The 41,477-nt window shown below is 66.0% G+C and carries 42 protein-coding genes, 2 tRNA genes and 1 pseudogene; 21 read left to right on the top strand and 24 right to left on the bottom strand.

The window, feature by feature from the left end:
- Positions 1–292, top strand: a 292-nt coding sequence (locus ACWIQA_RS05585; protein WP_448582081.1) for a hypothetical protein, incomplete at its 5' end; no start/stop codon positions are given.
- On the opposite strand, the gene ACWIQA_RS05580 is transcribed toward ACWIQA_RS05585, so the two are convergent.
- The 6 genes from ACWIQA_RS05580 to gph form a co-directional block, all read right to left on the bottom strand.
- A tRNA-Arg gene (locus tag ACWIQA_RS05580) sits at positions 263–339 on the bottom strand. The two genes, ACWIQA_RS05585 and ACWIQA_RS05580, sit on opposite strands and share 30 nt — an antisense overlap.
- A 378-nt stretch (positions 340–717) precedes the next feature.
- The gene (locus ACWIQA_RS05575) at positions 718–1,140 is read right to left on the bottom strand and encodes a L,D-transpeptidase family protein (RefSeq protein ID WP_448582080.1); all 423 of its coding nucleotides are present in this window, start codon (positions 1,138–1,140) and stop codon (positions 718–720) included.
- 71 nt (positions 1,141–1,211) lie between these two features.
- Positions 1,212–2,276 carry a GTP cyclohydrolase II gene (gene ribA / locus ACWIQA_RS05570; protein WP_448582079.1) on the bottom strand — a complete coding sequence of 355 codons (1,065 nt, stop codon included), beginning with the start codon at positions 2,274–2,276 and terminating at the stop codon, positions 1,212–1,214.
- Positions 2,273–3,061 carry an exodeoxyribonuclease III gene (locus tag ACWIQA_RS05565; RefSeq protein WP_448582078.1) on the bottom strand — a complete coding sequence of 263 codons (789 nt, stop codon included), beginning with the start codon at positions 3,059–3,061 and terminating at the stop codon, positions 2,273–2,275. The genes ribA and ACWIQA_RS05565 overlap by 4 nt, the downstream gene beginning before the upstream one ends.
- A 382-nt stretch (positions 3,062–3,443) precedes the next feature.
- Positions 3,444–4,097 (bottom strand): LolA family protein, encoded by a 654-nt coding sequence (locus tag ACWIQA_RS05560; RefSeq protein WP_448582077.1) that lies wholly within the window; start codon positions 4,095–4,097, stop codon positions 3,444–3,446.
- On the bottom strand, positions 4,094–4,801 hold the full coding sequence (gene gph, locus ACWIQA_RS05555; protein ID WP_448582076.1) for a phosphoglycolate phosphatase: 708 nt from the start codon (positions 4,799–4,801) through the stop codon (positions 4,094–4,096). The genes ACWIQA_RS05560 and gph overlap by 4 nt, the downstream gene beginning before the upstream one ends.
- A gap of 97 nt (positions 4,802–4,898) precedes the next feature.
- Here gph and glmU point away from each other — a divergent pair, with 97 nt between their 5' ends.
- The 6 genes from glmU to ACWIQA_RS05525 all read left to right on the top strand — a co-directional run bounded on the left by glmU (position 4,899) and on the right by ACWIQA_RS05525 (position 12,902).
- On the top strand, positions 4,899–6,245 hold the full coding sequence (glmU, locus tag ACWIQA_RS05550; protein ID WP_448582075.1) for a bifunctional UDP-N-acetylglucosamine diphosphorylase/glucosamine-1-phosphate N-acetyltransferase GlmU: 1,347 nt from the start codon (positions 4,899–4,901) through the stop codon (positions 6,243–6,245).
- Positions 6,246–6,604: 359 nt separating this feature from the next.
- Positions 6,605–6,832, top strand: coding sequence for a hypothetical protein (locus ACWIQA_RS05545; protein ID WP_448582074.1), 228 nt, complete (start codon positions 6,605–6,607; stop codon positions 6,830–6,832).
- A 14-nt stretch (positions 6,833–6,846) separates the two neighbouring features.
- Positions 6,847–8,670, top strand: coding sequence for a glutamine--fructose-6-phosphate transaminase (isomerizing) (gene glmS, locus ACWIQA_RS05540; protein WP_448582073.1), 1,824 nt, complete (start codon positions 6,847–6,849; stop codon positions 8,668–8,670).
- A 10-nt stretch (positions 8,671–8,680) separates the two neighbouring features.
- Positions 8,681–10,033 carry a glutathione-disulfide reductase gene (gene gorA, locus ACWIQA_RS05535; RefSeq protein WP_448582072.1) on the top strand — a complete coding sequence of 451 codons (1,353 nt, stop codon included), beginning with the start codon at positions 8,681–8,683 and terminating at the stop codon, positions 10,031–10,033.
- A gap of 23 nt (positions 10,034–10,056) precedes the next feature.
- On the top strand, positions 10,057–11,475 hold the full coding sequence (locus ACWIQA_RS05530; RefSeq protein ID WP_448582071.1) for a carotenoid oxygenase family protein: 1,419 nt from the start codon (positions 10,057–10,059) through the stop codon (positions 11,473–11,475).
- A gap of 41 nt (positions 11,476–11,516) precedes the next feature.
- Complete coding sequence (locus ACWIQA_RS05525) at positions 11,517–12,902, top strand: class II 3-deoxy-7-phosphoheptulonate synthase (protein WP_448582070.1); 1,386 nt, start codon at positions 11,517–11,519, stop codon at positions 12,900–12,902.
- Here ACWIQA_RS05525 and phnE read toward each other — a convergent pair.
- On the bottom strand, positions 12,899–14,368 hold the full coding sequence (phnE, locus tag ACWIQA_RS05520) for a phosphonate ABC transporter, permease protein PhnE (RefSeq protein WP_448582069.1): 1,470 nt from the start codon (positions 14,366–14,368) through the stop codon (positions 12,899–12,901). The two genes, ACWIQA_RS05525 and phnE, sit on opposite strands and share 4 nt — an antisense overlap.
- Positions 14,368–15,303 carry a phosphate/phosphite/phosphonate ABC transporter substrate-binding protein gene (gene phnD, locus ACWIQA_RS05515; RefSeq protein WP_448582068.1) on the bottom strand — a complete coding sequence of 312 codons (936 nt, stop codon included), beginning with the start codon at positions 15,301–15,303 and terminating at the stop codon, positions 14,368–14,370. Before phnD ends, phnE begins: the two co-directional genes overlap by 1 nt.
- Positions 15,304–15,431: 128 nt before the next feature.
- Here phnD and ACWIQA_RS05510 point away from each other — a divergent pair, with 128 nt between their 5' ends.
- A complete protein-coding gene (locus ACWIQA_RS05510) occupies positions 15,432–16,808 on the top strand; it encodes a cytochrome P450 (protein WP_448582067.1) in 1,377 nt (458 codons plus the stop codon).
- Complete coding sequence (locus ACWIQA_RS05505; RefSeq protein WP_448582066.1) at positions 16,805–17,791, top strand: alpha/beta fold hydrolase; 987 nt, start codon at positions 16,805–16,807, stop codon at positions 17,789–17,791. Before ACWIQA_RS05510 ends, ACWIQA_RS05505 begins: the two co-directional genes overlap by 4 nt.
- 6 nt (positions 17,792–17,797) lie before the next feature.
- Here the strand turns inward: ACWIQA_RS05505 and ACWIQA_RS05500 are convergent, their stop codons facing one another.
- The 7 genes from ACWIQA_RS05500 to xseB form a co-directional block, all read right to left on the bottom strand.
- Positions 17,798–18,841, bottom strand: coding sequence for a PEPxxWA-CTERM sorting domain-containing protein (locus tag ACWIQA_RS05500; protein WP_448582065.1), 1,044 nt, complete (start codon positions 18,839–18,841; stop codon positions 17,798–17,800).
- 242 nt (positions 18,842–19,083) lie between these two features.
- On the bottom strand, positions 19,084–20,208 hold the full coding sequence (tgt, locus tag ACWIQA_RS05495; RefSeq protein ID WP_448582064.1) for a tRNA guanosine(34) transglycosylase Tgt: 1,125 nt from the start codon (positions 20,206–20,208) through the stop codon (positions 19,084–19,086).
- Positions 20,201–21,217: a tRNA preQ1(34) S-adenosylmethionine ribosyltransferase-isomerase QueA gene (gene queA / locus ACWIQA_RS05490; RefSeq protein ID WP_448582063.1), complete on the bottom strand. Its 1,017-nt coding sequence runs from the start codon at positions 21,215–21,217 to the stop codon at positions 20,201–20,203. The genes tgt and queA overlap by 8 nt, the downstream gene beginning before the upstream one ends.
- 5 nt (positions 21,218–21,222) lie before the next feature.
- Positions 21,223–21,909 carry a peptidylprolyl isomerase gene (locus ACWIQA_RS05485; protein WP_448582062.1) on the bottom strand — a complete coding sequence of 229 codons (687 nt, stop codon included), beginning with the start codon at positions 21,907–21,909 and terminating at the stop codon, positions 21,223–21,225.
- Positions 21,910–21,925: 16 nt separating this feature from the next.
- Positions 21,926–22,459, bottom strand: a complete 534-nt coding sequence (gene coaD / locus ACWIQA_RS05480) for a pantetheine-phosphate adenylyltransferase (protein WP_448582061.1) — start codon at positions 22,457–22,459, stop codon at positions 21,926–21,928.
- 10 nt (positions 22,460–22,469) lie between these two features.
- A complete protein-coding gene (locus tag ACWIQA_RS05475; RefSeq protein ID WP_448582060.1) occupies positions 22,470–23,366 on the bottom strand; it encodes a polyprenyl synthetase family protein in 897 nt (298 codons plus the stop codon).
- Positions 23,366–23,620 carry an exodeoxyribonuclease VII small subunit gene (xseB, locus tag ACWIQA_RS05470; protein WP_448582059.1) on the bottom strand — a complete coding sequence of 85 codons (255 nt, stop codon included), beginning with the start codon at positions 23,618–23,620 and terminating at the stop codon, positions 23,366–23,368. The genes ACWIQA_RS05475 and xseB overlap by 1 nt, the downstream gene beginning before the upstream one ends.
- Before the next feature lie 40 nt (positions 23,621–23,660).
- Between xseB and ACWIQA_RS05465 the strand changes: the two genes are divergently transcribed.
- Positions 23,661–24,794 carry an NAD(P)-dependent alcohol dehydrogenase gene (locus tag ACWIQA_RS05465; protein WP_448582058.1) on the top strand — a complete coding sequence of 378 codons (1,134 nt, stop codon included), beginning with the start codon at positions 23,661–23,663 and terminating at the stop codon, positions 24,792–24,794.
- An 89-nt stretch (positions 24,795–24,883) separates the two neighbouring features.
- Here ACWIQA_RS05465 and ACWIQA_RS05460 read toward each other — a convergent pair whose 3' ends face one another.
- From ACWIQA_RS05460 to phaR, 4 genes are all read right to left on the bottom strand, one after another.
- On the bottom strand, positions 24,884–25,465 hold the full coding sequence (locus ACWIQA_RS05460; protein WP_448582057.1) for a cytochrome b: 582 nt from the start codon (positions 25,463–25,465) through the stop codon (positions 24,884–24,886).
- A 225-nt stretch (positions 25,466–25,690) separates the two neighbouring features.
- Positions 25,691–26,443, bottom strand: coding sequence for a SapC family protein (locus tag ACWIQA_RS05455; protein WP_448582056.1), 753 nt, complete (start codon positions 26,441–26,443; stop codon positions 25,691–25,693).
- Positions 26,444–26,554: 111 nt separating this feature from the next.
- A complete protein-coding gene (locus ACWIQA_RS05450) occupies positions 26,555–27,985 on the bottom strand; it encodes an FAD-binding oxidoreductase (protein ID WP_448582082.1) in 1,431 nt (476 codons plus the stop codon).
- A gap of 15 nt (positions 27,986–28,000) precedes the next feature.
- On the bottom strand, positions 28,001–28,576 hold the full coding sequence (gene phaR, locus ACWIQA_RS05445; RefSeq protein WP_448582055.1) for a polyhydroxyalkanoate synthesis repressor PhaR: 576 nt from the start codon (positions 28,574–28,576) through the stop codon (positions 28,001–28,003).
- Positions 28,577–28,755: 179 nt separating this feature from the next.
- Here phaR and ACWIQA_RS05440 point away from each other — a divergent pair, with 179 nt between their 5' ends.
- The 3 genes from ACWIQA_RS05440 to ACWIQA_RS05430 are packed head-to-tail and all read left to right on the top strand — an operon-like array spanning position 28,756 to position 31,512.
- Entirely contained in the window at positions 28,756–29,706 is a 951-nt protein-coding gene (locus tag ACWIQA_RS05440) for an alpha/beta fold hydrolase (RefSeq protein ID WP_448582054.1), read from the top strand.
- 27 nt (positions 29,707–29,733) lie between these two features.
- Positions 29,734–30,906 (top strand): acetyl-CoA C-acetyltransferase, encoded by a 1,173-nt coding sequence (locus ACWIQA_RS05435; RefSeq protein WP_448582053.1) that lies wholly within the window; start codon positions 29,734–29,736, stop codon positions 30,904–30,906.
- Between the two features lie 9 nt (positions 30,907–30,915).
- Positions 30,916–31,512 carry a hypothetical protein gene (locus ACWIQA_RS05430; RefSeq protein WP_448582052.1) on the top strand — a complete coding sequence of 199 codons (597 nt, stop codon included), beginning with the start codon at positions 30,916–30,918 and terminating at the stop codon, positions 31,510–31,512.
- Positions 31,513–31,519: 7 nt separating this feature from the next.
- Here ACWIQA_RS05430 and ACWIQA_RS05425 read toward each other — a convergent pair whose 3' ends face one another.
- Positions 31,520–32,152, bottom strand: coding sequence for a glutathione S-transferase family protein (locus tag ACWIQA_RS05425; RefSeq protein ID WP_448582051.1), 633 nt, complete (start codon positions 32,150–32,152; stop codon positions 31,520–31,522).
- Positions 32,153–32,320: 168 nt separating this feature from the next.
- Between ACWIQA_RS05425 and ACWIQA_RS05420 the strand changes: the two genes are divergently transcribed.
- The 4 genes from ACWIQA_RS05420 (at position 32,321) to ACWIQA_RS05405 (ending at position 35,360) form a co-directional block, all read left to right on the top strand.
- On the top strand, positions 32,321–32,854 hold the full coding sequence (locus ACWIQA_RS05420; protein WP_448582050.1) for a GNAT family N-acetyltransferase: 534 nt from the start codon (positions 32,321–32,323) through the stop codon (positions 32,852–32,854).
- Positions 32,855–32,978: 124 nt separating this feature from the next.
- Positions 32,979–33,584: a DUF1285 domain-containing protein gene (locus ACWIQA_RS05415; RefSeq protein ID WP_448582049.1), complete on the top strand. Its 606-nt coding sequence runs from the start codon at positions 32,979–32,981 to the stop codon at positions 33,582–33,584.
- Positions 33,585–33,615: 31 nt separating this feature from the next.
- Positions 33,616–34,161 carry a CoA pyrophosphatase gene (locus tag ACWIQA_RS05410; protein WP_448582048.1) on the top strand — a complete coding sequence of 182 codons (546 nt, stop codon included), beginning with the start codon at positions 33,616–33,618 and terminating at the stop codon, positions 34,159–34,161.
- Between the two features lie 50 nt (positions 34,162–34,211).
- The gene (locus tag ACWIQA_RS05405) at positions 34,212–35,360 is read left to right on the top strand and encodes a CCA tRNA nucleotidyltransferase (RefSeq protein WP_448582047.1); all 1,149 of its coding nucleotides are present in this window, start codon (positions 34,212–34,214) and stop codon (positions 35,358–35,360) included.
- Positions 35,361–35,393: 33 nt separating this feature from the next.
- Here ACWIQA_RS05405 and ACWIQA_RS05400 read toward each other — a convergent pair whose 3' ends face one another.
- Positions 35,394–36,197 carry an aldo/keto reductase gene (locus ACWIQA_RS05400; RefSeq protein WP_448582046.1) on the bottom strand — a complete coding sequence of 268 codons (804 nt, stop codon included), beginning with the start codon at positions 36,195–36,197 and terminating at the stop codon, positions 35,394–35,396.
- Between the two features lie 293 nt (positions 36,198–36,490).
- Positions 36,491–36,805 carry a hypothetical protein gene (locus ACWIQA_RS05395; RefSeq protein WP_448582045.1) on the bottom strand — a complete coding sequence of 105 codons (315 nt, stop codon included), beginning with the start codon at positions 36,803–36,805 and terminating at the stop codon, positions 36,491–36,493.
- A 144-nt stretch (positions 36,806–36,949) separates the two neighbouring features.
- Between ACWIQA_RS05395 and ACWIQA_RS05390 the strand changes: the two genes are divergently transcribed.
- The 3 genes from ACWIQA_RS05390 to ACWIQA_RS05380 all read left to right on the top strand — a co-directional run bounded on the left by ACWIQA_RS05390 (position 36,950) and on the right by ACWIQA_RS05380 (position 39,374).
- A tRNA-Ser gene (locus tag ACWIQA_RS05390) sits at positions 36,950–37,041 on the top strand.
- 157 nt (positions 37,042–37,198) lie between these two features.
- Complete coding sequence (locus ACWIQA_RS05385) at positions 37,199–38,419, top strand: tyrosine-type recombinase/integrase (RefSeq protein WP_448582044.1); 1,221 nt, start codon at positions 37,199–37,201, stop codon at positions 38,417–38,419.
- The gene (locus ACWIQA_RS05380) at positions 38,397–39,374 is read left to right on the top strand and encodes a helix-turn-helix transcriptional regulator (protein WP_448582043.1); all 978 of its coding nucleotides are present in this window, start codon (positions 38,397–38,399) and stop codon (positions 39,372–39,374) included. Before ACWIQA_RS05385 ends, ACWIQA_RS05380 begins: the two co-directional genes overlap by 23 nt.
- Before the next feature lie 399 nt (positions 39,375–39,773).
- On the opposite strand, the gene ACWIQA_RS05375 is transcribed toward ACWIQA_RS05380, so the two are convergent.
- Together ACWIQA_RS05375 and ACWIQA_RS05370 are read right to left on the bottom strand one after the other, a co-directional pair.
- Positions 39,774–39,971 (bottom strand): hypothetical protein, encoded by a 198-nt coding sequence (locus ACWIQA_RS05375; protein WP_448582042.1) that lies wholly within the window; start codon positions 39,969–39,971, stop codon positions 39,774–39,776.
- Between the two features lie 170 nt (positions 39,972–40,141).
- Entirely contained in the window at positions 40,142–40,429 is a 288-nt protein-coding gene (locus ACWIQA_RS05370) for a hypothetical protein (RefSeq protein ID WP_448582041.1), read from the bottom strand.
- A gap of 564 nt (positions 40,430–40,993) precedes the next feature.
- Between ACWIQA_RS05370 and ACWIQA_RS05365 the strand changes: the two are divergent.
- Positions 40,994–41,477 (top strand): annotated as a pseudogene (locus ACWIQA_RS05365) (transposase); the annotation flags it as partial.

The following is a 41,477-nucleotide window of genomic DNA, read 5'->3' as shown; positions in this document are numbered from 1 at the left end:
GAGCACGCTGGAAGCGGCCGGCATGGCGAAGCGCGACCGGGAGATCACGCCGGAGGTGATCGAGCGCTTTTCGGCCATGATGCGCGACGCGCTTCGTGGCCCCGATCCCCACCTGCGGCAGGGCTATCTCCACATGCTGGTGAGCGAGGTGCGCCTGTCGAACCAGGGCCTCATCATCCGTGGTGCCAAGCCGGACCTCGAACTCGCCATCGCACGCGCGGCAGAAACGCCCAGCGCCCCAGTGCCCACATTTGCCCGGAAATGGCGCACCCGAGAGGATTCGAACCTCTGACCTCTGCCTTCGGAGGGCAGCACTCTATCCAGCTGAGCTACGGGTGCAGCGCGATGGGGCCGATAGCGGGTGGGGGGCGGCAGCGCAACCGGCGAGACCCGCCGTCAGGTGAGCGCCCGTGCCGCTGCGACTGTGGACAGAAGCGCGCCGTGGACCATCCCGGGAAACCGCTCCGAGCGGGCCTTGCCAACAAACTGCAGCCGGTCCTTCCAGTTGGCGCCGCAGAGCGCTCGACGGTCGGCCGGCTGCCATGAGCATCCGGGCGGCGGCGCCCCCCGCGGCCCCGGCGCCGATGACGAGGACTGGACGCTCACCGGCGGTTGCCCGCCGCAACACGAGGCCGGAAGACAGCCCGAAGCCAACGCCGCCGACGAGAGACCGGCGGGTGACCCGCCCTCTTCCCTGGCCATCTCGGCCATCATGCGTCAGGCAGCTGGCGCGACGAGCATGCCGGCAGACAGGCGCGGCAGCCAATGGAGGAGGACCGACCGTTCGGTTGCAAGACAGCCTTCTGTCGGCCGGAAATCGGGGTGCGCCACGTGCCAGAAGATCGCGCTGCCGCGGCCAGGCACGACCGGTCGGTCGTTCCAGCCGAGGACGAGGATGACATCGTAGAGTTCATCATCGCGCCACAAACGCTCGGCCGAGAAGGGGTGCGGGTGAAGGACTGGCTGGTTGTAAGCCGGGTCGGCTGGGTCGTCGCTCCAGCCGTCGGCCGGCCGCAGCCAGCGCCAAGGAAGCTGCGGCGGCGGAACAAGATCCCGGTCTGGCCGAAGGAGCGCCGCGCGCACTGGCATGGCGGCAGCCGGAGTTGCACCGTCGCCCTCGCGCTTTCGGTCTGCTGGCACCCATCCGCTCCGTCCGATTGCAGCACAGACGCGTTGCCCGAAGGCGTCGATCCAGCCGTCGCCGGCCCGGATCACAGCTGATGCCCCTGCCGTTTGCGCTTGGTTGCAAGATAGGCGGCATTGTGCGGGTTGGCGGGCAGCACAAGGGGAACCCGTTCGGCAATCGCGATTCCCTGTGCTTCCATGGCGTCGGTCTTCGCGGGATTGTTGGTGAGCAGGCGGATTCTGGCAACGCCGAGCGCGCAGAGCATGGCGGAGGCGAGGTCGAAATCGCGCTCTTCCGCCTCGAACCCCAGCCGCAGATTGGCATCGACCGTGTCAAACCCCTGGTCTTGCAGGGCGTAGGCGCGGAGCTTGTTCATAAGGCCGATGCCGCGACCCTCCTGCTGGAGATAGAGGAGAATGCCGCCCTCGGCCGCGATGGCAGCCACTGCCGCCCGCAACTGGAAACCGCAGTCACACTTGAGGCTGCCGAGCACATCGCCGGTCAAGCAAGCGCTGTGTAGTCGCACCAGCGGGACGTCCCCTATGGCGCCAATGACGAGGGCGAGGTGCTCAGGGCCTCCATCATCCGGGCGGAAAGCGACGACTTGACAATCCTCGGCTCCGGCAAGCGGCAGCCGGGCGCGGCTGACGACCCGGAGGCGAGGGGCGCGGCGCCAGGCAAGCGCGGCAGCCGCATCGGCTACGAGCATGTCGGGCGCAGGTGCGCAATCGGCGACAACGAACGCCGCAGGCAGCAGGGCAGCCCGCTTCAGAAGGGCGAGCGCGGCCTCCCCAGCGCGGCCATGGCGGCCCGGCGCGCGCGTGGGAAACGGGCCCTTGAACGGCACGGCGAGATCGTCTGCAGGGTCGGCAGTTGCGATACTGGCAACGAGGTCATGCCAAGGCATCCGAGTGACGAAGACAGCGCGGGCGCCGGCTGCGGCGCGCTGATTGGTGATGTGGAGGGTGGCAGCACGCTCAGGTGTGAGCAGGAGATCAGCTCGCGCCTCAACCTCGAGTGCGGCCAGAGTCTCAGGCTGGGCAAGTTCTGCCGCCAAGACATGAAGCGCAGCGTCGCCATCGGTCACGCGGATGGCAAGGCCGCGGCGCAGGTCATCGACAGCACGAGCGAGGGCAAGATCAGCGTTCACAAGTCGAAGATGGCGACAAGCGGCACATGGTCGGAAGGGCGCGGCCAACCGCGGGCTTCCCGCAGGGTTGCAACGCTGCGCGCCGTCGCTGCAAGCTCTGGCGAGCACCAGATGTGGTCAAGCCTTCGCCCCCGGTCGGAAGCGGCCCAGTCGCGGGCGCGATAGCTCCACCAGCTATACAATCGCTCGGGCGGAGGCACGAAATGGCGGCCGAGATCGACCCAGCCATGGCTTTTCTGGAAATGGCCAAGCGCTTCGACCTCGACTGGCGTGTGCGAGACCACATCCAGGAGGGCGTCGTGATCCCAGACATCCTCCGGGAGCGGAGCGATGTTCAAGTCGCCGACCAGAATCGCCGGCTCGCGGCTGGCGCCAGACCAGTCGGTCATGCGGGCGAGATAGTCGAGCTTCTGGCCAAACTTCGGGTTGACGCTGCGATCGGGAATATCCCCGCCGGCCGGGACATACACATTGTGGAGCAGGATCCCCGAAGGCAGCCGCACCGCAATATGCCGGGCCTCGCCGTTCGCCTGCCAGTCATGCCGGGCGACTTCGGCAAGCGGCATCCGCGAGGCAATGGCAACGCCATGGTGCATCCGCTGCCCGTGAAGGTGGAGATGGGGAAGGCCGAGCCGAGCGAACAGGTCGCGCGGGAATTCGCCATCTGCACACTTGGTTTCCTGGAGGCAGAGGATGTCGATTGGCTGGCGTGCGAGCAGGGTCTCCACGATATGCGGACGCGCGCGAACGCTGTTGATGTTGAAACTCGCAAGCGTGAGGGGCATTGGCCTTCCTTGGAGCCCGAGGCCGAGCAGCGCAAGGTGGCGCAGCATCAATGCCAGAAGCGAAGATGCGAGGACCACCGTCCCGGGCCGGTTGGATGGAAAGCCAAGCAAATTCGGCAGCGGGCCGACATGGCGATCAACGCATTGGCCCCTACTCCGGGGGCGTGGAGCAGGGGCCGTTTATGCGTTCGTCACGCAAGGGAGAGCGCAGGGCCGGGCAACAGGGGGCAAATCCCGGCAGCATCTCTCCTGTTCCCCTCTATAAAGGCAGGAGCCTTTCTCAAGGGTGAACGAAGGAAGATTGCCCGAAAGGGTTCATCCAATCAAGCCTTGTTCTGCTGCAACCTCCGAATCGGCGCAATCCACATCGCGCCTGCGCTTCTCAGCTGCCCGGGCGAATTGACCGGCGGCGTGGATCGCGGAACCGGAAGAGCGACTCGGACACTGTCACATTCCACCGGAAATCAGAGAGTTCCACTTGCGTAAGGTTGTTCTGGCCGTCGATCACGCGCCAGCCGTTGAGCCGCAGGCCGCCTGGTGCAGCCGAGTCGGGAACGAGGAAGAATCGGATCCGACCGAGGTCAGGTCGCTGCGGATCCTGCGCTTCGACCGTGATTGTGCCATGCTGCGAGGAGTGAGCTTCAGGCAGGATCCGTGCGACTCGGGACAAATCCGCCTCGGGGTCCAGCAGCACGCCAAGCGGTGTCTGGCGGATCGGCCATTGCGAGACCTGGGCCACTTCATAGTCGACGAAGGAGAGGCGCTGGCCGTCGGCGACGACAAGAAACGTGGCTCCGGGCCCATAATCAAACCGAATCCGCCCCGGGCGTTTCAGCGTCATCGTGCCAGTTACGACGCTTCCATCCTGCGCGATCTGGCGGAAGCGCGCTGTCATGGTGCGCGTCGCCGCCAGGGCACGCGAGACATCGCCCATGGACGTGGCTGCATGCGCAGGCACAGCTTCGAGGGCAAGCGGTATGACGGCAACAGCCGCCAGGGCAAGACGAATGCCCAGCCGGAAAGAGATCGGCATCATCGCAACGGGCCTTTCGCAGCAGCACTGAATGCAGGTTGAACCTTCTCCAGCGCTGCGGCGAGCTCGCTGAAATGGTCGATGCGAGCTTGAGCTGACAAGGTCGCTGGAGCTGCCTCGCAGTAGCCGTGCGTGACGAAAATGAAAGGCACGGCCGCGGCCGCGGCTGTCGCAGCATCGGTCGGAGAGTCACCCACATAGGCAGAGGTCGCCGCGGCGCCTCCGGCTGCTGCGATGGTGTCGAGGAGGTGGCGGGGATCAGGTTTCTTCCATGGTCGGGAGTCGGCGCCCAAGATCGCGGCAAAGCGGCCGTGCCATCCCAATGCCTCGAGGAGGGCATGAGTCAGGGCCTCAGGCTTGTTGGTGCAGATCGCAAGGCCGATGCCGCGCGCAGCAAGCCAATCCAGAGCGTCGTCGGCACCGGGAAATGGCCGACTTCTGGCTGCGATATTGGCGCGATAGTGGGCAAGAAAGTGGGCAAGTCCGGCTTCGATGAGGGCCGGGACGGCCTCCTCCGGGCCAGTTGCAGCCAGTCCCCGCTCAAGCAGGCGACGGGCACCCTGGCCGACCATGGTCCGGACCGATTCGGGTGGAACCGGTGGTCGGCCAAGCATGGCGAGCGCGTGGTTCAGCGCTGCGGTGAGATCGGGGGCAGTGTCAACCAAGGTCCCGTCGAGATCGAAGGCGAGCGTGGGAGCAGGAGTCATGGCGAGCACGTGCCGGAGGGGCAGCGCAAAGGAAAGCCCCGCCAAAGGAAGCCTTCGCGAGTGGAAGTCCGCTGCTGGCTGTGGCAGGGCGCCTCCCATGTCCGCATCCGGCCAAGCCCCTGCCGTCATCATCCTCGCTGCAGGCAAGGGCACGCGGATGCGTTCCGACACCCACAAGGTGCTGCACCCGATCGGCGGAAGGCCGATGCTCCTCCACCTGTTCGACACAGTCGCCACCCTCAGTCCAGCGCAGGTGGTTGTAGTGGTGGGCGACCGGGCCGCACAGGTCGAAGCCGCAGTCGCACCGCTCGGAGCTGCAATCGCTGTGCAGGAGCCGCAGCTTGGCACTGCCCATGCCGTGCTGCAAGCGGAAGCTGAGCTTGCAGGCCACACCGGTCCAGTCCTCATCCTGTTCGGCGATGTGCCGCTTGTCGGGGCAGCCACGCTGAAGGCGCTGCTTGCTGCTGTCTCAGCCGAAGTGCCGATCGCGGTGCTCGGGTTCCGGCCAGCGGATCCGGGCGCCTATGGCCGAATCCTTGCAGATGCGGGCGGGCGAATCACAAAAATGGTCGAGGCCCGCGATGCGCTCCCGGAGGAGCTGGCGGTACCGCTGTGCAACGCGGGCATGATGGCTGTTGCCGGAGAACTTCTCTGGCGACTGCTAAAGCACGTCGGCAATGCGAATGCAGCAGGCGAATATTATCTGCCGGATATCGTCATGCTTGCGAAAGCGGAAGGGCTTCAGGCAACCGTCATCGAGGCGGCCGAAGAGGAGCTTCTGGGAGTGAACAGCCGCGCTGACCTCGCCCGGGCCGAAGCGGCGTTCCAGGCCCGGCGCCGGCGCGAGGTGATGGAGGCGGGAACGACTCTGGTTGCGCCGGAGACGGTTTTTCTTGCCCACGATACGCGCTTCGGCCGGGACTGCGTGGTCGAGCCCTTCGTCGTGTTCGGCCCCGGAGTGACGCTCGGCGACCGGGTGGTGGTGCACGCTCACTCCCATCTTGAAGGCGCGACGCTCGGCGACGATTCGGCCGTCGGGCCCTTTGCCCGATTGCGGCCGGGCACCGAGCTCGAGGCGGGTGCGAAGGTCGGCAATTTCGTCGAGACGAAGAAGGCACGGCTGGGCGCGGGGGCCAAGGCCAATCATCTCACCTATCTCGGCGATGCCGAAGTGGGGGCAGGTGCGAACATCGGCGCTGGCACCATCACTTGCAATTATGATGGTTTCGCCAAGCATCAGACGGCGATTGGCGCTGGCGCCTTCATCGGGTCGAACAGCTCACTGGTGGCGCCAGTTGCAATCGGAGAGCGGGCCATCGTTGGCGCCGGATCGGTTATCACTCGCGATGTCGCAGCCGACTCCCTTGCCATAGCCCGCGGGCGCCAGGAAGGCCACGCCGGCTGGGCAAAGCGGTTCCGCGAGGGACAAGGCCGAAAAACGTGAACGGTTGTCACGACATCATATCGAGCTGTCATGCGAACATGTATCAACCTTTCTGACCAGAAACTGGCCAGGTGCCATGCGCTGGCGCGCGGGTCCGGCAAGCTGCGCGCAATGCAAGTCCGCAAGGACATCGCCCCGACATCGGCGATGCCCTCGGCTTTGAGGACCAGTGGCATTGCAACCGGGACTGCGACAAGACCAGGCAGAAAGGGGCCCCGTGCGCGGTGCCACCTTCGAAACCAACTTGCTGATCAGCTGTGGTGTCGAAGCCAGTCGCATCAAGCAGCGCTGGGCGCGCCGGCGATGGCTTGGCCGAACCAGCTGGGTTGAGATCATGGCTGCAGTCGATAACGGGAGGGGTGTCGAGGATCGCCTTGCCCCATGTCTTGATCGACTCGATCGACCAAGTGAGCGACGAGGTCGGGCGATTGGCGGCCGCGATGCGCTGCCCGCAGAGCATCCAGCGCTTACCCGATGCCATCCTCCCCGCCTCGGCGCCGGCGTGCGGCTGCCTTCTCGTCACCTGCGACCCCCGCGATTTCCCGGCGCGCAAGCCGGGCCATTGCCTGTCCTCTGAGCTGTCCTGAAAGGCTCCGTTCGCATGTGTGGAATAGTTGGAATTCTCGGCCGCGGCGACGTCGCTGGCCGGCTGGTCGCGGGCCTGCGCAGGCTCGAGTATCGCGGCTATGATTCGGCCGGGATCTGCCTCATCGGCGATGGCGGGTTCGTGCGCCGCCGGGCTGAAGGCAAGCTTGCCAATCTCGATGCGCGCCTCGCCGCCGAGCCAGCGCATGGCACCTCGGGAATCGCGCACACCCGTTGGGCGACCCATGGCCGGCCGAGCGAAGCCAACGCCCACCCCCATATCGTCGGTGACGTTGCCGTCGTTCACAACGGAATCATCGAGAATTTCCGGCCCCTGCGGGAGGCGCTCGAGGCGGAGGGCCGGGTCTTCACGTCCGAAACCGACAGCGAAGTGATCGCCCATCTCGTCGCCCGCGAGATGGAGCAGGGGCATGCCCCTATCGAGGCCGTGAAGGCCATCTTGCCGAAGTTGCATGGTGCCTTTGCGCTCGCGCTCCTGTTCCGCAGCGAGCCCGATCTCCTGATCGGGGCCCGGCTCGGGGCGCCGCTCACCGTCGGCTTTGGCGACGGCGAGGCCTATCTCGGCTCGGATGCGCTCGCGCTTGCCGATCTTACACAAGACATCAGCTATCTCGAGGACGGCGACTGGGTGGTGCTGCGGCGCGATTCCGTTACGATTTTCGACCGCGAAAATCGTCCGGTCAGTCGGCCACGCCAGCGCTCCGGCCTGACCGGCGCACTGGTTGAGAAAGGCAATTATCGCCACTTCATGCTAAAGGAGATCCACGAGCAGCCCCTGGTCGTGGCCCAGACGCTGCAATCCTATCTGAAGCCGCTCGACGGCCAGGTCGCGCTCCCCATTCCCGATGCGCGGCTCGAGGATGTGCGGCGCGTCACAATCGTTGCCTGCGGCACCAGCTTCTACGCTGGCATGGTGGCGCGCTACTGGCTTGAGCGTTTTGCGCGCGTGGCTGTGGACATCGATGTTGCCTCAGAGTTCCGCTACCGCGAACCCGTCCTCGAACCTGGCGGCCTTGCACTCTTCATCAGCCAGTCGGGCGAGACCGCAGACACACTCGCCGCCCTTCGCCACGCCAGAGCCGAAGGCCAGACGATTGCCGCGGTCGTCAATGTGCCGACGAGTTCGATGGCGCGCGAGGCTGACATTCTTCTTCCAACCCACGCTGGACCCGAGATCGGTGTTGCCTCGACCAAGGCCTTCACCTGCCAGCTTGCTGTCCTCGCTGCCCTCGCCGCCAACCTGGCGCGCGCCCGCGGCAGCCTGACCAGCGGTCAAGAGCGGGACATCGTCCACCATCTTGCCGAAGCGCCAGCGGCAATGAACGCGGCTCTTGCGCTCGACCCTGAGATCGCTGCCTTGGCCCCGCTTATCGCCCCGGCCCGCGATGTCCTCTATCTGGGGCGCGGGCCAGACTATCCGATGGCCCTTGAAGGTGCGTTGAAGCTCAAGGAAATCAGCTATATCCACGCCGAGGGATATGCTGCCGGTGAAATGAAGCATGGGCCTATCGCCCTCATCGACGAGGCGGTGCCGGTGATCGTGCTGGCGCCTTCGGGGCCGCTGTTCGAGAAGACCGTCTCCAATATGCAGGAGGTGCGCGCGCGTGGCGGCAAGGTCATTCTCATCTCCGACCGCGAGGGCGTGCGCGCAGCCGGTGCAGGGCTGATGGCAACGCTCGAGATGCCGACCACGCATCCTCTGATTGCGCCGTTGGTCTATGCCGTCCCGGTGCAGCTGCTCGCCTACCATGTGGCGGTCGCCAAGGGGACGGATGTCGACCAGCCACGCAATCTCGCCAAGTCGGTAACGGTTGAGTAAGCTTGCGTCCTTGCATCACGACTTCGACTATTTCGTCATCGGCGCTGGCTCAGGCGGAGTGCGCTCGGCGCGAGTCGCCGCAAGCCACGGCGCGAAGGTCGCAATCGCCGAGGAGCACCGGGTGGGGGGCACCTGCGTCATCCGCGGCTGCGTGCCGAAGAAGCTGCTCGTTTTCGGCGCCCATTTCGCCGAGGATCTCGAAGACGCCACCCGCTTCGGCTGGACGCTGGGTGCGCGAAGCTTCGACTGGCAGAACTTGCGCGACAATGTGCTCGCCGAAGTCGATCGCCTCAACCGGGCCTACCAGGCGACGCTCGACAGCCATGGCGTCGAGACCTTCCATGCCCGCGCCGTGCTTGCCGGCCCCAACCGTGTGCGCGTCGGCAACCGCGAACTCACAGCACGTCATGTCCTAGTCGCAACTGGCGCCCACCCGCAGCTGCCAGCCGATATCCCTGGTGCCGAGCTTGGCATTACCTCGAACGAGGTGTTCCATCTCGAGCACCTGCCTGAGCGGATTGCGATCGTCGGCGGGGGCTATATCGCCAATGAGTTTGCTGGGATCTTCCATCAGCTTGGAAGCCAGGTAACGCAGATTGTGCGCAGCAACCGGCTGCTGAAGGGCTGGGAGCCGGCCCTTGCTGATCGCCTCCTCCAGATCATGATGCAGAAGCATCTCGACATCCGTCTCAACTGCCAACCGAAAGCGGTCGTGAAGCAGGCAGATGGCACCTTGAGGATTTTGCTCTCCTCCGGCCCAGACGTCGAAGCGGATGTGCTGCTGTGGGCGGTGGGGCGCATCCCAAACGCTGACGGCCTGGGGCTCGAGGAACTCGGCGTGGAGAGGCGCAACCGTGGCGAGATCGCAGTCGACAGCGCGAACACCACAAGCCTGCCCTGGCTCCACGCGGTGGGCGACGTGACCGACCGGATGCAGTTGACCCCCATTGCCATCCGTGAAGGCCATGCCCTGGCCGACCGGCTCTTCGGTGGCAGGAACTGGAAGGTCGATTACACCCATGTGCCGTCTGCCGTGTTCAGCCACCCACCGATCGCCTCGGTCGGGCTGACCGAGCCCGAGGCCCGCGAGCGGCTCGGTGGTGTGCGCATCTTCACCGCCGATTTCCGGCCGATGCAGCATGTGCTCGCCGGTCGCGACGAACGCGCGCTCTACAAGCTCGTCGTCGATGCTTCGACTGACCGGCTGGTCGGCGCCCACATGATCGGGCCTGAAGCGCCAGAAATCCTCCAGGTGCTCGCCATTGCCATCCGTGCCGGGCTCACCAAGGCACAGCTCGACTCGACCGTTGCGCTCCACCCGACCATGGCCGAGGAGCTGGTCCTGATGCGCGAAACCGGCTAGGCTCGCGCTCGGGAGGAACAGCGATGGCAAGCGCAGTGGAGACCGCCATTCGTGGCGCGGTGGGAACGGGGCTTGCCGCACTTGCCGGGTTCAACCGAGGCCGGATGCGCCGCGTGCCCAACCCCTGGATGAACGGGGTGTTCGCACCGCTCAAGGACGAGGTGACGCTGACGGCACTCGAGGTGCGCGGGTGCATTCCGGAAGCGCTCGATGGCCTTTATGCGCGCAATGGCGCCAATCCGCTCGGCACCGAGCACCAGCCGAGCCACCACTGGTTCTTGGGACAGGGCATGGTTCACGGCGTTCGCCTCAAGGAGGGCAAGGCGCTCTGGTACCGCAACCGCTGGGTCCGCTCGACCGAGGTTTCACAGGCGCTCGGCGAGGCACCGGCACCCGGGCCGCGCCACCCGCGAAGCGATGTCGCCAACACCAATGTCGTTGCCCTCGGCGGCCGGACCTTCGCCATCGTCGAGGCAGCCGGGCATCCCGTCGAGCTCGGGCCGGACCTTGCAACGCTCGCCCACAACCCCTTCGACGGCACGCTCACCACGCCCTTCTCTGCGCACCCGCATCGCGACCCGGAAACGGGGAAGCACCACGCCATCTGCTACGAGGGTGCGCCCAACGGCCGGGTCTGGCACGTTGTGCTCTCGCCTGACGCCCGGGTCGAGCGGGCTGAGGAGATCGCAGTCACCGACGGACCCTCAATCCACGACTGCGCCATCACGGACAAGCACATCCTCGTCTTCGACCTGCCCGTCACTTTCGCGCTCGACCGCTATCTCAAGGGCTATCGCTTCCCCCTGGCCTGGAACCCGAAGCATGCCAGCCGGGTCGGTGTGCTCGGGCTCGAGGCGCCAGGCGCGAGCATCCGCTGGTGCGCTGTTGATCCCTGCTACGTCTTCCACCCCGCCAATGCGTTCGAAGCAAGCGACGGCACCATCATCTGCGACCTCGTGGTCCATGACAGCATGTTCGCGACGTCCACCTCCGGCCCCGATGCAGAGCAGATCACGTTTGAGCGCTGGACCATCGACCCGGCCGCAGGGTCCGTCGCGCGAAGAGTCCTCGACGACCGGCCGCAGGAGTTCCCGCGGATCGACGAGCGGCGGACCGGGCGGCAGCACGCCCATGTCTATACGGCCGAAATCGATCTTGCGTCCGTAGTCGCGACTTCGCGGCTCCTTGCCCATGACGTCGCCGCCGGAACCACCGCCATCCATGATTTTGGCCCCGGCGCAATGGTGGGGGAGTTTGTCCATGTGCCCCGTGGCCCAGGCGAGCGTGATGGCTGGCTGCTGGGCTTCGTCGCCTGGCCAGCCGAGGCGCGAAGCGCGCTCATGATCCTCGATGCTGCCGATGTGACAGCGCCGCCAGTCGCCGAGGTGCGCATTCCCCGGCGGATCCCGCCTGGTTTTCACGGCAACTGGATTCCGGCCTGAGGCTTGCCTCCCAGCCGCCTTCAGGTGCATGGGCAAATCTGATGACCCGCTGGACTCCCTCTGGGTGGCGCCCCGATTCCTGGCGCAGTGCCGAGGCGCGGCAGCTGCCGGTCTGGCCCGACCCAGCGCGTGCTGCCGCCGTCGAGGCAGAAATGCGCAGCTATCCGCCCCTCGTCTTCGCTGGGGAAGCGCGCGATCTCAAGGCCCGTCTTGCCGAGGTGGTCGCCGGTCGCGCCTTCCTGCTCCAGGGCGGGGATTGCGCCGAGAGCTTCGCTGAGTTCCACCCGAACACCATCCGCGACACCTTCCGGGTGCTCCTGCAGATGGCAGTGACATTGACCTTTGCGAGCCATATGCCGGTCGTGAAAGTGGGGCGCATGGCCGGCCAGTTTGCCAAGCCGCGCTCCGCTGACATGGAAGAGCAGAATGGGGTGGCGCTGCCCTCCTATCGCGGCGACATTGTCAATGACATTGGCTTTACGCCAGATGCCCGCCTGCCCGACCCGGAGCGGCAGAAGCGCGCCTACATGCAGGCAGCCGCCACGCTCAACCTGCTCAGGGCCTTCGCAACTGGCGGCTACGCGAACCTCCACCAGGTCCACAAGTGGACGCTTGACTTCATGGCCCGCTCGCCCTGGGCCGAACGCTATGCGGAAGTCGCCGCCCGGATCGGCGAAGCGCTCGCCTTCATGGAAGCTTGCGGCATCTCGCCCGACACCGTGCCACAATTGAAGGGTACGGAATTCTACACCAGCCATGAGGCGCTTCTGCTTGGCTATGAGGAAGCGATGACCCGGCAGGATAGCCTGACTGGAGACTGGGTGGACACGTCTGCCCATTTTCTCTGGATCGGCGACCGGACTCGCTTCCTCGGCTCTGCCCATGTCGAGTTCCTGCGCGGCGTGGTGAACCCGATCGGCATCAAGTGTGGCCCCAGTCTCACTCCCGACGAGCTGCTGCGCTTGATCGACACGCTCAATCCCGCAAACGAGCCTGGCCGCCTCACCCTCATCAGCCGCTTTGGCGCCGACCGGGTGGAAGCCCATCTCCCTGCCCTCGTCCGGGCGGTGATGCGCGAGGGCCGGCATGTTGTGTGGTCGTGCGACCCGATGCACGGCAATACCATCAAGAGCGCCTCGGGCCTGAAGACCCGGCCATTTGAGCGGATCCTCGCCGAAGTGCGGCAAGTGTTCGCCGTCCATCGCGCCGAAGGCAGCCATCCGGGTGGAATCCACATCGAGATGACGGGGCAGAATGTCACCGAGTGCACGGGTGGTGCGATTGCCGTCACCGACGAGGCGCTCGCCGACCGCTACCACACCCACTGCGACCCGAGGCTCAACGCCAGCCAGGCGCTCGAGCTCGCCTTCCTGCTCGCCGAGGAACTCGCCGAAGCACGCCGCCGCCGCCCAGCCGAAGCCGCCTAGCCGATCCGGGCCCGGGCCCAGGCGCTGAAGGCGTCCACCGCGATGACCGCGAGCGCAAGGAGGGCAAGGATGGCGCCCACCACGTGCCAGTTGGACCAGTCGACGGCAAGCTTCAGGTCATGGCCGATCCCGCCGGCGCCGACGATGCCGAGGACTGAGGCGGCGCGCACATTATATTCGAGCATGAAGAGAATGGCACCGGCAAGGGCGGGGAGCGCAACCGGCCAGACCGCGTGGACGAAGCGCTTGGGGCCGGAGGCGCCGAGTTCGGCGAGCGCTCCGGCGGCAGAGGTCTCGGCGCCCTCGAACGCCTCATAGAAGAATTTGGTCAAGTAGCCGACCGAATAGGCGACAAGGCCGAGCACGCCAGCCATCGCGCCAAGCCCCACGGCAGCAACAAACAAGAGCGCCCAGACAATCGAGGGCACCGAGCGCCACAGGTTGAGCGCCGCGCGGACCGGCCAGCCGAGCCACGGCGGCACGATGTTCCGGGCGGCGAGGGCGGCAAGTGGCAAAGCGAAGACGGTTGCAAGCACGGTGCCGAGCACAGCCATGCGCAGCGTATCGACGAGCGACCGGCCGAGCTCAGCCCAGGGGATTTCGCCAAGCTGGGCAGGCGTCGGCACCAAGCGAGCAAGGAACTTGAGCGCCTCCGCGAAGGCGCCGTCGAAGGTTGCAGGCGCGCCCGCCATCACCCCCCACGAAAGAGCGACTGCCGCAGCCGTAAGCGCAAGAAAGGTGGCGTTGGGCGGAAGCCTGGGTGGGAGGCTCGCGGCCGGCAGCGGGGGGGCCAGCGCAGCCTGTCCCGCGCCGGGCGTGGTTGCCAGCACATGGCCGGACTGGAGACGAACGATGGTATCGGCATGGGCCTGCGCCAGCGCCACGTCATGGAGCACGGTGACAAGGGTCAGGCCGCGCTCGCGGCGAAGCTCGTCCAAGAGCGCCATGATGGCAGCGGCATTAGCGGGATCAAGGCTCGCAACCGGCTCGTCGGCGAGCAGGATGTCTGGATCCTGCATGAGAGCCCGGGCAATTGCGACCCGCTGCGCCTCGCCGCCGGAGAGGGTCTTGACCGGCGCGTGCAAGCGGTGGCCAAGCCCGACTCGGCGCAGCAAGTCTTCCGCGCGCTGCCGCTCTGCCGAGGGAAAGCGCAGCGACTTTGCGAGGGAGACGCGGGCAAGACAGCCGTGCAGCACGTTGCGAAGCGCCGAGGCGCTGGGGACAAGCCGCAAGTCCTGGTGGATCCGCGCGACCCTTCCACCGATCTCGACTCGGCCGGCGGAGGGAGCGAGCCGGCCGGCGAGCACGGCAACGAGCGAGGATTTGCCGGAGCCAGACGGGCCGATGAGCGCGACATGGGCACCCTGCGGCACGTCAAGATCGACCGCGGCGAGCGCACGCACGATCTCACTGCTCCCCCGATAGTCGAGGGTGAGCCCGCGGGCCCGGATGGCAAGCGGCGCCATTATCGGACCAGCCCCGCGATCGGAAGCCCGGTCCGCTCGATCGCCCGTACGGTCGTGGCGACATGGCGGTTCTCGTCGACCACGCGCAGCCCCGAGGCGCCGTAGACGTCGGACAAAAGCGCCGGATTCGTCTTCGTCATGTCAAGGAGCGCCGCCTGCACTGCCTTCGCCTCAGCAGGAGAGAGACCAGAAGAGACGGCGACACAGTGGGTAGGAACGCCCGGCGTGCGCGCCACAATCCGCAACTGCGCTTGCTTCGCCTCAGGAAGATAGACCGCCCGCTTGGGCCCCTCGACCGTATAGTCGGAGACGGCGCAGACATCACCCCGGCCGGCAAGAAGCTGCTCGAGTGCCTGGGTATAGCCGCCGGCGTAGGCGACCGAGCGGAAGGCGGCCTCGGGCGGCTGTTTCGGCTTCAGCATCCCCTCGGCGATCATCCGGTCATAGGGAAAGACAAAACCGGAAGTGGACGTGCTCGACGTGAATATGATCCTGAGATTTCTGGCGTTCCGTTTGATGTCAGCGAAGTTCTGCAAGATGCTGTCCTTCGGAACGACGAACACGCTGTCATAGTCGGTCCGGGCGCGGCCCTGCGTATCGGTGCGCACTTCCGCCAGGATAAGCTTCGCCCCGCCATCCCGCCTCGCCAGCAAAAACGGCAACGAGGAAAGCCAGGCAATGTCGGCGCGCCGTGAGACCAGCGCCTGCACCGACGCTGCATAGGCAAGCGGGACCATCACCTCGACTGGCCGGCCGAGCCGTTCGGTCAGAGCCGCCGTCATCTCATCGGCGGCCTTGCGGATCCCGGCCGGGTCTTTCTGGGGCTGGAAGGCAAAGACGAGCGGGCGGGCCTGTGCGCAAACGAGGGCGGGCGCGAGCGTGGAGGCTGCGGCCGCGGCGACGAAGGTTCGGCGGGCAATGGGGATGTCAGACATGGAAGGCCTTTTCTGAGAACCACTCGCAACTAGTCCGTTCCGGCGGGTCATGCAAGCCGGCATCGCCGCATTGCAGCCCGCGCAGCCTTTGCGTATAGCTGCTCCGCACTTTTCGGAAGGCCTGTCGCATGAACGTCCCGGTCCGTGCCGAGGAGCTTTACCCGGCGCTCGCACCCGTCACCTTCGAGCAGCTCCAGCATGTGCCTGGCCCGCTGCCGGCCAGATCGCGGACCTTGCGGACCCTCCAGTTCCTGAAGGATCCGAGGGGAACGGTGGCGCGTCTGGCTGCAGCCTATGGGCCAATATTCCGCCGGCAGGACCATTTCGGCTGGGGTGTGACTCTGCTGGGGCCAGAAGCCAATGAGCTGGTCCTTTTCAACAAGGACCGGATTTTCTCCTCCAAGCTCGGCTGGGACCCGGTGCTCGACAAGCTCTTTCCCAATGGCCTGATGCTGATGGATTTCGAGCACCACCGGCTGCACAGGAAGACGCTTTCGGTCGCCTTCAAGCCGGCGCCCATGAAGGCCTATCTCGATGGGCTCACCGAAGGAATCGACCGCACCGTTGCCCGCTGGCCGGCTGGCGAAACAATGAAATTCTACCCGGCAATCAAGGATCTGACGCTCGATCTCGCGGCCGGTTCCTTCCTCGGCGTGCCTTGGGGCCCGCAGGCGCGCGAAATCAACCGGGCCTTCATGAACATGGTGCTGGCAGCGGTTGCGGTCGTCAGGAAGCCGCTCCCATTCACCCAGATGCGCCGCGGTGTGAAGGGCAGGGAGTTTATGTCCGCCTATTTCGCCCGCGAGATCCCCAAGCGGCGGGGCACGACCGCCGACGACATCTTCACCCAGATCTGTAACGCCGAGGACGAGCATGGCAAGAAGCTGACTGATCAGGAAATCATCGATCACATGAACTTCCTGATGATGGCGGCGCATGATACCCTCACCTCCTCTTTGACCAGCCTCGTCTATTTCCTTGGCATCAACCCCGAGTGGCAGGAGCGGCTGCGCGACGAGGTGGATGGCGTGCGGGCGCGGCATGGCGAGCGGCTGCCGCATGACGCGCTTGGCGAGCTCGAGCTCACTGAGATGGCCTTCAAGGAAGCGCTCCGGCTGGTGCCACCAGTGCCGATGATCCCGCGCCGGGCGCTTCGAGACTTCGAATTTATGGGCTATCGCATCCCTGCCGGCTCGGGCGTAGGCGTGAACCCCATGTACACCCACATGATGCCGGAGCACTGGCCTGACCCTGAGCGGTTTGACCCGCTTCGCTTCACGACACAAATGTCGGCAAACCGGCACAAATATGCCTGGGTGCCGTTCGGCGGCGGGGCCCACATGTGCCTCGGGCTCCACTTCGCCTACATGCAGGCCAAGGCCTTCATGTTCCGCCTGCTTTCGGACCGGCGGATTGTCTTCCCTGAAGGCTATCGCACCGACTTCCAGATGGTGCCCATCCCGCGCCCGAAAGACGGGCTTCCGGTCGCATTGCCGCGGCGGTGAAGCGGGTCTTTCTTGGCCTCGCGGTCGTCGCGGGGCTGCTGCTCTTGGCGTTCCTTGCTGTGCGCACACCTGATGTCCCGGCAGAGATCCTGCAGGCGCGCTATGGCAGTCCGGCTTCGCAATTCCTCGAAGTGGCGGCGGGCTTTCGAGTCCATGTGCGCGACGAAGGCCCGCGCGACGCCCCTGTGCTGCTGTTGCTCCACGGCTCCAACGCCTCGCTCCACACGTGGGAACCCTGGGTCGAGCGGCTATCGAACGACTGGCGGATTATCAGCCTCGACCTGCAGGGCCATGGTCTCACCGGCCCCATCCCATCGGGCTGCTATTCCGGCTCCTGCATGGCCAAAACAGTCGAAGACGTCCGCGCCAGGCTCGGCATCGAGCGGATGGCGGTGGGCGGCAACTCGATGGGCGGACTTGTTGCCATCCGCTATGCACTTGCCCATCCGGACCGAGTGACGGCTCTGGTGCTTGTCGACTCAGCGGGAGCGCAACTGGCCTCGGGAGGAAGGAGGCCACTCGGTTTCCGCATCGCCGCAGTGCCGGGCGTCAGGGCGCTCGCCGAGCACATCACGCCGCGATCACTCATCGCGCGCTCGCTCGACCAGTCAACGAGCATCAAATCCGCAGCAAGCCCCGAGAAGGTTGACCGCTACTGGGAACTGCTGCGCCACCCCGGCAACCGTGAGGCAACCATCGTCCGCTTTGCAACTCCGCGCGAACCCTTCAGCGCCGATATGCTGAAGGCGCTTGGCGAGGTTCCGGTTCTCATCCTGTGGGGCCGAGAAGACCGGCTATTCCCGCCCGCCGCGGCGGCATGGTTCAAGGCCGCCTTGCCCCATGCCGATCTCGTCATCCTCGATGGCGTCGGTCACATCCCGCAGGAGGAAGCGCCTGATGCAAGCGCCGAGACCGTGCGGACCTTTCTTCGCCGTCACATGCCAACGCCAGCGCAGGTCCGCGCGCTTCAGTCGCCGGCCTGAGCGCTGCTAGGCGGCCGAGCGCTTCAGAGGCTCGATTGGCACCTGCCGCCGGCGCCGAAGCGCTGCACCAGCAAGGCCGAAGCCCGCCACCAGCATCATCCAGGTCGCTGGCTCGGGGATCGGAATGGATCCTGGCAGGAAGGAATAGGGGATTCCGGACAGAGACTGGATGCGAACGTCAGGGATTCGCCGCCCCTCAAAGTCGGTCACGGATGCCACTCCAAGGAGGCGGAGACTGTTCGCTGCCTTGCAGCCTGCCCATGCGAAGGGCTGCTCCATCCGTGCGGTTGTGACTGCCACAGACTGGCAGATGGTACCAAAATTGTAATCGAGCGCTTCGCCGAACACGAAGGGGAGGACCACGTCAAAGCCGTAGGCGGCAAATTCCAGCTCAGCGAGATGGTCGAACCGCTCCTGACGGTTGCTCAGCCACACAAGGCCCCCGGGCGGGCCCTCTCCAGTGAAGTCCATCTCCGTCCAGTAGCGACGCGAGTCCCGCAAGAAGCTCACAAAATGGCCAAAGCCGAAGCCGCTCAGGGACTCAATCTCGACATAGGCATCAGAGCGCGGGCTGCGCAGGAAAAAGAAAAACCGACCACTCCCGTTCAGCCCGCGCGTTCCCGCCACCTCCACACGCGCATCCGCTGAAAACCGAAGCGTCAACAGCCCCTCGGCTGGACCAGCACCCCCATGTTCAAGAAGCAGCTGATCGAGAAACGAAACACTGGCCGAGACGCTCGCAACCGCCTCGGTGGCGCCTGGAGGGGCGATCGACGAGGCGAGAGTGTAGAGCTGTGCTGTCAGCGGCACCGGGCCGGAGAGGAGCGCTGCCCGCCCCTCCCAGTCGAGGGAGGACTCGAACGCTCCCCCCGTCGTGTCGACCAATCTCTTCTCAAGGTCGAGGGGAAGCGTGAAATTCACCCCAGCGCCACCGACCTTGTCGCTCTGGAGAATCTCGGCGCTATCAATCCGCGCCCTGCCTGCAACTTCGGCAAAGGCAGCCGGCGGTGTGGCTGCGGTTGCTCCCGTGCCGCAAACCATGACGCCCACGATGCCCGCCGCAAACCAACCGCGCACCCCTGAGCCCGCCTTGCCCCGAAAAGCCGACGCTCCCATCACATCGCCTTGCATATCACCCACTGTTGACCTTCGCTCGACACCGGGGTCTTGGCCCCCACCGTGACGGCCACCCCTCATTCCCTTACGACTATCAGCCGTCCTTGACCACACTGTGTCAGGGAAGCACTGTGACAAGGGCGCCGGCTCGCAGCTTTCGCGGCACCGCCGCAACATCAAGACAGGGTCTCGGGCACCTCCAGCCACGTGCGCGCGAACGCTTGGGCCGCGCCATCCGCGATGGCCTGCCGCATCCCGTCCATCATCTGCTGATAGTGCCAGAGATTATGCTCGGTCAGCAGCATCGGGCCCAGCATCTCGCCCGCCTTGAAGAGGTGGTGGAGATAGGCGCGGGAAAAGCGGGCACACACCGGGCAGGGGCAGCGCGAGTCGAGGGGGCCCATGTCTTCAGCAAAGCGGGCATTCCGGAGGTTGAGCGTGCCTTCGCGCGTGAAGGCTTGGGCGGTGCGGCCCGAACGCGTTGGGAGGACGCAGTCGAACATGTCGACCCCGCGCAGCACGGCGCCCAGGATATCGGCGGGCTTGCCCACCCCCATGAGGTAACGCGGCCGGTCGGCAGGCAGCTGGTCAGGCGCGTAATCCAAGACCTCGAACATCGCCTCCTGCCCCTCGCCCACTGCCAGCCCACCGATGGCATAGCCCTCAAACCCCAGCTCCACGAGCCGCTCGGCCGACTCCCGCCTCAGCTCCGCGAACAACGCCCCCTGCTGGATCCCGAACAAGGCTGAGCCTTGACCCGACGGTTCGAGGAAGGCGGTGCGCGAGCGCTCTGCCCAACGCATGGAGAGATGCATCGAGCGGGCAGCCTCGTCGTAAGTCGCCGGGTGCTTCGTGCACTCGTCGAACGCCATGAGGATATCGCTGCCGAGCAGGCGCTGGATGGCAATGGCGCGCTCCGGGCTCACGAAATGGCGGGAGCCATCGAGGTGGGAGCGAAACTCGACTCCCTCTTCGTGCACTTTCACGAGGTCACCGAGACTCATGACCTGGTAGCCGCCGGAATCGGTCAGGATGGGGTAGGGCCAGTTCATGAAGCGGTGGAGCCCGCCGAGCCTCGCTACCCGCTCCGCACCGGGGCGCAGCATCAGATGATAGGTGTTCCCCAGGAGGATATCGGCACCGCTCGCGCGCACGTCGGCCGGCTTCATGCCCTTGACAGTTGCCGCCGTTCCCACGGGCATGAAGGCGGGCGTGCGGATGGCCCCGCGCGGCGTTTCGATGACACCCGTGCGCGCGCGGCCGTCGGTTGCGTGGAGGGTGAAGCGGAACCCCTCAGCCATGGGGCAGCAAGAGGGAGGAGTCGCCGTAGCTGTAGAAGCGGTAGCCAGCCTCGATGGCGTGGGCATAGGCCGCACGCATCCGCTCGAGGCCCATGAGGGCCGAGACCAGCATGAAAAGCGTCGATTTCGGCAAGTGGAAGTTGGTCATGAGGCCGTCGATCGCCCGGAAGCGGTAGCCTGGTGTGATGAAAAGGTCGGTCGTGCCCGTGAAGGCCTCGAGCCCGGAGGCTTCGAGGAGCCGCAATGAGGTGGTACCGACGGCGAGGATCCGCCGGCCTTCGGCGCGGGCCGCCCGGAGCCGGGCCGCCACCTCGGGCGAAACCGTGCCCCATTCGGCGTGCATCCGGTGGTCCTCAGTGCGGGTCGCCTTGACCGGCAGGAAGGTGCCGGCGCCGACATGGAGCGTCACCGTCTCGCGCGCAACGCCAGCTGCGTCGAGCCGGGCGAGGAGCTCGGGCGTGAAGTGAAGCCCAGCGGTTGGGGCTGCGACTGCGCCGTCAGTCTTGGCATAGACGGTCTGGTAATCGGCGCGATCCCTTGCATCGATGGCGCGGCGGCGGGCAATGTAGGGCGGGAGCGGCATGGTACCAGCCTTCTCAAGCGCGACTTCAAGCGGGTCCGGGCTTGCAAAGCGCCAGTGCACTTCGCCTTCGGCCAGCTTCTCCACGACTTCGCCTTCGAGGCTCGCGCCAAAGTTCACACGGTCCCCCACTTTGAGGCGCCGGGCGTTGCGGACGAAGGCGCGCCATTCGCAAGGCCCGAGCCGCAGGTGGAGTGTCACATCGATCGCAGCCTCGCCCTTGCGGCCGGACAGCTGGGCGGGGATGACGCGCGTGTCGTTCATCACCAGCACGTCGCCGGGGCGAAGCAACGCCGGAAGATCCCGCACGTGGTGGTCGGAGAGAGTGACGGGAGTGACGCGGAGCAGGCGGGCCGAATCCCGTGGCTCGGCCGGGCGCAGTGCGATCCGGTCTTCGGGCAGATGGAAGTCGAAGGCAGCGACGTCCACGAGACTCAGGGCCGCGGCGAAGGCGCCGGCGGAAGCGTGGAAGGCGGGAGATCGGCCGGGAGGGAGGCCGCAGGCTTGGGGAAGACTGGCGGCGGCTTCTTGTCAGCGGCAATCGAGGCCTGAAGGATGCGCGCCGGGTTTACTGGCGGCTCTCCACGCGGAATGGCGTCCACCCATTCCATGCCGGCGATCACCCTCCCGAACACGGTGTATTGGCGGTCAAGCCGGAGCACAGGCGCGAAGGTGATGAAGAACTGGCTGTTGGCACTGTCCGGCTCCTGGGTGCGCGCCATCGAGACTGCGCCGCGCATGTGGGGGAGATTGTTGAACTCGGCCTTGAGGTCGGGGAGGTCCGAGCCGCCCTCGCCCGTGCCCTGCGGGTCGCCGGTCTGGGCCATGAAGCCCTCGATCACCCGGTGGAAGATGAGGCCGTCATAAAAGCCGCGCCTAACCAAGAGCTTGACCCGCTCGACATGGGCAGGTGCAGCGTCAGGCCGGAGCAGGATGGTCACTCGGCCGCCAGTCGAGAGATCAAGGTGAAGGAGATTTTCCGGATCGTTGATGTCAGGCCGCGGCGCAATGCTCGGCGCCGCCTTGGCCGGAGCCTGACGTCGCGGGAGTTCCGCACGCGATGCCGGAGCAAGACAAGCGGCAAGTGCGGCAAGGCCGAGGAAGAAGTGCAAGAAACGCATCGCCGTATCTGCGGGATCAGGCCGCGCCGGTGACCCGACGCTGAACAACCCCCTGCTCTTTCAGCCGTGCGATGACATCGGCAGCAATCGCGGGGCTGACGAACCGGTCAATGGCACCGCCATAGCTTGCGATTTCCTTGACCAGACGCGAAGCGATCGGCTGGAGCGCGACATCGGCCATCAGGAACACGGTTTCGATCGTGCTCGAAAGCTGCTGGTTCATGCCCGCCATTTGGAATTCATATTCGAAGTCGGCAACCGCTCGCAGCCCCCGGATGATGACCTGGGCCCCAACCGACTCGGCAAAGTGAATGAGAAGCGCATCGAAGGGAATCACCTCGACATTGGCAAGCCCCGCAGTCTCACGCCGGACATGGGCAACCCGCTCGTCAAGTGTGAACAGCGGGGTCTTGGACGGATTGGTTGCAACCCCGATCACCAGCCGGTCCACCAGTTTGGCACCGCGCCGAATGATGTCCATGTGGCCAAGCGTGACCGGATCAAAAGTTCCGGGATAGACCCCGACGACGGTTTTCCCAGCAGAGGTCACTGGCCGCAGCTCAATGGTCGCGCTCGATCGCAAAGCGGGCGATCCCGCGCAGGAGATCGGCCTCGGCGCCAAACCCTTGCAGGTGGTGGATCGCCTGGTCGATCAACATCTCGGCTTGGGCGCGGGCGCGCTCGATCCCGAGCAGCGAGACGAAGGTGGACTTGCCGCGCGCCTGGTCTTTTCTGAGGGCTTTGCCAGCAGCGTTCACATCGCCTTCGACATCGAGCAAATCATCCGCAATCTGGAAGGCAAGGCCAAGATCGCGGGCATAGCCCCTGAGCTTCATCCTGAGCGGCATGGGCACTTTGCCCATAATGGCGCCGGCCTCGCAGCTGAAGCCGATGAGCGCCCCGGTCTTCAGTTGCTGCAGCCGAGTCGTGGTGGGCAGGTCAAAGCAAGCTCCTTCGGCAGCAAGGTCCATGGCCTGGCCGCCTGCCATGCCGGCTGGCCCTGAGGCGCGGGCGAGTTCAAGCGCGAGCTCGGCGCGGACGAACGGGTCCTCGTGGGTCGCCTCATCCGCGATAAGCTCAAAGGCGATGGCAAACAGCGCATCCCCGGTAAGCACGGCAGTTGCCTCATCAAAGGCCTTGTGGACTGTCGGCTTGCCCCGCCGCAGATCATCATCATCCATGCACGGGAGATCGTCGTGCACGAGGCTGTAGACATGCACTGCCTCGATTGCGAGCGCCACCCGTAGCGCACGTTCGCGATCCACATGGAAGAGGTCACAGCTCGCCACCACGAGCAGCGGCCGCATCCGCTTGCCGCCACCAATGATGGCATGGCGCATGGCCTCGTAAAGCCGGGCGCGCGGATCATCAGGCACGACGAGCAGCCGGTCGAAACGTGCGTCAACCTGCTCCCCGATCGCGTCGAGCACCGGCTTTAACTGGAGTCCCGGCCGCATCAGGCGCCGAATGGCCTGTCCCCGGCAGGCGCACCATCGGCTCCGATCTGGAGTTCGCGGATCCGTGCCTCGGCGCTGGCGAGCCGCGCCTCGCACTGGCCCTTCAACTTCTGACCCTCCTCGTAGAGCGCAATGGCCCGCTCCAAGGGCACCTCACCGGATTCGAGTTCACGCACAATCGTCTCAAGCCGCTTCAGCGCCTCCTCGAAACTCGGACCCTCGTTATCCTGCCCCTCGCCTGCCACTGCCGGCATCTCCCATTTTGCTTGCGCCCGCCCTTTGGACGGGGGCACCATGAGGGTCAAGCGGCGAGACGGGGTGGACATGCACAAGACCATGACGGTGGCAGCAGTGGTAGAGCGGGCAGCAGCCTTCCAGCTGCTCGAGGCCGAAATTCCCGAGCCCGGCCCCGGCGAGCTCCGCATTGCCGTGAAGGCGGCAGGCATCTGTCACACCGATCTTGTCTTCCGCGATGTGGAACTTGGCACGCCTCTGCCCATGGTACTCGGCCATGAAGGTGCCGGCGTGGTCGATGCCATCGGGGAAGGCGTCGAGGGTTTCGCCCCTGGCGACCGGGTCGCTCTGTCCTACGACAGCTGTGGCACCTGCCCGGTTTGCCGTGAGGGAGCACCGCAATATTGTGCGCAATGGCCCTTGCGCAATATCGCGGGAGTGGGGCCCGACATGGCGCCTCGGCTGAAGCTTGCCAGCGGGCAGCCGCTGTTTGCGAGCTTCTTTGGCCAGTCGAGCTTTGCACCCTACGCCATCACCCGAGCGCGCAACACCGTCCCCATACCAGACGCCCTGCCCTTCCACCTCGCCGCCCCGCTTGGCTGCGGGATGCAGACGGGTGCTGGCGCTGTCTTGAACACGCTTGCTCCCCGCCCCGGCCAGTCGCTTGCCGTCCTCGGGGCCGGCGCCGTCGGGCTGGCGGCAGTGATGGCGGGGTGCGTGGCAGGCATGGACCCGATTGTCGCAGTAGACCGAATACCGGCCAGGCTTGACCTTGCCCGCGCACTCGGTGCGACCCACGCTTTCCTGTCGGGCGACACACTCGCTGCCGATCTCGCTGCCATCCGCCCCGGTTTCGATGCCGTCCTCGACACGACCGGAGTGCCGGCACTCATCGAGCTTGGCATCGCCGCCCTCGGCACGCGGGGGGTCATGCTGGTCCTGGCGGTGTCGCCACCGGGCGCGACTGCCAGCTTCGCCCTCTCCGGTTTCCTCGGCGGCAAGCGCATCCAGGGTCTGATCGAAGGCGATGCCGACCCGCAAGTCTTCGTGCCGCGGCTTGCTGCGCTCCACCTCGAGGGCCGCTTCCCCCACGACCTGCTGGTCGAGACCTTCCCCTTCGCCGAGATCAACCGCGCTGCCGACGCCATGGAAACAGGCGCAACCGTCAAGCCCGTGCTGCTGTTCGAGGGCTGAGACCCTGTGCGCCAACACCCGCTCGGTTGCGCAGGAGCATGACGCAGCCTCGTCTGGTCATAAGCCGATCCAAAAAAGTGCAGCCGGCCTTAGGTCCGTGACAGGAAGGGCAGCATTCGGGCCAGCACATCGTCCCGATCGAGCAACTGATGTTTCAGGGCGCCGGCAATGTGGAGGAGAAGAAGGACGACAGCGCCAATGGCAAGTGCTTCATGGGCTTCGCTTGCAGCCCTTGCAAGGCCAGCGTCCGTGCCGGTTGGCAGATGCGGCCACGGAAACAGACCGAACCAGAATGTGGAACCATCCGGGCTTGCCGAGATGAGCACCCAGCCGGCAAGCGGAATGGCGAGAAGAAGTGCATAAAAGCCCCAGTGGGTGGCGCGCGCCAGCAGCCGCTCGGTCAAAGTCATGTGCGCGGGCAGCGGGGGAAAGCCCTCGCCCAGTCGCACCGCCAAGCGCAGCACCGACAGCAGCAAAATGGTGAGGCCGAAGCTCTTGTGCAGCTCAATCAGCTGAAGTCCGCGCTCCCGCTCCTCTGCCACTGTTGATCGAAGAAGATCTGAGGCGAGAAAGCCACTGGTGAGATTGCCGAGGATGAGAAGGGCAATCAGCCAGTGGAGGGAGAGCGAGAGCGTAGAATAGCCGCGTGAGGGCCGGGCACCTGTGTGCATGGCCTCCGCACATACGTCAATTGGCGCCCGATTTCGACCGCCTCGTCGACGGGGCCTGGCGAAAGAGGAGGGAACGCGTTCGGTGTCACCCCAGGGCGCAACCGGCGACACCAAGCTGGTGAAGGCGCGGGCGGGCAGCATGTCTGGCCCACGAGCCGCAACGGCAGCGGTGGGGTCAGATGGATCCCGCCTTGGACCAAGGGGCTGCCGCAGCTTGAGGCCCGGTCAGGCGGCAGGCTGGCCTTGGAGATCGACAAAGAGTTCGCGCATTTGGGCCAGCGAGAAGAGATGGGCGTAGATCAAGCCCATCATGCCATTTTGCACCATCTTGCGCGCCTGATCGCCGCGAATGTTCTGGAGCTTCTTTTCGTCCACCATGCGAAAGCCAGCGAATTTGGCGGGCTCTGGCATGCCCGGATTCTGGATGGAGGCCTCGCCATCCATCAGCAGCCCGAGCTTGCCAAGCTCCTCCATGAAGCCTCGGGTTCTTGCGACTGCTGCTTCGAACTCCTCGCAGAACTTCAAAATCCCCTTGGTCAACTCCGAGGGCTCATTGCCATCGAAGAGCTTCTGCTCGCCATCCTCGGCTACCAGACCCCAGCTGTCGTCGAAGACCAGGCTCAGCACTTCCGAGTCCGGCTGGAGCCGAGCGAGCATGAACGGATGGCGACGAATATAGGCCGGAATATAGGTGCGCGGCCGCCATTGACCGTCAGCCTCGATGAAGAGATTCTCGCCTTCGCGCAGCCCGACGAGTGCGAGGGGCACTGCCACGGCGTCGGTGCCGAAGACGATCGGATAGAAGCGCTGGGCCAGCGCAAACTCGTCAACGGTAATCGGAACCGCATGCGTTGGCCGGGCGAACTCTAGGTTGTCACGCACCTTGAGGCCAAAGCCGGCGTGGACTTCTGAGCTCAAGGGAATGAGGTTGCGGTAGAAGAGCGGAAGTTGCGGCGCTGGCTGCGGTTGGGTTGCCATGGGGTGGGGAGGGTCCTCTGCTCGCTCGGGGCGCGACGGCCGGGGCGCCGTGCCGTGTCGCCGCGAGGCCCTAGCGCCCGAGTGGTGCAGATGGCAAGCCAGAGCTTCCCGTCAGACGAGGAGCTTTCCAGGATTCATGATATTCTGAGGGTCAAGTGCCGCCTTGATTGCGCGCATTGCCAAAAGGCGCCCGGGGTCACCCAAGCGTGCAAGTTCACTTGCCTTGGTGGTGCCGATCCCGTGCTCGGCCGAAATCGTGCCTCCAAAAGCGACGACCGTGTCATGGAGCAGACGGCGGGCCGCCGCACCATGGGTGGCAAGCCACGCGGCTGAATCCGCACCTTGAGGTGGGCGAATGTTCCAGTGCAGGTTGCCGTCGCCGAGATGGCCGAAGACGAGCGGCCGGGCGCCGGGAAAGGCCCTGGCCAGGGCCGCGCGCGCTGCGGCATCGAAGGCCGGCACATCGGCCACGGCGACGGCAACATCATTTTTGAGCGACGGGCCATCGGCCTTCTCGGCGATTGGCAGATTTTCGCGCAGCGCCCACAGCGCCTCGGCCTGCGCTACTGATCCTGCAACCGTCGCATCGAGGAGCTCCCCCGCTTGCAGCGCGTCAGCAAGAACCGCTGCGAGCCGGTCGGCAAGCGGGGCGCCAGCATCGGCATCGGTCAGTTCAATGAGGCAGTTGAGCGGAGCTGGGTGCGCCAGCGGCGCACGGGCGCCGGGGAGATGGGCAAGAACGAGTGCGAGGCCGTCATCGGGCACCAGCTCGAAAGATTCGACTCGCTCGCCGACGAGCTGCCGGAGCCGCGCAAGCAGCGCAAGTGCCGCTGCAAGGTCGCAAACCCCCACCCAAGCCACGGCCGAGACGGCAGGCGCTGGCACCAGCCTGAGCGCTGCTGCAGTCACGATTCCGAGCGTGCCCTCAGCGCCGATCAAAAGCTGCTTGATGTCATAGCCAGCAGTGTCTTTTCTCAGCGCTGTCAGCTGGTTGAGGATGGTGCCATCGGGAAGGACAGCTTCCAGCCCGAGGACGAGGTTGCGCATCGTGCCATGGCGGAGCACCTGGGTGCCGCCGGCATTGGTCGAGACCAGGCCGCCAATGGTGGCGCTTCCTTTCGCACCGAGGGAAAGCGGAAACATCGTGCCGGCAGCCCGCGCTGCCTCGTGCACGTGGGCGAGAATGGCGCCTGCCTCCGCAACAAGGGCAAGCCCGGCCGAGTCGACCAACCGAATCCTGGCCATGCGCTGCATCGAGACGAGGATGGTGGGCCGGGTCGACACTGCTTCTGGGACCGAGCCACCGACGAGGCCGGTATTGCCGCCCTGGGGCACCAGCGCTGCCCCGTGCGCGCGCGCCGCCTTGACCAAGGCGACAACCTCAGCCGTCGTGCGCGGGCGGACAAGACCATCGGCCACACCACGCTTCTGGCCGCGCCAGTCCAAGAGATGTGGCGCAATTTCTGTCGGGTCAGTTGCGACGATATCGGGGGGAAGGGCTTTGAGAAGCGCCTTTGCTGGGCCCTGCGCTGCTGCGGGCAGTCCTCCCACGACCGCTCAACCGTTGGACATCTTGTCAAGACGCGCCTTGAGCGCGGCGAGCTCGTCCCTGAGCTCCTTAATCTCGTCCGGCTCGGAACGGGTCGAAACCGCGCCGCCAAGCAGGGGGTTGGCGTTACGCCATATGTCGGCTGCAGCCTCCATCATCTGGAGATTCTGCCGCACAAGAGCCTCGAACGCTGTCGATGCTGACGCATTCCCGCCCATGAGGCCCGTAAATGCCGCGCGAAACTGCTCCTGGTTGCGGCGGAAGGCGTCCATCGACGCCTCAAGATAGAGCGGCACCAGCGCCTGCATCTGGTCGCCATACATGGAAATAAGCTGGCGCAGGAAAGAGGCCGGCAGCATGGTGACACCCCGGGTCTCCTCCTCCATAATGATCTGGGTGAGCACATTGTGGGTGATGTCCTCGCCGGATTTGGCGTCGATCACCTTGAACTCCCGCCCCTCGCGGGTCATCGTCGAGAGGTGGTCGAGGGTGATGTAGGACGAGGTCTCGGTGTTGTAGAGACGCCGGTTGGCATATTTTTTGACGATGACCGGTTCCACCCGAACCTCATCCGCCTGCGCCATCGTTCAATCCCTTTTCCTCCTGGTTGCTGCGCGCCCAAGCGTGAACTTGCCACTGCACAATCGCACTTAGCATGTGCAACATGAAAGCGCAAAGTCAGGCGCGCGGACCGCACCCACTGCCGATCTTTCTGGCGCTTCTCTTACGGCAAAGCGCAGGCAACTTGGAGCAGCTCCGAGCCATGCTCGTGGGCCTTGCCCGCTATCAGCAGGCGCCTGTTCCGCTTGCTGTCAGCTGGCCGGCGCCACTGGCACGCATCGGCGCCACCTCGCTGCGCGCGCTTGCCGGGCCAGCGCAGGGCCCTCCTGTCCTTCTACTTCCTTCCATCATCAACGGCGCTCAAGTGCTCGATCATGCCCCACACCACTCGCTTGCGGAAGCTCTGGGTGCTGCAGGTGCGCGCGTGCTACTGATCGATTGGGGCGATCTTGCAGGTGAAGGCCGCCTCGGGCTCGCTGGCCTGGTGAGCCGACGGATTGCCCCGCTCCTCGACCGGGTTGGCCGGCGAGTCACGGTGGTCGGCTACTGCCTCGGTGGCACACTTGGCCTTGGGCTTGCCGCCGCCTTCCCGAGGCTGGTGGCGCGGCTGGCGCTGATTGCCACGCCCTGGTGCTTTTCCGGCTATACAGAAGAGGCCCGAGCCGCCGCCAAAGCTGCCTTCGCCCCCCTCGAAGCCGCCGGCCGACTGCTGGGCGCCGTGCCAATGGCGCTCTTGAACCCGCTGTTCTGGCAGGCCGACGCCGAGGCGATCGCGCAGAAATATGCCCGTCTCGGCCGTTCCCCTTTGACCGCTGAAAGTCTGGCCGCGTTCGCGGCACTCGAGGACTGGGCAGGAAGCGGCCCCCCACTGCCGCTGCCGGCAGCCCGCGACATCTTCATTGACGGCATCGCCCGCGACCGGTTCGGCCGGGGTCTTTGGCGAGTCGCAGGCACATCTGTCTGTCCCGCCCGGCTGCAGCTGCCCGTGCTTGACATCCGGGGGACAGAAGATCGGCTGGTACCGGAGGCAACTGCCCCCGATGTGCCAGGCATGATGCGGCTCCGGCTCCAGACCGGCCATGTCGGGATGATCGTCGGCAGGCAGCGTGCGGCCATGCTGGAGGCGCTTTCCACTTTCCTTTTGAGCGACTAGAGCAGCTGCGGCTTCAAGGAGGATCAGATGGTCGACGTGGTCATCACCGCCGCCCGGCGGACGGCGGTTGGCAGCTTCATGGGCAGCTTCGGGTCGACGCCAGCACACCAGTTGGGGGCCGAAGCGATCCGCGCAGCACTTGCTGACAGCCGGGTGGAAGGCGAAGCCGTGGGCGAAGTGATCATGGGTCAAGTGCTGACCGCAGCACAAGGTCAGAACCCGGCCCGGCAGGCGGCCATGGCGGCCGGCGTCCCCCAGGAAGTGCCGGCCTGGGGTGTCAACCAGGTCTGCGGGTCGGGCCTGCGCGCGGTCGCGCTCGCAGCGCAAGCCATCGCCAATGGCGAGCATGACGTCATGGTCGCTGGAGGGCAGGAGTCGATGTCGCTTGCGCCCCATGCCCAGACTCTGAGACCTGGCACCAAGATGGGCGCGCTCGAACTCGTCGACACCATGATCAAGGATGGCCTGTGGGACGCGTTCAACGGCTATCACATGGGGATGACGGCGGAGAATATCGCCGAGCGATACCAGATCAGCCGCGAAGCCCAAGATGCCTTCGCTGCCGCATCGCAGAACAAGGCGGAAGCCGCTCGCAAAGCGGGAAGGTTCAAGGACGAGATCCTCCCCGTAACTGTCAGGGGCCGCAAGGGCGATACGATCATCGAGGCCGATGAATATATCCGCGAAGGTGCGACAGTTGAAGCGATGGCAGCCTTGAAGCCAGCGTTCCGCAAGGACGGCACCGTGACCGCTGCCAACGCATCAGGCCTGAACGATGGGGCAGCTGCGCTTGTCCTCATGTCGGCAGAAGAAGCCGCCCGGCGCGGGGCCCCGGTGCTTGCACACGTGAAGAGCTGGGCTTCGGCCGGAGTTGATCCGGCGCTGATGGGCCTGGGGCCAGTCCCGGCATCAAAGAAGGCGCTCGAGAAGGCGGGATGGAAGGTCGCTGACCTTGATCTCGTCGAGGCGAACGAGGCTTTCGCTGTCCAGGCGCTTGCTGTGGGGCAGGAGCTTGGGCTTGATCCGGAGCGGCTCAATGTGAACGGCGGGGCGATTGCAATCGGCCATCCCATCGGCGCCTCGGGCGCACGAATCCTTGTCACGCTGCTCCACGAGATGCGGCGGCGCGACGCGAAGAAGGGCCTTGCGACCCTGTGCATCGGCGGCGGCATGGGGATTGCGCTCACGGTCGAGCGCTAGGGTCTGTTCGTGCCTGGGGAAGCCGAGGCGGGCGCACTTGCCGGCAGTCTTGCTTCGCCGCGTTTCCTGCGGCCAGTCGCGCCCGGCCCTGCCGAGACAATCCTTTGGGAAGGCCGGCCCATGCTTGGCGCTGGTCGCCTGCTCGAGCTGTTGATCCTTCTCATCCTCCTCGGCCTTCTCACTTGGGTCGCGGTACTCCTCATTCTGCCTCATTTTGCGGGATCGGCCTTCGCCGGCCGGCCAGGGCCGGAGGCGCTCCCGCTCATCCTTTCGCTCGTCGTCGGCACCGTCGTCATCATTGCGCTTCCGGTGTGGCTGCGCTCATCGGCACGCGGCCGAGCCCGCTACATGCTCACCAACCGCCGCGCCCTCGTCTGGCTTGGGCGCAACATCATCGGCGAGGCCATTCTGTTCGGCGCAGAGATGGAAGTGACGGAAGCGATGGTCGGCTTCTGGACCCCAGGCCTCTATCTTGACTGGCGCTTGAAGGACGAGCGCCCTGACCAGCTGCGCTTCGAACGGCTTGTGGACCCAGAGGCAGTTGCCGCCATCGCGGAAGCCCATGGCGCCCGCCGCCTGCGGCCACCAGACGAGGCGAGCAGCTAGATCCGGCTCAGGCTGACGAGCTCGGCCGTTTCTTCATTGCCTGATGCCAGGCGGCAACCGTCGGGTGCGCCTCCTCGGCCTTGAGCCCGACCCAGCGCGCAAAATCGATGCAGACAATCGCAGTGATGTCGGCAACCGTGTAGCGGTCGCCGGCCACAAACGGGCTCTCGCCAAGCCGGCGCTCCAGCATGTCGAGGAAACCCAGCGCCAGCCGCAGGCCACGCTCGGCAAGGGCGGGGATCTGGGGTGTGGGCGGGCCAGCGCCAGGCGCAGCGCGATCGGCAAAGGCGGGGCGACTGTTCCGGAAGGCGGCGGCAATGTTGAAGAGCCCCTCGAACTCGATCCGCCGCTGCCAGGCCTCAACCCGCGCAATCTCAAGGGGATCGCGCCCAAACAAGTTGGGCTCGGGCTGAAGCGCCTCAAAGTAGCGACAGATGGCGATCGATTCGTCGAGGATGGTCCCGTCGTCGAGCTCGAGAGTCGGCACGACGCCGCGCGGATTGACGGCAAGATAGGCAGGCGCGAGGTTCTCCCCCTTCTGGATGTCGATTTCGACGCGCGGCACCGCAATCCCCTTCTCGGCAAGGAAGATCCGCACCCGGCGCGGATTGGGGGCAAGCGCCATATCATAGAGTTTCATCGCAATTTCTCCTCCGCCCTTTCCTTCGCTCACGCATTGGCGTATCGAGGTAGCGCATGAAGGGCCACCTCTCTCTCCTGCGACGCGGCTGACCGCCGCGCTAACCCGTGCGGCGGGCGGGCGGCTGGCGGCCGTCCGGAAGGTTTTTGTCGAGGAATGAGGCGAGAGATGATCATCAGGCCACGCCAGCCAGAAGACCAATCCGCAATTGCCGAACTGATTGGCCGCTGCTTTCCCGCCCCCCGCCGGCAACGGACTGCCGAACTGCTGCGGGGCCAGTCGAAGCCATTGGCGGGGCTTGCCTTCGTTGCAGCTGCGGATGGGTGCATCCTCGGCTCGGTCGCCTGCCACCCCGTCCAGTGGAAAGGCCCAGACGGCAGCGCGCGCCCGCTTGTGCTCCTGGGGCCGCTGGTCTCGGATCCAAGGCGGCGCGGCGAGGGGATTGGCCTGCGGCTGATGGCGCGGGCGGTTGCGGCCCTCGACCGGGTCGGCGCGGATTCGATGCTCATTGGCGATCAGCCCTATTATGGGCGCTTCGGCTATAGAGCGGATGCAACGGCCGGCTGGCGACTGCCAGGTCCGGTCGAACCGGAACGGCTTTTGCTTCGGGCCCGCGATCCAGCCATCTGGGCAGGTCCGGCTATCGTCTTGCCCGCCGCCAGTGCTGCCAATGGCTGTGGGGTTCGCCTGCGGGCAGCCTGAACTGCTGCTTCACCGCCGTGGAAACGGTCTTCGCAAGCCTCCTGCTCTTCGCGCCTGCGCTCTCGACCAGAACCGCCGGAGGCTGCAGCTTGAGCCTGCTGCCCACTTCAGGCATGCGACAGGCATGGCAGCGCATTCGAAGGACACGCCGATCCGCGCCGAGCTGCCGCCGCTTGCCAGCCTTTCGCTTGCCGAGGCCGCGCGAGCTGTCGCTGAAAAGCGCCTGCCGCCGGTTGAGGAATGGCATCCGACCCATTGCGGCCATTCCGACATGCGGATCGCGCGTGATGGCACCTGGTATCATGCCGGCACTCCGATCGGCCGGCCGGCGCTGGTGCGGCTGTTTGCAACTGTTCTTCGGCGCGAGCCGGATGGCAGCTTCGTCCTCGTAACACCCGTCGAAAAGCTCGACATCGACGTCGAGGATGCGCCTCTGCTCGCTGTAGAGGTGAGGAGCGAGGGGCGTGGGCGAGACCGCTCTCTGCTGTTCCGGCTGGCAACGGATGAAATGGTGATTGCCGGGCCCAGCAATCCGCTCCGGTTTGCGATGGATCCTGATGGCACGCCCCGCCCCTATCTCCATGTGCGCGGGCGGATTGGCAACGGAATCGAAGCGCTGGTCGCCCGCAGTGCCTTCTACGACCTCGCTGAATGGGCGATCAGCGAGCAAGTGGAGGGGGAGCCGCTGGGGCTATGGAGCGGGGGCGTCTTCTTTGCCTTCCCTGCTTGACCTGATCGAGACCGGCCTCGCGCGGCCGGCCGTGGCGCCCATCGCAGGCGACTGGGCTATCAGCCCTGACCCGGCCAGCGAGAGTCATCCGGGCGTTCCGGCCGCCGTGCTTGTCCCGCTTCTTACGCGTCGCGAGCCGACCCTTCTGTTGACAGAGCGCACCGCGCACCTGCGCAACCACGCCTCTCAGGTGGCCTTTCCTGGTGGTCGGATTGACCCGGCCGATAGCGGTCCGGTGGCTGCCGCCCTGCGCGAGGCCCAGGAGGAAGTGGGCCTCGCACCCAGCCTCGTTCGCATACTTGGGCAGGCCGATCCCTATCTGACTGCAACTGGATATACTGTCACGCCCGTCATTGGCGCCATTCCGCCAGACCCGCCTCTTTGCTTGAATGCCGAGGAAGTGGCGGACGTGTTCGAAGTGCCGCTTGCCTTCGCACTCGACCCAGCCAACCATCAGTTGCGCGAGGCCGAATGGCGCGGGCGGCGGCGGCGCTTCTATGTGATCGAATGGCAAGGCCGGACGATCTGGGGCGCGACAGCAGCGATCCTTGTCAACCTCTCCGCCCGTCTCGGCTGAGTGCTGGCGTGGCGCGTGTTGATCCCGGGATTTGGAACACCCGCCCGCAAATGGCCCGTCTGCTCGCGGCCCTCGATGCCGCCGGTGGTGCAACCCGAGTGGTAGGAGGTGCCGTTCGCGACGGCCTCCTCGGTCTCCCGGTGGCTGACGTCGACTTCGCGACAAGGCTGCGGCCGGATACGGTCATCGCTGCTCTCGAAGCGGCCGGGCTGCGCGCAGTTCCAACCGGCCTTGCCCACGGCACCGTCACGGCTGTTGCCGGCGGTCACGGCTATCAGGTCACAACGCTCAGAGAAGATGTCGAGACAGATGGGCGATGGGCACGGGTTGCTTTTACCAACGACTGGCGCGCCGATGCCGCCCGCCGCGACTTCACTGTGAACGCCCTTTACGCCGACCCGTTGACCGGCGAAGTGGAGGACTGGTTCGGTGGCGTTGCCGATCTTGAGGCCCGCGTGGTCCGGTTTATCGGCGACCCGCTTACCCGCATTGCCGAAGATCATTTGCGGATCCTGCGCTTCTTCCGTTTCTCGGGCCGCTACGCCGACACACTCGATCCGGCCGGCCTTGCCGCTTGCGCTGCCCGCGCAAAGGATCTCATGACGCTATCGCGTGAGCGAGTGCGCGACGAACTCTTGAAGATTCTGAGCGCGCCGGCTCCAGCTGCAATTGTCACGGCCATGCACGAGCATGGCATCCTCTCGGCCATCCTGCCCGAGGCCACGAATGTCGCCCGCCTTGCCGCGTTGCAGGCAACAGAGGCCGGCGCTGGAGCCGAGCCGGCAGCGATACGGCGGCTGGCAGCGCTCTGCCGCGAGGACCCGGCACTTGCGTCAGCACTTGCTGCCCGGCTTCGGCTGTCAAATTCGGAGCGGGCCCGGCTGATCGCGATCCTGACCCCCGGCCCGGCACCAGCCGACCCGCGCGCGCTCGCCTACCGAATTGGCGCCGAGGCAGCGATCGACCGCCTGCTTCTGACCGACGACCCGCGGGCGGCTGACTGGCTGCCCCGCCTTAGAGCCTGGCGCCCGCCCCGGCTTCCCGTCTCCGGGCGAGACTTGATCGCCTTGGGGCTTCCGCCGGGACCGGCCGTATCGCGTGGCCTTGCCGAAGTGGAAGCCTGCTGGATTGCGGCCGGATTCCCAACCGACCGTGCCTTGGTGATGACACTCGCCCGCCAAACGCTTGGCCTTCAGTGATGGTCTCCGCCGAAAGCGGTCGAGCAAGGGCGGTCAGTGACCGCCCTGTGCTGCGTGGAGGATCCGGTACCAGTCCGCCTGCTCTAGGCGGACCCGGAACAGGTCGGGCGCTGCGCGCAACTCGGCTGGCTCCTGAGTCCCGAACAGGGGAACCGGGCGCGCGGCATGGCTGGCAACGAATGCGGCTGCCACCGCCGCACGGCCGACGCCCTGCTGCCCGGCAACAGCGTCGAGCGCGCGGATCGTCGCGCGTGCGGTGACGCTGGCGGCAAGCCCGGGCCGGTCGCCGATCTGCCCTTCGGAAAGCGGTGCTGCAGCGAGCACAGTTGCGCCGAGCTCCATGGCAAGATCGAGCGTGCCATCAAGAAGCGAGTCAATGTCGAGCGCAGAAAAGGAGAGCTCGATGGCAGCAAGAGGAACTTCAAGATAGGCAGCAAGGGCACGGATGGCCGAGGATGGATGGTTGGCCACGCCCACGGCGCTGGCGAGCCCACGCTGGACCAGCCGCGCGAGCGCTGCTGCCGTCTTTCGCGGATGGGCGAGACGGTCGGGCTGTTCAAGCAGGAAAAGGTCGGTGCGGGGCGCGCCAAGGCGGGCGAGCGCAGCCTCAAGCCCTGCTTCGAGACTGTCGGCCTCGCTATCCGGTACCGAGCTCGGGCCCATGCCTCCGCGCAGGGCAAGAAGCCAGCCTCCGCGCAGCGCCGGGTCGGCCTTGAACACGGCGCCGACACGCTTGGTCGCTTCACCGAAGCGCAAGCCGCTGCCCGGGAACGGATGGTCAGACAGGCAGACCATGCCAAAGCCGGCGCCATGGGCCGCGGCCACGGCCGCAGCCACGGCATCAGGCTGGGCCGATGCTGATGGCCGGACATTCCAGGCCAGTGGTGCGAAACTGGGGCCGCTCGTCCCGAGTGGCCTTGGTGCAGAGCTCAGCGCAATCATCCGCGCCCGATGGCAGATGACGGGCACGGGCGCGAGCCCCCTCGCGTGTATGCGCTCAGCGCATCCCGCCTTCCAGTGACCAGAACGGGTCACCGGGATGGGCGATTGCAACTTCGCGCCAGCCGGCAGGCCGAAACCGCGCGAGCGTAGAGCCCTTGTCACACTCCGGTCTTGGCGCCTTCACGGGGTCAGTCGCGCCGGCCGCCGCGGCCGATGAAACGCACGAGCGCGACATCATGGACTGGGAACAAGTGGGTCCAGCCCTCGCGCCGGGTGGAGGCTTGGGCAATGGGTCCAGATAGCCGGAGGCGGATGGCGTTCCTGACGACGGTGCCGGAGCGGAGGTGAAGATCAACAGACTCGACATTGGCGGACTGCAACGCCGACCAGGCCGCAAGAAGAAGGCCAGCACCTGCAGCAACAGGGCGGGCGCCTGGCAAATCGGCTGGGCTCTCCACGCCCTCGAGCGGACTTGAAAACTGGCTATGGCCAGAAAGATCCATTGCGTCACCTCGCCTGGCTCAGTCACGGCGGCAAGGCCACTGGCTTGAGCAGAAACAGCGAGCTCGATGCAAAACCGGGCACGCAGGGGCTGATGTTGCCCGGGGCTGGCACCTCCCCTATAGCCGCTGCGGTGCCCCTCGCATGGAGTCGTGGGTGAGTGGCTGAAACCAGCGGTTTGCTAAACCGCCGTACGGGGATACCCGTACCGAGGGTTCGAATCCCTCCGACTCCGCCAGCGGGCCTGTGCCAGACCTTCCCAGACTGTCCCATCCTGTCTTTATACGACTGTCTTTGCTGCATAATCCGTGATGCCGCTTGTGCCGGCGGATCCCGCCCTGTACCAGGCTTTCCCGCGCAGTTTGAGGGAAAGATCGAGGGAAAGGATCGCGGCCATGGGGAAGCTCTCGGCACGCCGGCTCGCTAGCCTCACGGCACCGGGACGCTATTTCGACGGCGATGGCCTGCATCTGTTCATCGACAGCGCCGGGCGGCGCTACTGGATCCTGCGCTACATGCGAGCGGGCCGGCTGCGGGACATGTCGCTCGGTCCGGAGCGGCGGATGTCGCTGGCCGACGCTCGGCGCGCCGCGGCGGCCGCGCTGCGGGGATTGCAGGAGGGTCGCGACCCGATCGCGGCGCGTCGGGCGCGTGCTGCGCACGACGTGCGCTTTGCCGAGGCCGCGCGGCGTGTGCACAGGCTGCGGTGCGAGGCCTGGAGCAATGGCAAGCATCGCGACCAGTGGCTCGCGACGCTGGAGACCTATGCCTTTCCGCTGCTCGGCGACCTGCCTGTGGCAGCGGTGGCGCGCGCTGACGTGCTGGCCGTTCTGGAACCCATCTGGATCGCGAAGCCTGAGACGGCGCGCCGCGTGAAGCAGCGCATCGGCACGGTGATCGACTGGGCGGTTGGCGCCGGGCTGCGCGAGCACGGCATCGACATGCGGCTGGTGACCCGGGCGCTGCCGCGCCAGCCCTCCCTGGACGGTCATCTGCCGGCGCTGCGCGCGGCGGACGTGCCCGGGTTCATGCGTGCCCTGTCGCACGCACCGGCGGGTCCGCTGGTCCGGATGGCGGTCGAATTGCTGGTGCTGACTGCCAGCCGGCCCGGCAACATCAGGCGGATGCGCTGGGCGGACGTCGATCTGGAGACGGCGACCTGGACCCGGCCGGCCGAGCAGATGAAGTCCCGCCGGCCACATCGCGTGCCGCTGTGCCGGCGCGCCGTCGAGCTTCTCGCGCAGCTGCGCAGCCGCACGGCAGGCAGCGAGCCCGGCCTGGTCTTCCCGGGGCGAGGGGGCCGGCCGCTGAGCGAGAATACCCTCAACAAGGCGGTCCAGACGCTTGGGGTCAACGCCACCTCGCACGGGTTCCGGACCAGCTTCAAGGAGTGGTCGCTGAGCGCGGGATGGCCGGATCATCTGAGCGAGGCACAGCTTGCCCATGCGGACCCGAACCGCGCCCGCGCCGCCTACGCGCGCGAAGATCTCCTCGAGGAGCGCAGGCCGATGATGCAGGCCTGGTCGGATTTTGTCGGGGATAGCGTGTCAGCCAGAGCTTCAGCCCTCGGGCAGGCGCTGGTATCGCCTGCGCATGACCGCCCCTGCGCCCGATGAGCTGAGACCCCTCTGGTCGCTGCTGGGAAGCCGCGCGGAGGTCGAGGCGTTCGAGGCAGAGAGCCGCCAGGTCCTGGGGCGTGCCGCAGGCGTGAAGCTCGGCACGATGCTCGTGGCTGTCCTGTGCATCGGGCAGGCGGCTGCGGCCCTCTCGACGGACAATTCCCCGGGTGCAGTGGCCTGGGCGGCGGCAGGATTGATTGTGGTGGCCGGGGCGCGCCTGTGGTGGCGGCTGGCGCCGCCTGCCGTGGCAACTGGCCGATATGCACGGATCGTTGAGGCGCTGGCGCGAGGGGAAATGACGGTCTGGCGGGCAAGGCGGCAAAGCTGGCGCGAGGGTGCGCTTGATCGCCTCGACCCCTCGGTCTTTCGCCACCCCTTTGCCCGGCTGCATTTCGGGCGCAGCGCGTTGGCCAGGTGGTGCGCCCAGTGGAGCTGGTACGCTCCCGCCGCGCCTGACCTGCTGGTTGCCGGCCTCTCAGCCGGCAAAGAGGACTTCATCGGCCAGGAGCCAGGCTGCCTCGGTGCGGGTGAGGCAGCGCTGAGCGGCTCGGCAGTCGTCGCGCCGCCCGCGGCCGCCGGCGGGTCGGATGACCGGTCAATCAAGAGCCGCCCTAGGAAAAGCGAGGGCAAGACCGGGCAACCGGCCCTGCCGCTCTTCGACACCTGCCCAGTGTCGAAAGCGTCGCAGCCTTCGATCGATGCCAAGGTCGCAACGCCAGCGTCCGCTGCGCAAGCGGAGGGCGTGGGCGGGGTGTCGAGCCCGCGTGGCGGGCGAGCGCAGCTTCTGACGATTGCCGAGGTGCTGGACATGTTGAGCATGTCCCGGTCGAGCTTCTATCGCCTCATCAGGAACAGCGACTTTCCCGAGCCGCTGCGGATCGGATCTGGCGTCCGATACAATGCTGCGGAGGTCGAGGCCTGGATCGCGGCCCGGCGGGACAGGCGCTCCTGACCGGGACGGAAAGATCGTCGCTGCAGCCTGCGTGAGGCGGGAGCGTGGGCGCGACCTGCCCGAGCAGCCTCTCTCCGGCATGGCGCGCTGACCTGCCAGCAAAGCCTGTCTGGCGGCGAGCGGGTGAGCTGCCTTCTTCCGGCTGGTCCAGCGGCGGCCATGGTCTGAATGGCGGCATCTGCTGCACGCTGGCCTTCGCCAGCCTGCGCATCGAGCCTTGGCGCCGTCACAAGACGGCCGTCCGCCCGCGCGATCCGCCCGAGGTGCCGGCCGACGGCGCCGGAAGCGGCAGCCCAACCAGTGCCGCCCTCCGGCTCCGCTGCGCTCCGCCTCCGGCCGGCGCTGGTGGAACGGGCACCCCTGCAGGCACAGTCAGCCCGTACCATTCAGGGGGGCCAATCAGATGCGCGCGACGGCGGCGCGTCCGATTGCACGCTTGGCGGCGTCGGTGCAGCGCTCCGAGGCTTCGGCGATTGGAGGCCAATCTGACACGGTTCCCCAGGTCATTGGGACGCGCGTCCCGCCCACGGTTTCAAGTTCGACGGCCTTGGCCGGACGAAATTCCATCCAGCCCCAGGCGAGTGCTTCGAGGCGCATGAGCACGAGGTAATGGTCGTGCAGCGTGAGGTCCTGGTTGAGCCGCGAGGCGACCCGCAGGCTGATACAGGTTACCGTCGCCTAGAGGGGAAAACGCACCCCCGCTCCGAACATGTGCAGGACGTGGCCGAGCAGCTGCGAGCCGCGCGTGAAGGCGCTGAGCGAGGTCTTCATCGGGTCAGTCCCGCTTCGCGCAGCCGGTCCCGATAGACTTCGTGGGTGTACGCTCGGAGGGCCTTGTCCGGGTGCTTTCCCAGCAGCGCATCGACTGCGGTTTCGATGAAGAGGGTCCGTGGGTCGACCTGGTCGTTCGCAAGCGGCTTGCCTGCGATGACCTGCTCGATCAGCATGCTGAGCGCGATGCTGATGGATGTGCCATGGGCACGCGCATATTGTGCGAAGGCGTCGGCCGTTTGCGCCGGTACGTAGCAGGCGATCTGCCGCGTTCTCTGTTTCACACGCTAACTCCTTGGACGGGGAGCAGCGTGGTTCGGTCTGAAGAAAGCGTCGATACGGTATGGAATCGTATCATACGAGCCAAGCGAAAAAGAAACACGGAAAAGCCGCTGGTTAGCGCACGGTACCACACTATACCACGCGAACATGGTAGAGTATGGTACGACCATGGCGTTTTTACGGTACAAAGTATGGCACAATATGGTGTGATATCCGCAAGTGATACAGGAGCTTAGCCGGCAGCGAGCTGCGTAGTGTGTGACAACTGTCTCAGGTACCCTGCTCTATGCTTGTCCTAGGTCCCTGTTTGGGGTGAACTGTTCCTGGTTCCGGTCGGGGCTTTCAGCGGGAGACTGTTCGAGGGTTTGATCGTCCCGTCTTTCGATACCCTCCGAGGCGTCGGCGGTCGATCCCGCTGGTCGATGCGCGAGCAATTAGGCGTCCGTTAGCCGTACCCCTATTGCGAGCCCAGACGGCGGTTCTCATCTCGAGGCGTTGCCTTGTGACATGCTCCCCTGGAATGTGACCGCGATGAGGTAGAGTCCGGCTCGTGAGGAGACGGACGGATGAAGCGGAGCAGATTCAGCGAAGAGCAGATCATTGGGATTTTGCGAGAGCAGGAGGCTGGGGCCCCGACGGCGGAGGTCTGTCGCCGGCACGGGATCAGCTCGCCGACCTTCTACAAATGGAAGGCGAAGTTCGGGGGACTGGAGGTGTCTGAGGCCAAGCGGCTGCGTGCGCTGGAGGAGGAGAACAGCCGGCTGAAGAAGCTTCTGGCAGAAGCAATGCTCGACAACGCGGTGCTGAAGGACCTGGCGTCAAAAAATGGTGACGCCCGGCGCAAAGCGGGAAGCGGTCGCCCATGCCCGGGAGCAGTACGGGCTGAGCGAGCGCCGGGCGTGTGAGCTGGTGGGGATTGCGCGACGGGTGGCGCGCTATGTGTCGACGCGCCCGGATGATGCGGACCTGCGCATCAGGCTGCGCGAGCTGGCCGGAGAGCGGCGCCGGTTCGGCTATCAGCGCCTGGGTTATCTGCTGGAGCGCGAGGGG

The organism is Thermaurantiacus sp., assembly GCF_053487655.1.
The sequence above is the reverse complement of the archived record's forward strand: the minus strand, read 5'-3'. Positions and strand labels throughout refer to the sequence as shown.

Coding starts and splice junctions, on each gene's coding strand:
- ACWIQA_RS05510 (WP_448582067.1), top strand. CDS start 15,432: ATGAACGTCCCGGTCCGTGCCGAGGAGCTTTACCCGGCGCTCGCACCC.
- ACWIQA_RS05455 (WP_448582056.1), bottom strand. CDS start 26,443: ATGGCAACCCAACCGCAGCCAGCGCCGCAACTTCCGCTCTTCTACCGC.
- ACWIQA_RS05435 (WP_448582053.1), top strand. CDS start 29,734: ATGGTCGACGTGGTCATCACCGCCGCCCGGCGGACGGCGGTTGGCAGC.
- ACWIQA_RS05420 (WP_448582050.1), top strand. CDS start 32,321: ATGATCATCAGGCCACGCCAGCCAGAAGACCAATCCGCAATTGCCGAA.
- phaR (WP_448582055.1), bottom strand. CDS start 28,576: ATGGCGCAGGCGGATGAGGTTCGGGTGGAACCGGTCATCGTCAAAAAA.
- gph (WP_448582076.1), bottom strand. CDS start 4,801: ATGACTCCTGCTCCCACGCTCGCCTTCGATCTCGACGGGACCTTGGTT.
- phnD (WP_448582068.1), bottom strand. CDS start 15,303: ATGTCTGACATCCCCATTGCCCGCCGAACCTTCGTCGCCGCGGCCGCA.
- ACWIQA_RS05440 (WP_448582054.1), top strand. CDS start 28,756: ATGCTCGTGGGCCTTGCCCGCTATCAGCAGGCGCCTGTTCCGCTTGCT.
- ACWIQA_RS05560 (WP_448582077.1), bottom strand. CDS start 4,097: ATGATGCCGATCTCTTTCCGGCTGGGCATTCGTCTTGCCCTGGCGGCT.
- ACWIQA_RS05405 (WP_448582047.1), top strand. CDS start 34,212: ATGGCCCGTCTGCTCGCGGCCCTCGATGCCGCCGGTGGTGCAACCCGA.
- tgt (WP_448582064.1), bottom strand. CDS start 20,208: ATGGCTGAGGGGTTCCGCTTCACCCTCCACGCAACCGACGGCCGCGCG.
- ACWIQA_RS05485 (WP_448582062.1), bottom strand. CDS start 21,909: ATGCGTTTCTTGCACTTCTTCCTCGGCCTTGCCGCACTTGCCGCTTGT.
- ACWIQA_RS05415 (WP_448582049.1), top strand. CDS start 32,979: ATGGCAGCGCATTCGAAGGACACGCCGATCCGCGCCGAGCTGCCGCCG.
- phnE (WP_448582069.1), bottom strand. CDS start 14,368: ATGGCGCCGCTTGCCATCCGGGCCCGCGGGCTCACCCTCGACTATCGG.
- xseB (WP_448582059.1), bottom strand. CDS start 23,620: ATGCCGGCAGTGGCAGGCGAGGGGCAGGATAACGAGGGTCCGAGTTTC.
- glmU (WP_448582075.1), top strand. CDS start 4,899: ATGTCCGCATCCGGCCAAGCCCCTGCCGTCATCATCCTCGCTGCAGGC.
- ACWIQA_RS05460 (WP_448582057.1), bottom strand. CDS start 25,465: ATGCACACAGGTGCCCGGCCCTCACGCGGCTATTCTACGCTCTCGCTC.
- ACWIQA_RS05565 (WP_448582078.1), bottom strand. CDS start 3,061: ATGCCCCTCACGCTTGCGAGTTTCAACATCAACAGCGTTCGCGCGCGT.
- ACWIQA_RS05425 (WP_448582051.1), bottom strand. CDS start 32,152: ATGAAACTCTATGATATGGCGCTTGCCCCCAATCCGCGCCGGGTGCGG.
- ACWIQA_RS05380 (WP_448582043.1), top strand. CDS start 38,397: ATGACCGCCCCTGCGCCCGATGAGCTGAGACCCCTCTGGTCGCTGCTG.
- ACWIQA_RS05395 (WP_448582045.1), bottom strand. CDS start 36,805: ATGGATCTTTCTGGCCATAGCCAGTTTTCAAGTCCGCTCGAGGGCGTG.
- ACWIQA_RS05465 (WP_448582058.1), top strand. CDS start 23,661: ATGAGGGTCAAGCGGCGAGACGGGGTGGACATGCACAAGACCATGACG.
- ACWIQA_RS05475 (WP_448582060.1), bottom strand. CDS start 23,366: ATGCGGCCGGGACTCCAGTTAAAGCCGGTGCTCGACGCGATCGGGGAG.
- ACWIQA_RS05385 (WP_448582044.1), top strand. CDS start 37,199: ATGGGGAAGCTCTCGGCACGCCGGCTCGCTAGCCTCACGGCACCGGGA.
- ACWIQA_RS05525 (WP_448582070.1), top strand. CDS start 11,517: ATGACCCGCTGGACTCCCTCTGGGTGGCGCCCCGATTCCTGGCGCAGT.
- ACWIQA_RS05375 (WP_448582042.1), bottom strand. CDS start 39,971: ATGCGCCTCGAAGCACTCGCCTGGGGCTGGATGGAATTTCGTCCGGCC.
- glmS (WP_448582073.1), top strand. CDS start 6,847: ATGTGTGGAATAGTTGGAATTCTCGGCCGCGGCGACGTCGCTGGCCGG.
- ACWIQA_RS05530 (WP_448582071.1), top strand. CDS start 10,057: ATGGCAAGCGCAGTGGAGACCGCCATTCGTGGCGCGGTGGGAACGGGG.